The following is a 56,481-nucleotide window of genomic DNA, read 5'->3' as shown; positions in this document are numbered from 1 at the left end:
AGCTCTCGCCGCCCGTCACCCACGGGTTGGGCAGCACGCAGCGCACGCCCAGGCCCGGCACCACGAAGCGGTCCCAGCCCTCCTCTATGCGCTCCTTGGCGGCGACGCCGGTGACCGCGCCGCCGAGGACGGGGTAGTACCAGTCCATCGAGTAGCGGCCCTTGTCGAGGAACCGCTCCGGGTGGCGGCGTATCGCGTGCGCGAGCAGGCCCGTGGCCAGCTCCCAGTCCGGCTGCGGCTCCTCGCGGTGCTCGGCGATGGCCAGGGCGCAGCGCAGCGCCTGGTGGATGGACGAGGAGCCGGTCAGCAGCGCGTCCGTGACGGGGGTGCCGTCGTCCTCGCGCTTCCAGCCGATCTGCCCGCCGGCCTGCTGCAGCGCCAGGACGAACTCGACGGCCGCGTAGACGGTCGGCCACATGCTGTCGAGGAAGGCGTCGTCGCCGGTGGCGAGGTAGTGGTGCCAGACGCCCACGGCCACGTAGGCGACGAAGTTGGACTCGCGGGAGCGGTCGGTGGGCTCGTCGGCGGCGCCGTCGGCGTAGGCCGCGAACCAGGAGCCGTCGCTGTTCTGGTGACGGGCCAGCCAGCGGTAGGCGGCCTCGGCGCGCCCGTGCTCGCCGGCGGCGTCGAGGGCCATGGCGGCCTCGACGTGGTCCCACGGGTCGAGGTGGTGGCCGCGGAACCACGGGATGGCGCCGTCCTCGCGCTGGACGGCGGCGATGCCCGCGACGGTGGCGGTGACCTGCTCGGCGGTCAGGACGCCGGGCAGCACGAGGCGCTCGGTGCGGCCGGAGCCGCGGCTGAAGAGGGTCACGCGTCCGCCCCGGCGGGCAGGTGCGGCTTGGTCGCGTACGCCACGAAGCTCTTGCCGATGACCGGGTTGAGGGCCTGCTCGGCGACCCGGGTGGCCAGGGGCTTCTTCATGATGTCCCAGACCAGCAGCTTGTGGTAGGCGCGGACGGGCAGCGCCTTGTCGTTGTCGACGCCGAAGGCGCACTTGAGCCACCAGTAGGGGCTGTGCAGGCCGTGGGCGTGGTGGGTGCCGTACGGCTCCAGGCCGGCCTCGCGCATCCGGTCCAGGAGTTCGTCGCCGCGGTAGATGCGGATGTGGCCGCCCTCGACCTCGTGGTAGGCGTCCGAGAGCGCCCAGCAGATCTTCTCCGGCCCGTAGCGCGGGACGGTGACCGCGATCCGGCCGCCCGGCTTGAGGACGCGCACCATCTCGGCGAGCACGCCCTTGTCGTCCGGGATGTGCTCCATGACCTCGGAGATGATGACGACGTCGAAGCTGTCGTCGGGGAAGGGCAGGGCCAGGGCGTCGCCCTCCATGGCGGTGGCGGTGGCCCCGGCCGGGGCCTCACCGGCCTCCTTCATGGCGGCGAACCACTTGGCGACCTCGCGTATCTCCTCGCCGTTGCGGTCGAGCGCGACGACGCGCGCTCCGCGCCGGTAACACTCGAAGGCGTGCCGGCCCGCGCCGCAGCCCAGGTCGAGGACGCGGTCGCCTGCGGCGAGCGGGAAGCGGGAGAAATCGACGGTCAGCACGGGTATTTGCCTTCGGCCGGCGGGACGGGGTGGTTGACGGGTGCGTACGGGTGACGGCCGGCGGGACGCCGCCGGACCGCGCCGCGGTGGTCGCTCGCCGCGGCGGACGGGCCCCGCGGCGTGGTGCCGGGCCGCACTAGCCTCGCCGTCCGGCGGGCCGGGCGCCCGCGAGGGCGATCGCCTCGCGGTAGTGGCGGGCCGTGCCGAGCGCGGCCTCGCGCCAGGTGAAGCGGGAGAGGACGCGTTCGCGGCCCGCGGCGCCGAGGCGGCGGCGGAGTCCGGGGTCGCCCAGGAGCCTGCCCAGGGCGGAGGCGAGGGCTCCGGAGTCGCCCGGCGGGACGGCCAGACAGGTCTCCCCGTCGGGGCCCGCGACCTCCGGTATGGCACCGCCGGTGGTGGCCGCCAGCGGCGTGCCCGTGGCCATGGCCTCGGCGGCCGGCAGCGAGAAGCCCTCGTACAGCGACGGCACGCAGGCGACCTGCGCCGAGCGCACGAGGCCGACGAGCTCGGCGTCGGTGATGCCCTTGACGAACTCGACGGCGCCCTCCAGCCCGAAGCGCCGGATCGCGGTGGCGACCGGCCCGTCCTCGGCGCGCTTGCCGACGACCACCAGGTGCGCGTCCGGGTGGCGGCGGCGGACCACGGCCAGCGCCTCGATCAGGTGGATGAGCCCCTTGAGGGGGACGTCCGCGCTGGAGGTGGTGACGATGCGGCCCGGGACCTCGGGCACGGACGGGTCGGGAGAGAACAGGTCGGTGTCCGCGCCGATGGGCACGACGTGCACCCGCTCGGCCCGGACGCCGAGGTGGTCGACGATCTCCTGGCGCGAGGAGCCGGAGACGGTGAGCACGGACGGCAGCCGGCGGGCGACCCGCTTCTGCATCCGGGTGAAGCCGTACCAGCGGCGCACGGAGGCCCGCCGCTTCCAGTCCTCGGCGGCGGCGAGGTCGAGCTGCCGGTCGACGGTGATGGGGTGGTGGACGGTGGTCACCAGCGGAGCGCCGATCGCGGCGGGGCCGCCGAGGAGCCCGTAGCCCAGGGTCTGGTTGTCGTGCACGACGTCGAACCGGCCGCGCCGCGCGGCGAGATGGCGCCGGGCGCGCAGGCTGAAGGTGAGCGGCTCGGGGAAGCCGCCCGTCCACATGGTGGAGACCTCCAGCGCGTCGATCCAGTCGCGGTACTCGTCGCGGCCGGGCGTGCGGAAGGGGTCCGGCTGGCGGTAGAGGTCGAGGCTCGGGAGTTCGGTGAGGGTCACGCCCTCGTCGAGGACGGGGTACGGCTGGGAGCCGATGACCTCGACGCTGTGCCCGAGGCGGGCGAGTTCGCGGGAGAGGTGGCGGACGTAGACGCCCTGGCCGCCGCAGAACGGGTTGCCCTTGTAGGTGAGCATCGCGATGCGCAGGGGGCGGTCGCCGTCCCCGTCCCGGAGGGCGTCGCTCCGCGCGTCCTGCCCCGTGCGCGCCTCGCGCGCCGCATGTGCGAGAGCTGCCTCAGTGGCCTCAGCGGTCACTCCCCCGGCCTCCTTCTGGCTGCTGTTCCGGCCGGAGCGTAACCGGTCGCGCTAATCTAGAACAAGTTTCAGACTGGGTCGTCCAGAAGCCTCGAATCTACCGGCCGGAAAGGCGGTCGCCAGGACCGGATCGGGTGATTCGCGCCACGGCCCGGCCCCTGCCATGCTGTGCCGTCCGGGCCGGACAGACACCCTGGATGGATTGCCACGGAATGGGACATATGACGACGGAACCCAAGTCGCCGACCGCGCGGGCCGTGCCCGCCGGACCCAGCCTCCCCCTGACCGAGCGTCAGGAGGCCCGCCGCCGCCGGATCCTGCAGGCCACCGCGGAGCTCGCGAGCCGCGGCGGCTTCGACGCCGTGCAGATGCGCGAGGTCGCCGAGGCGGCGGGCGTCGCGCTCGGCACGCTCTACCGCTACTTCCCCTCCAAGGTGCACCTGCTGGTCGCCACCATGCAGGACCAGCTGCAGCGGCTGCACGGGACGCTGCGCAAGCGCCCGCCCACGGACGCCGACCCGGCCGCGCGCGTGGCCCAGACCCTGATGCGGGCCTTCCGCGCCATGCAGCGCGAACCGCACCTGGCCGACGCCATGGTGCGCGCCCTCACCTTCGCCGACCGCTCGGTGAGCGCCGAGGTCGACACCGTCTCCCGGCTCACCACGGCGATCATCCTGGACGCCATGGGCCCGGCCGGGCCGCCCTCCCCCGAGCAGCTCTCCGCCGTCCGCGTCATCGAGCACACCTGGCACTCGGCGCTCATCACCTGGCTCTCGGGGCGCGCTTCGATCGCACAGGTGCGGATCGACATCGAGACCGTCTGCCGGCTCATCCGGCTCACTACCCCACAACAGGCCTGACGCGCTACCCCCGGCACCCGATTCATGAGGGGCGCTTTCGAGTGAACTTGGGGCGCACGTGGCGGAATTCATGCGCCCTTGCGCCCCCTCCATGTCCGGTATACGCGCCCGGAGCGGTGGCACACGCCGGTATGAATGAGCGTCGGTGTCCGGTGCAGCAGACGCTGCGCGGGGGAGCGGAAAGGCGGGGGCCGTGATCCGGGTTCTTCTGGTGCATGACACCTATCTGCTGCGAGCGGCGCTGGCGGCTCTCATCGGCAGAGAGCCGGACCTGGAGGTCTCGTCGGCGTCATGGCAACGCGCGGTGGCCATGTCGGACTCGCTGCGGCCGCACGTGTGCGTGGTGGACATGGACAGCCCGGAGGCCGGCGGCCCGGGCGGCCTGCGGGAGCTGTCCGGGCACGGTGACGCGCGCGACGACAGGGTGGCCCTGCTCGCCCTGGCCAGTGCGGGGCGGCCGGGGCCGCTGCGCCGGGCGTACGAGGAGAAGGCCCTGGGATACCTGAGCAAAAACGCTTCTCCCGACCGGCTCGTCGAAGGGATACGGCATGTGGCGAACGGCGAGCGGTACATCGACGAGACGCTCGGCTTCGGCTTCCTGGAGGCCTCGGAGATCCCCCTGACCAGACGCGAGCTGAGCGTGCTGTCACTCGCGGCGGAGGGGGCGTCCGTCGGGGAGATCGCCCGCAGCCTGCACCTGTCCAACGGGACGGTGCGCAACTACATGGCCGCCATCACCCGCAAGACCGGGGCGCGGAACCGGGTCGACGCGATCCGTATCTCGCGGGTGGCGGGGTGGGTGTGAGGGGCTGTGGTGCGCGGGATTCGCGGGGCGCGCGGGTTCTGCGGATTCCACAGCCTCCGCGGCGCCCATGAGGTCGCGGTAGAGCGGGGACCGCGCCAGCAGCTCGTGGTGCTCCCCGCAGGCCGTGTCCGCGCCGTCCATCACCAGGACGCGGCCGGCCCGGCGGGCGGAGGCGGCCCGGTGCGCGATGACGACGAGGGTGCCGCCCGGGCGGCGCGCGAAGGCCCGCTCCGCGCGGGCCTCCGCGACGGGGTCGAGGTGACAGGTCGCCTCGTCCAGCACGGCCAGGGGGGCCGGCGACAGGTACGCCCGGGCCAGGGCGATCTGCTGCCGCTCCCCCGCCGAGAGCTCCGCCGGGGCGAGGGGGGCCGCGAAACCGCCCGCGCGGCGGACGAGTTCCTCCATGCCGAGCGCCTCCGCGACCGCCCGCAGCTCCTCCTCCGGGACGGGGGCGGCGCGCAGATAGCCCAGGTTGTCGGCGAGCGTCCCCGAGAACACGTACGCCTCCTGCGGGATCAGCACCCGCTGCGCGGCGGCTGCCGCCGTGCCCGCCCGGGCGCCGCCCACGGTGACCTCGCCGCCGCCCGGGCGCAGGAGGCCCGCGACCAGCCCGGCCAGCGTCGACTTCCCGGCGCCGCTGGGGCCGACGACCGCGAGGTGCGCGCCCCGGGGCAGCGTCAGGTCCAGGTCCCGTACGACGGGGTCGGCGCGGTCGCCGTACGCGAAGGTGAGGCGGCGCAGTTCGAGGGCCGGGGCCGAGGCGAAGGCGGACGGCGGGGCGGCCGGGGGAACGTCCGCGAACCCGGTGACCGCCGGGCCCCGCTCCGTCAGCCTGCGCACCACCACGGCCAGGCGCGAGCCGCTCGTACCGAGGCCGTGGACGAGGTTCTGCAGCGCGGGCATCAGGGACTGCGTCAGATAGGCCAGCGCGCCCACCAGGCCGCCCGCGGTGACGCCCCGGTCCAGCAGCCACGGCGCCCCGGCCAGCAGGAGCACCAGCGGCAGCTGACCGGCCAGGGCCAGGGCCACGACCCGCACCACGGACCAGCGGGCGAGCGCACGGGAGGCGTGCAGCGCGGCGTCGGTGAGCGCGCCCGTCTCCGCGCGGACGCGGGGCTCGGCGCCCGCCGCGGTGACGTCGCGCAGGCCGGAGAAGACGTCGCCGAGCGCGGCGGCGAGGGCCTCGTCCGCGGCGAGGTACGCCTCCTGGCGGCGGGCCAGCGGGCGCAGCGTCGCCAGGAACAGGCCGAGGCCGAGCACGAGGGGCGGCGCGACGACCGCCAGCAGCGGGGGCGCGAGCAGGAACAGGCCCGTCAGGGCGCCGGCCGCGGTGAAGACGAAGGAGCGCGAGACCATGACCAGGCCGGCGAAGGCGTCACGGGCGATCTCCACCTGGTGCGTCAGCCGGGAGACGGCCGCGGTGTCGCCCCGGTGCAGGGCGCGGGAGACGACCGTCCTCACGAGGCCGTCCCGGAAGGGCTCCACGAGACCGGCGACGCCGCCGTACGTGCGCCCGGTCCCGTAGGCCCCGGCGACCACGGCCACCGCGGCTACCCCGAGCCACGCGAGCCCGGTGCGGGGCCGCCCGGCGAGAAACCCCCCGTCGAGCGCCTCGGCCAGCGCGTACCCCAGCGCGAAGGTGTGCCCGGCCTCCACGACGGACCACGCGAGCAGCGCCGCGACGACGCGCCGCCGCCCGGTGAGGTACCGGACCCCTCGCCGGACGAGCCCGGGCTCAACGGGTGTCACGGGGACCTCCTGCATCGGCGGAACACTTGCGGCCGGCCCGGCACCGCCGGGACGCGCCGCGGGACGACTCGCCGTCGCGGCGCAAGGGAAGCGGCTGACGTTCCGTCGGCTCCAGCAACCGGCCCGGCACCACCGCCGGACCCCGGGGACAGCCGAGGCCGGCCCGGCACCGCCGGGACCCGCCGCGGGACGACTCGCCGTCGCGGCGCAAGGGAAGCGGCCGCCGCGGCGGCCCGCCCCCGCCGGCCCGGTCGGCGGTCATGACGTCGCCTCAGGCATCGAAGACCGCCCTGTACTCCGGGTCGTCCCACAGCACGGCGTGGGGGGCCACCGCCCGTGCTCTCCCCTCGTGGAGCCACAGGACGCGGTCCGTGCTCGCGGCCGTGGTCACGCGGTGGGCTATCAGGACGCGCGTGGGGGCGGCCGCCGCGTGCAGGGCTGCCGTGACGCGGCGTTCCGTCGCCGTGTCCAGGCTGGACGTGGCGTCGTCCAGGATCAGGAGGCGGCCCGCGTGGGCGAAGGCGCGGGCGAGGCCCAGGCGCTGGGCTTCGCCGCCCGAGAGGGGGGCGTCCGCGCAGGGCGTGTCGTAGCCGCGCGGGAGGCGCCGTACGAAGTCGTGCGCGCACGCCGCCCGTGCCGCGGCCTCCCGCGCCCCGCGCCCCGGCGTGACCGCCCCGAAGCCGATCGTGCCGCCGACCGTGCCGCCCAGCAGCGCGGGCCGGGCGAAGGCGTGGCCGACGGCGCGGCGCAGGTCGTCGCGGCGGAGGGCGGGCAGGGGGACGCCGTCGAGGAGGACAGTGCCGGCGTCGGGGTCCGTGAGCCGGCCGGCGGCCTGCGCGAGGACGGACTTGCCGCTGCCGGAGCGTCCGACGACGGCCAGCGACGTCCCGCCGGGCACCGTCACGCTCACGTCCTGCAGGACGCTGCGCCCGCCCCGCACGACGCTCACCCCCCGCAGCTCCAGCGTGCCCGGCCCGGGCGGCAGGCTCCGCTCGCCGTAGGGGACTTCGGGCACGGCGAGGACCTCCGCGGCGCGGGCGGCCGCGGCACGGGCGCGGGCCGCGGCGTTGAGGTGGCCGACGAGCATGCCGACGCCGGTGGCGAGGACGGCGTAGCGGGAGGCGGCGAGGAGGTCTCCGACGGTGAGGAGGCCCTGGGAGAGCCGGAAGCCGGCGACGGCGAGGACGGCGATCTGGAGCAGCGGCACGAGCGTGCCGGCCTGGGCCGTGGAGCGGCCCTGGACGCGCCACATGCGGTGCCCCTCGCGGGAGAGCCCGGGCAGCGGCCGCAGGATGCGGGCCTCTTCGCGGGCGGCGGTGCCGGCGGCGGCGATGGTGCGGGCGCCGCCGAGCGCTTCGACGAGGCGCCCGGCGATGTCTCCCTGGAGCTGCTGGTAGCGGGCGACGCAGTCCGTGGAGGCGCGGGTGAAGGCGCGCAGGAGGGCGGCGAGCAGGGGGGCGCCGGCGAGGAAGGCGAGCGCGAGCCAGGGGTCGATGAGGCCGAGGGCGACGATCCCGCCGACGGGGCCGGCCACGGAGGCGGCGGCGTGGGCGAGCGTGGCGGGCGCGGTGCCGGTGTCGGCGGCGTTGCCGACGAGGCGGGTGACGAGGTCGCCGGGCGGGAAGCGGCCGCCGGCCGCCGGGCCCGCGGCGAGGACGTGGCCGAGGAGCCGGTGGCGCAGCCGGGCGGTGGCGCGGGCGGCGGTGGTGCCGGTGAGGAGTTCGGTGAGGGCGTCGAGGGCGGCGGGGCCGGCGACGAGGAGCGCGCACAGGGCGACCCAGCGGCCGGCGTCGGCGCCGCGGCGGGCGAGGAGCAGGTCGAGGGTGTGGCCGAGGGTGACGGGCAGCAGCAGCGCGGCTCCGGTGGAGGCGACCGCGAGGAGGGCGAGCGCGGCGGCGCGGCCGGCGCTGTGCCGGGTGGTGCCGAGCAGCAGCCGGTCTCCGGCGGAGGCCGTGGCGGTGCGGGTGTGTGCCATGGATCGGTGGCCCTCGCGTCCGTACCATCCGTAGGGGAAAAGCGGACCCGGGCGGGCCCCTCGTCGCAGGAGGGGCCCGCCCGGTGCCGGATCAGCGTCGGATCCGGTGCCGGATCACAGACAGATCAGCACGCTGGCGGTGCTGACGCAGGAGAGCAGGCTGACCGTGCTCTGGCCGCCGCCGCCGTGACCGCCGGTGTTCTCGTCGGACTCCATGTTCTGCAGGTCGAGGAGCGCCATGGTCGTGTTCCTTTCGTGGGGTTCCCGTGGGGACGGGGTTCGGTTTCTCTTGTTCTGTTGCTACGTGCCACTTGCGTTTTCTTGCTACGGCTCCACAACGGCATGGAGCCGGCTTCGGGGCCCTGGTGGGGGCGGGAGGAACGGCAGCTGCGCGGGGCCCGCGGGCCGGGCGCCGTCGTCGTCGAGGGCGGCGGCGAGGGCGAGCAGGCAGCCGGCCGTTCCGGTGGCGAGGTCCATGGACAGCCGCATCATCTGGCTGCCGGGGTAGGCGAGTTCGCCCTGGTAGGACATGGCGTACCAGGAGAGCCCGCGGACCTGCGCGGCGAGGTGCTCCGCGGTCGCGCCGGGCGCGGTGGTGCGGGCGAGGTGCAGGATCATCCCGGCCCGGCCCTGGAACAGCCCGGGCTGGGCGTAGAAGCGCGAGCGGGCGGCGGTGAGGATGTCGTCGCGGGCTTCCGTCAAGTACGGGTCGGGGTCCGGGGCGTGGGCGAGGAAGTCGTCCAGGACCATGCCGATGCCGGCGCTGCCGTCACCGAGGTAGGGCATGGTGCGCCAGCCCTCGTCGACTTCGAGGGTGCCGTTGTCCGTGCGGGTGCAGCGGGCGAGGTCGGTGCGCAGGGCCTGCTCGGCGAGGTCGAGGAGGGCGGGGGCGCCGGTGCGTTCGTACAGCCGCAGGAAGAGCAGGGCGGGCCCGCTCGCGCCGCGCAGGAGGCCGGCGCGCCGGCGGGGTGCGCCGGCGTCGTCCTCCCGGCCGGAGGATGCGGCGGCGAGCCGGTCGGCGAGGAGCTGGGCGGCTTCGACGGCCTGGTCGTGGAGCTGGCGTTCGCCGGTGGTGCGGGCGAGGTGGTCGAGGGCGAGGCCGACGCCGGCCAGGCCGCTGCGCAGGTCGGAGGTGAGGCGCTGCCACTGCTCGCCGAGCATGAGCCCGGACAGGTCCAGGGCACGCCGGGTGTGGCCGAGCCGGTCGAGGGTGCAGGCGACGCCGGCGAGGCCGTCGTAGAGGCCGAGCGGGGTACCGGACGGGACGGGGGCCGTGTGCCGCAGCAGCCACCGCTCGCCCTCTTCGTAGCGCTCGGCGCCGGCTTCGGCGAGGGCGTGCAGGACGCCTGCGGCGCCGTGGGCGAGGCCGAGGCCGCCGCCCTCGGCGAACTGGGCGATGTCCCCGGGGAAGAGGCGGTCGTCGCGCTCCGGCGTGGCGGAGGCGAGGAGGGCGCGGACCATGGACGCGCGGGCGCGGGGCCAGTCCTCGGCGGGGTCGGGCAGGTCGTGCGGGGCGAGGGCGCGGCCGGCGCCGGGGGCCAGGGTGCGGGTGCGGCGTCCGGGCGGGCCGGAGGCCTCGGCGGGGGCGGGCGCGGCCGCTTCCTCCGGGGCGGCCCCGCGCGTGATCTCCGCGACCGCCTCGTCGAGGAACTCCCGCGGCACCGGGAACTGTCCGGCGATCACGTCGGCCAGGTGGGCCGCCTTGGCCCGGTCGATCACGAAGAGCGTGGTGATGGGCAGGAAGAGGGCGAGCCGCAGGCAGGCCAGGGCGTAGCGGTCGACGTCGGCGCCGCGGCGGTCCGGCGGGGCGAAGAAGCCGGGGTGGGCGACGACCTGCCGGCCGTGCTCGGAGGCGGGCGCGGCGGCCTCGAAGTCGATGAGGACGACGGAGTCTTCGCCGGGCGCGACCATGATGTTGAACATGTGGAGGTCGTTGAAGACGACGCCCCGCGCGTGGACCTTCTCGACGGCCTCCTCGACGGCGCGGTGGATGCGCAGCGCCCACGCGGTGTAGTCGGCGGTGGCGGTGGGCTCCGGGTCCGCGGCGAGCAGCGGGTGGCGGTGGGCGAAGAAGGAGTTGAGGGGCTTGCCCTCGACGAAGTCCATGACGAGGAAGCGGTGGTCGCCGATGGTGAGCCAGTCCCGCGGCTCGGGGGCGACGCCGAGGCCGGCGAGCCGCTCCAGGGCGTCCTTCTCGCGCTCCAGGCGGGCGACGGCGTCGGCCCCGTCGGCGGCGAGCCCGGCGTGGGGGCGGCCTTCCTTGAGGACGACCTTGCGGCCGTCGCGGGTGTCGGTGCCGGCGTAGACGCCGCCGCCGTTGGAGAAGTGCAGGGCCTTCTCGATGCGGTAGGGCAGGTCGGCGACGGTGGTGGCGTTGCGCGCGGCGAGGTGCGGGGCGAGGAAGGCGGGCAGCGTCACCCACGCGGGGACGTGGAAGGCGGGGTTGCGGGAGTCGGGGACGAGCTTGCCGTCCCCGTCCTCGATCGCGGGCACGAGGGAGCCGCGCCCGTCGATGCAGAAGCGGCGGGTGAAGGCGCCGTAGCGGACGTAGAGCGGGCCTTCGTGCCAGCGCAGGTCGGTGAGGACGTACGGGCCGGGGCGGCCTCCGATGATCTCGTGCAGCCCGGCGAGGACGGTGTGCAGCTGTTCCTCGCCGGAGGGGTAGACGGTGACGAACTTCCCGCTGTGGCCGCGCTCCGCGTACTTGTTGTTGCGCAGGTGGAGCAGGTGGGGGCCGGGGACGAACTTGAAGGGGATGTCCCGGGCGACGCAGTAGTCCCAGACGTCGGCGGCGGTCTTGTCCGCGGTGTCGGCGGTGGCGGAGACGTGGATCTTCCAGCCCTGGAGGGGCTGCCCGGGCCGCGGGCCGCCGTCCTCCCCGGCGGGGAAGACGTGGAGCCAGTCGCCGTGGCGGGCGGTGCTCCAGCCGGCGGGGGCGGGGCGGCGGGCGGTCTCGTACCAGCCCGCCTCCTGGGATCCCTCGCCGCCCGCCCCCGGGACGGACAGCCGGTCCGGGGTCTCGTAGAAGTGCCTGTCGGCCAGGCAGTAGACCTCGTACCGCGCGTCCATCGTCGCCCCCCTCGGCTGCGTTGCCTAGAGATTTCCACGCCGTGAGGGGACCGGCCAGTCACATGTGTCATCAAGGAAGTGTGCGGAACGCATGAGTAACAACGCGCGTGCGTGCGAACGGCGTTGCTGCACACGCTCCGGGTTCACTCCTCCGGAGGGAAGTCCGGAGGAAAGACGGGCTCACCCGTGTCCAGGACGCTGATCGTGATCGCCTCCACCGGGCAGCTCTCGGCGGCCGTGAACAGCGGGCCGGAGGCGTCCGTCTCCTCCGCGACCGGGCGCGAGCGCCGTCCCGCGTCGAGCGCGAACGCCTCCGGCGCGTTCCCCGCGCACATCCCCGAGCCCACGCACAGCCCCCGGTCGACCCGCACGCGCCAGCGCCCGCCCTCCCCGCTCACGCCTCTCCCCCGGCCGGCCCGCCGTGCCCCGCCGGCAGGTGGATCGTCTTGTGCTCCAGGTACTCGGCGAAGCCCTCGGGCCCGAACTCCCGCCCCAGGCCGGAGTTCTTGTAGCCGCCGAAGGGGCCGAACATGTCGAGGCCGAAGGTGTTGACCGAGTACGTGCCGGTGCGCACCCGGCGGGCGACCTCTATGCCGCGCTCGGTGTCGCGGGTCCAGACGCTGCCGGAGAGCCCGTAGTCGGAGTCGTCGGCGATGTGCACGGCCTCCTCCTCGGTGTCGTAGGGCAGCAGGCAGATCACCGGCCCGAAGATCTCCTCGCGGGCGATCCGCATGGCGTTGGAGACGTCGCCGAAGAGGGTGGGCTCGACGTACCAGCCCGTACCGTGGTCCGCCGGCCGGCCGCCGCCGGCGAGCACCTTGGCGCCCTCGCGCTGCCCGAGCGCGATGTACTCCAGCGAGCGCCGCCGCTGCCGCTCGGCGACGAGCGGGCCGACCTGGGTGGCGGGGTCGAGGGGGTCGCCGACGACGAGGGCGGAGGCGGCCGCGGCGAAGCGCTCGGCCAGCTCCGCGTAGTGGGCGCGGGGGGCGAGGATGCGGGTCTGGGCGATGCACGCCTGGCCGTTGTTCATCCAGGCGGTGGGGACGATGCCGGCGACGGCCGCGTCCAGGTCGGCGTCCGGCAGGATGATCGCCGCGGACTTCCCGCCGAGCTCCAGGGTGACGCGGGTGAGGTTGCGCGCGGCGACCTCCATGACGCGCTTGCCCGCCGCGACCGAGCCGGTGAAGGCCACCTTGTCGACGCCCGGGTGGCCGACGAGGTACTCGCTGACCTCGCGCTCCGCGGGGAGGACGGACAGCACGCCCTCCGGCAGGCCCGCCTCGGTGACGATCTCCGCCAGCAGGTAGGAGTCCAGGGGCGTCTCGGGCGAGGGCTTGAGCACCACCGAGCAGCCGGTCAGCAGCGCGGGCGCGAGCTTGGCCGCGGCCACCAGCTGGGGCATGTTCCACGGCACGACGGCCGCGACGACGCCGACGGGCTCGCGCCGCACCAGCAGCGGCCCGAGGGCGCCCGCCCGCCGCTCCTCGCAGGGCAGGTCGCGGGCGACGGCGATGGCGCAGTCCCACACCATCATCGCGCCGAGGGCCTGGGCGAGGACGCTCCAGGAGTAGGGGGAGCCGTTCTGCGCGGAGACGGCGCGGGCCAGCTCCTCGTGCCGGGCGGCGATGCCGTCCTTGATCCGGGTGACGACCTCGATGCGCTCGGCCGCCGGCCGGTCCGCCCAGATCCCGGAGTCGAAGGAGGTGCGGGCCGCGGCCACGGCGCGGTCGACGTCCTCGCGCGAGGCGTGCGGGACGCGGCCGATGACCTCCTCGGTGTGCGGCGACACGACGTCGATGACGGCGCGGCCGGCCGGGTCGGTCATGGTGCCGCCGATGAAGAGCTGCCCGTGCTCGATCAGTCCGTTCCCGTCCCGGTTCAGGTCCCGGTTCATGTCCGATGCCTCCCGCGCGTCTGCGGAGCCCCGAGCGTCGAATCTGACGCTGCATCAGACAGTTAGCAGCTCCTCCGGCGCCGGGGCAACGGGTCGGCGGGCTCGCCGGGACGACCGGGCCCCGACCCGGCCGGTTAAAGTGTCCGTGACAACTTCATCCCGCCTCGGAACGGGGGAAGCCGGTGCAAATCCGGCGCTGACCCGCAACCGTGACTACGGCCCGCCGCCCGGCACGGCCGTACGAGCCGGACCACCCGGGCCAGGCGGCAGGCTTCCGGAGCCGGTCGTACCGCCTGGCGGTGCCGCCCGGTCCACCGGCACCGTCGAGGTATGCGGAGCCGAGCCCGGTGCCACCGCGCGGAGCTCGCGGGGCGGCAGCCGCGCCCGGCTGCGCCACCGCGCACCCCGGCACGCCGGCCACCGCAGTGACACCCACCCGAGAGGCACGACCCCATGGCCCCCTCCCTCGTCGTCCACGCGCGCCGCGGCGCCGCGGTCCTGGCCACCGCCGCCGCCCTGAGCACGGCCGTGGTCCCCGCCGCCGTCGCCGACGCCTCCCCGTCCCCGGCCGCCCCCGGGCTCTACGGCACGGCGGACCCCAAGTTCGACGGCGTCTTCCGGCAGTCCCTGGCCTTCATGGCGCAGAGCGCGGTGAACGTCACGCCGGCCAAGGAGGCCGTCGACTGGCTCACCGGCCAGCAGTGCGCGGACGGCGGCTTCCCCGGCTACCGCGCCGACACGGGCAAGGCGTGCGACCCCAAGAAGGACGAGTTCACGGACGCCACCGCCGCGGCCGTGCAGGGCCTGGCCGCCGCCGGAGGCCGCTCGGAGGCCGTCAGGAAGGGCCTCGACTGGCTCAAGGCCCACCAGAACGAGGACGGCGGCTGGGGCTACCAGGCCGGCAGCCCCAGCGACGCCAACTCCACCTCCATCGCGCTCGGCGCGTTCGCCGCGGCCGGCCAGGACCCGGGCAAGGAGGCCGCCAAGGGCGGCAGAAACGATAAAAACGCGACCGAGACGCTGCTGACCTTCCAGCTCGGCTGCGACGCGAAGGAGGAGGGCGAGCGCGGCGCGTTCGCGTACCTCAAGGACGACAAGGGGCTGCGCGCCGACAACCTCGCCAGCGCCGCCGCCGCGCTCGCCACGCGCGGCAAGGGCTACCTCGTCCAGCCCCCGAAGAAGGACGCCGACCAGCCGGTCAAGCCGCTGGAGTGCTCCGGCGACGCCCAGGCGAAGCCCAAGGACGCCGCCGCTGCCGCCGAGGCCGTCGACGGCTACCTCGTGGCCACCATGGACAAGAACGGCGGCTACCTGCTGCCGTCCATGCCCGGCGCCCCCGCCAAGCCCGACCACGGCAACACCGCCGACGCCGCCCTCGCCCTCGCCGCCGGCGGCCACCGCTCGGCCGCCGAGAAGCCCCTGAAGTGGCTGCAGTCCAAGGAGAGCGGCACCGCCGAGTGGGCCAAGGGCCAGCCCGGCCGTCTCGCCAAGCTGATCCTGGCCACCCGTGCCGCGGGCGGCAACCCGCACGACTTCGCGGGCACCGACCTGGTGGAGCAGCTGAACGCCACCGGCCCGGCCCCGGAGAAGAAGGCCACCGGCGGCATGGGGACGGAGGAGGAGAAGAAGGACGACGACTCCGTCACCATCAACGTGTGGTGGATCGTGGGTGTCGGCCTGGCCTTCGGCGCCGGCATCGGCTTCCTGATCAGCGGCCGCAAGAAGAAGCAGCAGCTGTGACCCGAGCCGCTGCGGCACGCGGCACGGTGACGCGCGGCACGGTGGCACGCGGCGGCGTGGCCGCCGCGGTCGCCGCCGTGCTCCTCACCCTCCTCGGCGCCGCCCCCGCGCAGGCCGCCGGGTACCGGTACTGGTCGTTCTGGCAGGGCTCCGGCGGGCAGTGGGCATACGCCACGCAGGGACCGGCCACGGCCCGGCCCGGTGACGGCGAGGCCGTCGGGTTCCGGTTCGCTGTCAGCGCGGACTCCTCCGACGCCGCGAAGCCGCGCGCCGCCGCGGACTTCGCGGCGGTCTGCGCCGGCACGCCCGCCCAGGACGGTACGAAGCGCGTCGCCGTCGTCCTCGACTTCGGCACGGCCGCGGACGCCCCCGAAGGCGAGACGCCGCCCGCCGCCCGTACCGCCTGCGCCCGGGTGGGCGAGGACGCGAGCGCGGGCGAAGCGCTGGCCGCCGTCGCCAAGCCGCTGCGCTACGACTCCTCCGCCCTGCTGTGCGCCATCGCCGGCTACCCGCGAACGGGCTGCGGCGAGCAGGTCGGCGGCGCGAAGAAGGAGTCCCGGGGCGGGAGCGCACAGCCCAGCCCGACCGGGAGCGAAGACTCCGGCGGCACGGGCTCCGGCTCCGGCGACGAGGACGGCGGGCCCTCGGCCGGCCTGATCGGCGGCATCGCCGCCGTGGTCGTCCTAGGCGCCGCGGCCTTCTGGCAGGCCCGCCGACGCCGCGGATGAGCGACAGGAAAAAGCCGCCGCGGGGCGGGGCGAGTGCCGGGGCCGGGGCCGGGGCCGGCGGTGGCACCGGGGGCGCGCCGCTCACCTCGCGCGCCTCCGCGCTGCACGCGGGCGCCTGGTGGGTGTGGGCACTCGGCCTGGCCGCGGCGGCCTCCCGCACCACGAACGTCCTGCTGCTCGGCCTGCTCATCGCCGTCGCCGGCTACGTCGTGGCCGCGCGGCGCACGGACGCGCCCTGGGCGCGCTCGTACGGGGCGTTCCTCAAGCTCGGCCTCGTCGTCATCGGCATCCGGCTCGTCTTCGCGACCGTGCTGGGCTCCCCGATCCCGGGCACGCACACCCTCTTCGTCCTGCCGGAGGTGCCGCTCCCGGACTGGGCGCGGGGCGTGCGGCTCGGCGGCCGGGTGACGGCCGAGGGGCTGCTCTTCGCGTTCTACGACGGTATGAAGCTGGCCACGCTGCTGGTGTGCGTGGGCGCGGCCAACGCGCTCGCCAGCCCGGCGCGGCTGCTGAAGTCCCTGCCGGGGGCGCTGTACGAGGCGGGTGTCGCGGTCGTCGTCGCGATGACGTTCGCGCCGAACCTCGTCGCCGACGTCCAGCGGCTGCGCGCCGCCCGCCGCCTGCGCGGGCGCCCCGACCACGGCCTCGCCGCCCTGCTGCAGGTGGGCCTGCCGGTGCTGGAGGGCGCTCTTGAGCGTTCCGTGGCGCTGGCGGCGTCGATGGACGCGCGGGGCTACGGCCGCACGGCCCGGGTGCCGCGCGCGGTCCGCCGCACCACGAGCGCGCTCACGCTGGGCGGCCTGATGGGCGTCTGCGCCGGCACGTACGGGCTGCTCGCCGACCAGGGCGCGGGCTACGGCATGCCCGTCCTGCTGGCCGGCCTCGCCGCCGCGCTGGCCGGCCTGTGGCTGGGCGGCCGCCGCTCCGTGCGCACGCGCTACCGGCCGGACCGGTGGGACGTACGGGCCTGGCTGGTGTCGGGCTCGGGCGTGGCGGTCGCGGCCCTGATGATCCAGGCGAACACCTACGCGGCGGCCGCGCTGCACCCGCCGGCGGTGCCGCTGACGGCGCCGCAGCTGCCGGTGTGGCCGGCGGCGGCGATCCTGATCGGCCTGCTCCCGGCGTTCGTGGCCCCGGCGCCGCCCGGCGGGGGCGCACGGGATGCGGCCGCCGGGGCGGGGCGCTCGGGGCGCGTGCAGCGAGCCGCCGGGGCGGGCCCTGCCGAGCGGCGGGCAGCCGGACCGGGGACTACCGGACCGGGGGCTACCGAGCCGCGGGCAGCCGGACCGGGTACCACCGAACCGGAGGCGGCCGGGCCGGATGCCACCGAACCGGAGGCGGCCGGGCACCGCCGGGCAGGCCGGTGGGGGCGGAGCACCGCTGCGGCGGGAGAAGATGCCCCGGCCCCGCCCCTCCACCGTTCCCCGCGGCTGCGCCCCGGCCCCCGCGGGTCCGGCGGCGAGCCCCCGGAGGGTCTCCCGCCGCGACGGCGCTCAGCCCCCGCCGGGGAGCCCGGCGGTGCCAAGACCACCGAGACCCCCACCCCCGAGGAGCCCAAGTGATCCGCTTCGAGCAGGTGTCGGTGACCTACGACGACGCCGAGGCACCCTCGCTCCAGGAGGTCGACCTCAGCGTCCCCGAGGGCGAACTCTGCCTGCTCGTCGGCCCGTCCGGCGTCGGCAAGTCCACCCTCCTCGGCACCGTCAGCGGCCTCGTCCCGCACTTCACCGGCGGCACCCTGCACGGCCGCGTCACCGTCGCCGGCCGCGACACCCGTACCCACAAGCCGCGCGAACTCGCCAACGTCGTCGGCACCGTGGGCCAGGACCCGCTCGCGCACTTCGTCACCGACACCGTCGAGGACGAACTCGCGTACGGCATGGAGTCCCTCGGCATCCCCCCGCACACCATGCGGCGCCGCCTCGAGGAGACCCTCGACCTGCTGGGCCTCGCCACCCTCCGCGACCGCCCCATCGCCACGCTCTCCGGCGGCCAGCAGCAGCGCGTCGCGATCGGCTCGGTGCTGACCACGCACCCGAAGGTGCTGGTCCTCGACGAGCCGACGTCCGCCCTGGACCCGGGCGCGGCCGAGGAGGTGCTCGCCGTCCTGCAGCGCCTGGTCCACGACCTGGGCACCACGGTCCTGATGGCCGAGCACCGGCTGGAGCGGGTCGTGCAGTACGCGGACCGCGTCATCCTGCTGCCCGGCCCCGGGCACGCCCCCGTCATGGGGGAGCCGGCCGAGGTCATGGCGGTGTCGCCGGTCCACCCGCCCGTCGTCGACCTGGGCCGGCTCGCCGGCTGGTCGCCGCTCCCCCTGTCCGTACGGGACGCGCGCCGCATGGCGCCGCCGCTGCGGGAGCGGCTGGCCCCGCTGGCGCCTCCGGCCACGGCCGCCCCGCAGGGCGCGGAGGGCGTCGCGGCCCGCCCCCGCCGCGCCGGTTTCCTGCGCAAGGCCCGCCGCACGGCGGACACCGGCCCCTCCCCCGCCGCGGCCGCCGCCGGGCTCGCCGTCCGGCACGGCCGGCTGGTGGCGCTGCGCGACGTGAACCTGTCCGTACGGGCCGGGGAGACGGTCGCGCTGATGGGCCGCAACGGCGCGGGCAAGTCCACGCTGCTGCGCACGCTCGTCGGCATGCACAAGCCCGCCGCGGGCTCCGTGCGCGTGGGCGGCGTCGCCCCGCAGAGCACGCCCCCGGCGGAACTGCTGCGCCACGTGGGCCTCGTACCGCAGGAGCCGCGCGACCTGCTGTACGCGGACACGGTCGCGGCCGAGTGCACGGCGGCCGACGGCGACGCGGGCGCGGAGGCGGGCACCTGCCGCGCGCTCGTCTCCCGGCTCCTGCCGGACGTCCCCGGCACGACGCACCCGCGCGACCTGTCGGAGGGCCAGCGCCTCGCGCTCGCCCTCGCGGTCGTGCTGACGGCGCGCCCGCCGCTGATCCTCCTCGACGAGCCGACCCGCGGCCTCGACTACGCGGCCAAGCACCGCCTGGTGGGGATCCTGCGCGCCCTCGCCGCCGAGGGGCACGCGATCGTCCTGGCCACGCACGACGTGGAACTGGCCGCGGAGCTGGCCCACCGGGTCGTCGTCATCGCCGACGGCGAGATCGTCGCGGACGGCCCGACCGCCGAGGTGGTGGTCTCCTCGCCGGCCTTCGCGCCCCAGGTGGCCAAGGTCCTGGCGCCGCAGCCGTGGCTGACGGTGGGGCAGGTGCGGGACGCGCTGGAGGAGGGGCCGTGACGGACGCAGCACCGGACCGGGGGAACCCCGCACCGCACCGGAGGAACCCCGCACCGGCCCACGAGAACCCCGCACCCGGCCGCAAGGGCCCCGCCCCCGACCGCCAAGCGCGGGCGATCCGCCTCGGCAGGCGCTCGATCGCGGCCCTGCTCCTGGTCTCCGCGACCGGGGTGGCGGCCTTCGGCTGGCCCCTGCTCGCCGGCTCCGCGTCGGGCCTCGCGCACTCCCAGGACGCGCCCTGGCTGTTCGCGGCGCTGCTGCCGCTGCTGCTGGCCGTCGTGGTGGCGGCCATCGCCGACTCGGGCCTGGACGCGAAGGCGATCGCGATGCTCGGCGTCCTGGCGGCGGCGGGCGCGGCCCTGCGGCCGCTGGGCGCGGGCACGGCGGGCATCGAGCCGATGTTCTTCCTGATGGTGCTCTCGGGCCGGGTCCTCGGCCCCGGCTTCGGCTTCGTGCTCGGTGCGGTGTCGATGTTCGCGTCGGCGCTGCTGACGGGCGGCGTCGGGCCCTGGATGCCGTTCCAGATGCTGTCGATGGGCTGGGTGGCCATGGGCGCGGGCCTGCTGCCCGGCCCCGACCGCCTGCGCGGCCCCCGCGAGGTGCTGATGCTCGCGGGCTACGGCGCGGTGGCCTCCCTCCTCTACGGCACGGTGATGAACCTCCAGGGCTGGCCGTACATCGGCTCGCTCGCCACGGGCGTGTCCTTCGTCCCGGGCGACCCGGTCGAGGAGAACCTCGCCCGCTTCGTCGCGTACTGCCTGGCGACGTCCCTGGGCTGGGACGTGCCGCGCGCGGTCGTGACGGTCACGGCGACGCTCACGCTCGGCCCGACGGTCCTGAAGGCGCTGCGGCGGGCGACGCGGAGGGCGGCGTTCGACGCACCGGTGACGTTCGGGGAGCCGCCGGGGCGGACCGCGGCCGCGGAGGACCCCGCCGGTCACGGTCACGGTCACGGGAAGTAGGACTCCAGCGTGCCGCGGCGCCGGACGTCCAGCGTCGCGCAGTGGAACGAGCCGCCGAACGGCGCGTAGTGCAGCAGGTCGCACGGGACCGGCTCGAACCCCCACCGCTCCAGCGCGCGCAGCATGCGGGTGTGGTGCCGCTCCGCGACCACCCTGGTGCCGTCGATCACCAGGACGTTCAGGCTGAGCCACTTGCCGCACATCGAGGTGAGGCGGAGCAGCCGGTCCTCGATCGGGTCGGGTTCGGGGGCGACCAGGACGTCCCAGGAACGCAGGACGTCGGGCAGCCGGTCGACGTCGATGTACTCGGGGTTCACCAGCACCTTGCCGGGCGCGAGCGGCAGGAACGTCGTGTCGATGTGCATGGGCGTGCGGGAGCGGCTCTCGATCTCGTGGATGCGGTAGCCGGACCCGAGGTGGCGGCGCAGCCAGTCGATGCCCATGCGGTTGGTGACGTTGCTCGGCGTCACGAACAGGTCGCGTCCGGCGCGTACGAAATCCGCGGCATCGAACACCGGCTCGAACTCGGTGAGGATGCGGCGCACGGGCTCGCCCGGCGCGGGGACCCGGAAATCCGCCTCGAACAGCGCGTCGGTGAGCTGCGGTTTCGGCGCCGCCGTCCAGCGCGCGCCGCGCCGGAAGTAGTCCTTGAGGAGCGTGCGGTAGGGGTGGGTGTCGAAGTAGCGGCACGGCCATGCCATCGGGGTCTCGATGATCTCGTCGCCGATCACGAGCATGCTGTCGCGCGGGCAGGCGTTGGTGAATCCGCGTGACGACCAGTCGGGGGTGCCGAAGCGCCGCCTGTGGTCGGCCGCGTCCGGGCGCCGGACCGTGACGCCGAAGGACTCCAGGACCGCGATGAAGCGGTCGAGCTCCTCCTGCGCCCGCTCGACCAGCACCCGCGGATATCTGAAGCCTGCGGCGCGCCCCTGCAACCGCGCCGCCCACGGCGGGAGGTTGCAGGCCACGACGGGGTGGTCGGAAGGGATCGCCGAGCCGTCGAGGCGCCCGACGATGACCTCTTCCAGCGGGTCCCACTCGTTGTGCGAACGGACGGGCGAGACGAGAGGCTCCACAGCGTCGTAACTTACTGCACCCGACACGTCACCTGAAGCGACCGCGCGGGGGCTCGAAGCAACGCCGCGGGGGCTCGCGTCAGGCCCGGAGCCCCTTCGCCATCCACACCTCGGCGTAAGGGTTCTCCTCGGGGGTGTTGTACCGCGGGACGTGGGCGAACCCGTGCCGGGTGTAGAGCGCCACCGCCTCCACCAGATCCTTCCGCGTGTCCAGCAGGATCCGCTGCGCGCCCCACTCCCGGGCGACGGCCTCGGCCTCGGCCAGCAGCGCGGGCGCCAGCCCCTGCCCACGCGCGGCCGGCCGCACGTACATCCGCTTCAACTCGGCCGCCCCCCGCGCCCGGTCGAACCACCGCAGCCCCACACACCCCACCGGCTCCCCCTCCCGCCGCGCGACCATCAGCAGCCCGCCCGGCGGGTCGAGATCGTCACTGGGATCCTCGGCGAGATGCCCCTCGATCTCCTCGGGGGTGCACCGCCGCCCGAGATTGAGGACGTACCAGCGATCGGCGACGTCCGTCAGGTACTCACGCAGCAAGGCGACGGCCTCGGCGGAGCCGACGGACTGCGGAGCGATGCTCCACGAGGGGGCGGGGCGGGAGGCCGTACCGGTCATGCGGGCATGGTCGCACGGGTGTTCCGGCAGCGCGCCCGAATTATGGGCGGTGACCCGGAGGTGCCCTGGTCTGTTCTCCAGGACTCAGTAAGGTCTCAAAGAGCGCTACGAGAGTGACCGAGCTGGGCGACTGGAGGAGCGTCGGGGCGTGGCGAATGCACAGAGGGGCGGGCTGGGCGGTCCGCCGGGAGCGGGAGCGGGGGCGGGGACCGGTCTCGCCCTGGGCGTGCTGTGGCTCCTCGCCGGGCTGCTGGCCGTGCGTCAGACGGCGGCGGTGCTCAGACTGCCTCCCGAGCGGCGCTTCACCGACCTCGGCCGGTGGATCGGCCACAACGGCGTCCTGCATGTGCGCGGCTCGCTCTACGACACGGACCGGTTCACCGGTACCCCCTTCGCGGGACTCGTCCTCAAACCCTTGACGAGGGCCGCCGAGGAGGGCCTCGGCATCTTCTGGACGTTCGGCACGCTCCTGCTGGTCGTGGCCCTCGCGCTCGTCGCCGCCCGCTCCCTGCCGGGGCCGGTCCCGCGCCGCACGGCGCTGCTGGCCGCCCCCGTGGCCGTGATCCTGACCGTGGCCTCGCTGCCCGTGCGGAACACCTTCACGCTCGGGCAGACGAGCATCCTCCCCGTCCTGCTGGTGCTCCTCGGCTGCTGCTCGCCCCGCCTCGCGCAGGGCTCCGGCCGTACGAGCGGCCTGCTCACCGGGGTCGCCGCGGCGCTGCAGCCCACCGTGCTGCTCTTCGCCGCCCTGCTGTGGCTGACGGGCCGCCGCCGCGCGGCCGCCACGGCCGGCGTCACCTTCGCGGCCTGCTCGGCACTCACATGGGTGGTCATGCCGGACGACTCGTGGACGTACTGGATCCACCACATCGCCGGCGCGGGCCTCGGCCACGCTCCCGACGGGCTCGCCAACCAGTCCCTGCACGGCCTGCTGCTCCGCCTGGGCCTGCACGGCCCGGCCGAGGCGGTGCTGTACGGGCTGCTGGCCGCGGCCGTCGCCGCGCTCGGCCTGCGCCGCGCCGCGCGCTACGCCCTCGACGGACAGGTCCTGCTGGCGACGGCCGTCGCCGGCTGCACCGCGGTCGCGGTCTCGCCGACGGCCTGGCAGCACCAGCAGTTGTGGATCCTGCTCGCGGTCGTCGGCCGGGTCGGCAAGCGCCGCGCCGACCGGACGGCGTGGCCCGTGCTCGTCGTCCTGGTGATGACGCTCACGAGCGCCGCGCTGATGCCGGACAACCCGTTCCTGCGCCCCCTGGGGAACAACGCCCCGCTGCTCGCCGCGCTCCTGGCGGCCTGCGCGGTGCCCTTCCTCCTGCGCACGGCGGAGGGCTGGGAGCGCCCGCTGCCGACGCCGGTGTCCGAGCCGCAGCGCGGCCGCTTCGCCTGGGTGCCGCTCTTCCGCTTCTGGAAGCGCCCGCTGTCCCGGTCGAACGTCCTGCTGGAGCTGATGCTTTTACGGCTCGGCTACTGGGTCTACTCGTACATCCGCGGGCAGGCCCCCGGCGAGCGCTCCCTCGCGGAGGCCCACGGCCGGCAGATCCTCGGCATCGAGGAGTTCCTGCACATCGACGTCGAGCACGGCTTCAACCACTTCGTGGCGGGCGTCGGCTGGCTCACCGACGCCATGAACTACTACTACGGCACCTTCCACTTCCTGGTGCCGGTGTCCCTGCTGGTCTACCTCTACGTGCGCCGCCCCGGCACCTACCGCTGGGCCAGGACCGCGCTGTCCCTGGCCACGCTGATCGCCCTGGCCGGTTTCTGGGCCTACCCGCTGGCGCCGCCGCGGCTGATGCCCGGCCTCGGCTTCGTCGACACGGCCAACGGCCCGCAGGACCTCGACCACCCCGACTTCGGGGCGCTGACGGAGCTGTCCAACCAGTACGCGGCCATGCCGTCGCTGCACATCGGCTGGTCGCTGTGGTGCGGCGTCGTGATCGCCGCCGTCGCGCCGAAGCCGTGGATGAAGTGCCTCGGCATGCTCTACCCGCTGCTCACGCTCTCGGTGATCGTCGGCACCGCCAACCACTACGTGCTCGACGCGGTCGGCGGTGCCCTCGTCGTGCTGTTCGGTTTCGCCCTCCAGTACGCGCTCAGCGGCCCGGGGCGGCAGGCGTTCGGCAAGGTGCCGGCGGCGCGCAGCGAGAGCGATCCGCTGCCCGCGGGGGTCCGGCTCAGCCGCTGACGGTGATCTGGGAGGCCGGGTCGGTGGTGTCCGTGATGTCGTAGACGGCGTTGAACACCGACGACGTCGCGCTGGTCGGGCACCCGAACCCGCCCGTGACCTTGACCGGGACGGTGGCGTTGGTGACCGTCAGCGTGGACGGGGTGCCGTTGGTGAAGGTCGTGAGGATGTCCGCGGGCGCGGTCGGGGCGGCCGTGATCTTGCAGTTGGCCAGGCCCTTGGACTCCAGGACGAAGCCGCCGACCGGGATGCCGAGGGTGGCGGTGATCGGCGACCCGTGCTGCATGGACACGCTCCACGTGCCGGACGTGGTGACGGTCGTGGTCACCCCGGCGATGCTGGCGGTGCAGCCGGAGTACGTGGGCGGGTTGATGCTGCTGGAGACCGGCCCCGAGGGGTTCTGGTTGCCGGGCGCGTCGGGTATCCGGTTGTTGTCGGAGCCGGACGACGGCTGCGAGCTGGAGACCGTACACGTGGCGGTCACCGAACCGGCCTTGAACGTGGCCTTCCCGTTGAGCGTGGCCGCGAAGGAGTGGCCGGCCGGGGTGACGGTGGTCGATTCCGCGGCGACCGGGCCGGCCGCCGGGCCCGTCTGGGCGCCCGCGGCGCCGGTGAGGGTGAGGGCGGCGATGGCGGCCAGCCCCGCGCCGCAGGCGAGGAGGGCACGGGGACGGAGTCTGCGAGAGGTCACGGAGGTCATCGGGTCTCCTTGTGTGGGAGGTGCGCGGGAGGATCGTGGTGCGGTCCGGGGTGCGCCCCGTCGTGCGGTCCGGCTGCGCCGGGCTCGCCGGAGGTACGGGCCTCGTCGGCCACGTCGGGCGGGCAGGCAGTGCCGGAGGTGCCGGCCGTTCCGGGGCCGTCGGCGGCGCCGGGCGTGTCTGCGCCGCCGGATGTGCCCGTGGCGCTGGGCGTGCCGACGGCCGCACCCGGCCCGCCCCCTGCTTCCGGCGCCGGCGACGGCGTCACCGGCTGCCAGGCGAAGACCATGCCGCCGCCGACGACGCCGAGGATGGTGCCGATGAGGAACCCGCCGAGGTTCGACATCACCAGCGCCGCGGCCGCGATCATGACGGTCACCACCCCGGCGAGGGTCCGGTACTGCGGCGCGAACCACGCGCTCAGGCCCATCAGCACCATGACCAGGCCCATCAGGACCGAGGGGATGCCCGCGATCCCCTGATGGAGCATGATCTTCAGCGGTGCCAGCGGGATGGCGGAGATCTCCGCTCCGGCGAGCACGGTGGCGAGGCCGCCCCAGAAGGGCCGCGCCTTGCGCCACCGGCGCCACGCGGCCCACGGGTGCCGACGGGGGCGGGGACGGGCGGCGGCGGTCCCGGTGCCGGTGCCGGCCGCCACGTCAGAAGCACTCCTGCTTGCCCTTGAAGACGTTCATCCGCAGGCCGGCCAGCTTGAACGTTCCTGCATTGGTCGCCCAGGCGACCTGCCGGACCTTCTTCATGCTGACGCGGTCGGCCTGCTGGGCGAAGAGGTCCTGCATGCCCTGGGCGTCGGCCGGGCCCTTGTCGAGCGTGGAGGCGTCGCGGCCGATCTCGATGTTCGTGAACTCGGCGTCGCCGCCCAGCTGGGTGGCGTCGATGAAGAGGTTGGTGGCCTTGACCGGGGTGCCGCTCCCGCCCGCCGTCAGGTTGAGGGAGATGTCCCCGATGACGGGCAGGTGGGTGACCACGGACTGGCAGAGCTTCTGCAGCTCGGCCTCCTTGATCGCGGTGACCGCCACGGGCAGCAGGTCGCCGCGGGCGTTGGTGTCCACGCCGCCGTACTGCGCGAAGCCCTTGCCCTCCAGGCTGTCGGCCGAGACCTTGAACTCCTGGCCCGACACGGCGAACGAGGCCGCCAGGGCCCCCTCGGCGAGCGCGACGGCCAGCGCCGCCGTGGCCGCGAACCCCGGCACGGCCAGGACGGCGAACTTGCGCCACCTGACCCGTCCCGTGACCGGTCTGCCTTGCGCGTCGTTCATGCTGATCGTCCCCTCGGAGAGCCTCGGATGAGAGCTGCCGGACGGGTGGCCGCCGTATCGCGCCGTATCGCGCGGGTCGGTGCTGTGACGGGCGTGGGGCGTGACGAACGGGCCTGCCCGGAAGGTGTACCCGAGAGTAAGTCCGCGGCCGTCGCCGTACAAGGTCCCGGTACGGACTATTCCCCTGGGGAGAAAGGAAATTGACGCTTCATCAGTTATCGGTGACCGGTCACCGGTATCGGACCTTCAGCTCCTTGATCCCGTTCAGCCAGGACGACCGCAGCCGCCGCGGCTCGCCCTCCAGCCGGATGTCCGGGAGCGTGTCGGCGACCGCGTCGAAGATGAGGTCGATCTCCAGCGCGGCCAGCGACCGGCCGAGGCAGAAGTGCGGCCCGCCGCCGCCGAAGCCCAGGTGGGGATTGGGATCGCGGGTGATGTCGAAGACCTCGGGGTCCGTGAAGACCTCGGGGTCGTGGTTGGCGGAGGCGTAGAAGATGCCCACGCGCTGACCCGCGCGGATGCGGGCGCCGCCGAGCTCGGTGTCCCGGGTGGCCGTGCGCTGGAAGGAGACGACGGGCGTCGCCCAGCGGACGATCTCCTCCGCCGCGGTCGCGGGGCGTTCGCGCTTGTAGAGCTCCCACTGACGGGGGTGGGTGAGGAAGGCGTGCATGCCGTGGCTGATGGCGTTGCGCGTGGTCTCGTTGCCGGCGACGGCCAGCAGCAGCACGAAGAAGCCGAACTCGTCGGAGGTGAGGTTACCCTCGTCCTCGGCGGCGACCAGCCGGCTGACGATGTCCTTCGCCGGGCACTCCTTGCGCGCGGCGGCCAGGTTCATCGCGTACGAGATGAGCTCCATCGCGGAGTTCGCGCCGACCTCCTCGGTGATCGCCAGCTCGGGGTCGTCGTAGCCGATCATCTTGTTGGACCAGTCGAAGATCCGGGACCGGTCCTCCTGCGGGACGCCGATGAGCTCGGCGATCGCCTGCAGCGGCAGCTCGCAGGCGACGTCGGTGACGAAGTCGCCGCTGCCGCGCTCCCGCGCCGCGGCCACGATCGCGCCCGCGCGCCCGCGCAGGGCCGCCTCCAGGGAGCGGACCGCGCGGGGCGTGAAGCCGCGCTGCACGATCTGGCGGACGCGGGTGTGCTCGGGCGGGTCCATGTTGAGCATGATGAGCCGCTGGACGTCGATCTGGTCGCGGGATATGTGCTCGTTGAAGCGGATGATCGAGGTGTTGAGGGCGGCGGAGTAGAGGTCCGGCCGGGTGGACACCTCCTTCACGTCCGCGTGCCGGGTGACCACCCAGTAGCCGTCGTCGTCGAAGCCGGCGACGCCGTGGGGCTGGGCGTTCCACCACACCGGAGCCGTGCGGCGCAGCGCGGCGAACTCCGGGAGCGGGACGCGGTGGTGGTAGACGTCGGGGTCGGTGAAGTCGAAGCCGCCGGGAAGCGCGGGACAGGGCATCGGCCCCTCCATCTCTGACGGTCCATCAGTTATTGGGCTGTGCCCCGAAGGTAGTGACGCGGCCCCGCGGGCGGCAAGGGAGGGCGCGAGGCCATCTGTCGCGGGCGCAGCCCGTGCGCGACCCTTGCGTACCGGGGGTAGCGCTCATAAGACTGCGAGCGAACGAGCGGAATAAGAACGTGTTCTTGTTTGCCGGGGGCGCCGGGACGCCCAGCGGATGCCACGAGAGGACGCACCATGGCCGCGGAACCCGTCATCGTCGAAGCCGTACGCACCCCCATCGGCCGGCGCGGAGGCACGCTCGCCAATCTCCACCCCGCCTACCTGCTGGGCGAGACCTACCGGGAGGTGCTCGCCCGCACCGGGATCCAGCCCGACTGCGTCGAGCAGATCGTCAGCGGCACGGTCACCCACGCCGGCGAGCAGTCCATGAACCCCGCGCGCACCGCCTGGCTGGCCATGGGCCTGCCCTACGAGACCGCGGCCACCACCGTCGACTGCCAGTGCGGCTCCTCGCAGCAGGCCAACCACCTGATCGCCAACATGATCGCGGGCGGCGTCGTCGACATCGGCATCGCGTGCGGCGTCGAGGCCATGTCCCGGGTCCCGCTCGGCAGCGGCTCCAAGCACGGGCCGGGCAAGCCGTTCCCCGACGAGTGGAGCGTCGACCTGCCCAACCAGTTCGAGGCCGCCGAGCGCATCGCCCGCAAGCGCGGCCTGACCCGGGAGCACGTCGACGGACTCGGCCTCCTCTCCCAGCAGCGGGCCGCCCGCGCCTGGGCCGAGGAGCGCTTCAAGCGGGAGACGTTCGCCGTCCAGGTGCCGACGACGGAGGAGGAGCAGTACGCGGGGCAGGGCATGTGGCGGCTCGTCGACCGCGACGAGGGGCTGCGCGACACCAGCACCGAGGCGCTCGGCGGGCTCAAGCCCGTCATGCCCACCGCCGTCCACACCGCCGGCAACTCCTCGCAGATATCCGACGGCGCGTGCGCGCTGATGTGGTCGTCCAAGCGGATGGCCCGCGCGCTCAAGCTGCGTCCCCGGGCCCGCATCGTCGCCCAGGCGCTCGTCGGGGCCGACCCGCACTTCCACCTCGACGGCACGATCGACGCCACGCGCGCCGTCCTCGGCAAGGCGGGCATGTCGCTCCGGGACATCGACCTCGTGGAGATCAACGAGGCCTTCGCCTCGGTCGTGCTCTCCTGGGCCCAGGTCTTCGAACAGGACCTGCAGAAGATCAACGTCAACGGCGGCGCGATAGCCCTCGGCCACCCGGTCGGCGCGACGGGGGCCCGGCTGATCACGACCGCCCTGCACGAGCTGGAGCGGGCGGACAAGGAGTTCGCCCTGATCACGATGTGCGCGGGCGGGGCGCTGGCGACGGGGACGATCATCCAGCGGCTGTGACGGGCGCCATGCCGCGGGCGGCTGATTGGTAATACCCTCAGGCGTATTGGATCTCTTACATTCGTTCGAGGGGAATCGACGTGCTCAGACGCGCCACGGCGGCGGACGCCGCCCATCTCACGGCCCTGGTGAGGCGCTCGGGCGCGTACCGGGGCGGCTACGCGGCGATGGTCGAGGACTACGAGGTCACCGCGGACTACATAGCGGCCCACGAGGTCTTCGTGGCCGAGGCGGACGACGGCGCCCTCCTCGGCTTCTACGCCCTGGTCCTCGGCCCGCCCGCCGAACTGGACCTCATGTTCGTCGCGGACACGGCCCAGGGGCTGGGTGTGGGCCGCCGCCTGGCGTCCCACATGAAGGACCGGGCCCGGGCCGCGGGACTGTCCGGCGTACGCGTGGTCTCCCACCCGCCGTCCGAGGGCTTCTACCGGAGCGTGGGCGCACGGCGGGTGGGCACGGTGCCGGCCGCCCTCCCGAAGATCACATGGGAGCGGCCGGAACTGGAGTTCGTGCTGGGATGACGGCCCCCGTGCGCGCTAGCGGGCGCGCGCGATCTGCGAGTTGACGAAGACGGTGGGGCCGTCGTCCGGGTGCAGGCCGGGATTGGTGACCGGCACGGTGAACTCGTCGACGACGCCCTGCTGGAAGACCAGGGCCATGCTGGAGCCGCCGTAGCTGAACCAGCCGAGCTCCTGGCCCCGGGTGACGGTCGCGCCCACCTCGACTCCCGGCGCCCAGCTGATCGAGGAGACCTCCTCCATGCCGATCACCACGGCGCACACCATGCGGTGACCCAGCTCGGATCCGGTCCTGATGAACGCCAGGCCGCGGGTGCTGATGTTCGCCTGGTAGCCCTGGGAGTGGCTGAAGGTGGTCGGGTCCGGGCTCGCGGACTCGACGTGGCTGAACGGGTAGCCCTTCACGATCTCCAGGTGCTCGATCGTCCCGTCCACCGGGACGTGCCACCGGTGGTAGCTGTTGACGGAAAGGAACGCCTGGTACACGTCGCCGCCGACGAACGCACTGACGTACTCGGACCGGCACTCCGGCCCGTAGAGCATGTTCTCGAGCGAGTACGGCTGGCCCTTGAGCCAGAAGTCGGCGCTCCGGGGCACGTCGCGCTGGACGTTGTAGACCGTGCCGTCGTTCGAGGCGACGATCACCGACGGGTCGTCCTTGCCGGCGACCGGCCTGAAGTCCTTCTTGACGGCCCGGTGGAAGAAGGCGTTGAAGGACGGGAAGCCCCAGTGCTCCTGGCCGCGGTGGTCCCAGCACTCGTACTCGTAGAGCCGGTTGAGCTCGACAGCCGGCTGGGAGAACCAGTCCCGCGTGTTGAGCACGTGCGCGCTCTCCGCACTGTTCAGATACGTACACCACTTCCCGAGGATCGCGTCGATCCGCTCCCCGAACGCCTGGTTGCGGAACACCACCGCACCCGACGGCGTCAGCCGCATGTAGCCGAACAGCGCGGACATCGGCAGGAAGATCTGCTTCAGCGGATCCCGGTTGTACGACGGCGCCCAGCCGACGACGACGTTGAGGTGCTGGATCAGCTCGTCCACGCTCCGCACGTGCCGGTGCTCCTCCGGAACCTCCTGGAGCATCTGCGACACGTACATCCGCACGACGCCGTCGGAGTGCACCATCTCCGCGAACTCCCGCACGGCCGGGTCGAGGTCGTCCTTGAGATCCGCCGCCCGCTGCGCGAGCCCCCGCTGGAACTCGTCGATCGCGAGGGGATTGCGCGGCAGATAGCCGCCCACCCGCCCGAACGTGCCCTGGTAGCGCGCGTGCAGTTCCTGCGCCGTGACGACAGCAGCCATGACCTCGCTCCTCATTGAGCCCGGCCCCACGAACGGAAGCCCCGACAGGACGCTGGCGAACGTACAGCGGCCGTCCGGAGCGCCGCATCGGCGGGAACCGGTCAGGGGAGGGCCGGCGGTTCCGATCGGGCCAGAGGGCAGGACAGCTCCGGCTCGGTCCGGTTCGGGGAACACCCCACAAGCGCCACCGACAGGAACAACGCCCCTCGCAGGTAGAACCCGAGCGAGACGTCCCCACCCCGGGCCAGACGCTCGGCGGCGGAGCCAACGAGGGCAACCGGCCTGGTGGTGTCCCGGTCGTGCTCCGACACGAACCGGGGCGCGTGCTCGGCGAACTGCCGCCCCAACCAGTCCGCGGCGTCCTCGGGCTCCTCCCACGTGCCCCGGATCAGCCGGGCCGGCTTCAGCAGCCAGTACGCTGTTTCGATCGGCGGAACACCTGCCGTCCTCCACTCCGCCACTGCTTCCCGGTACCGCTGCTGTACTTCGTCGGGGCTGGTGGCCGTCGGTGCCGACGAGGGCGTCGGACGGCGAACGCTCTCCTTGTCGAATGTCGTCTTCTCGCCGGTCCAGAGGTATCCGTGAACGTGCAACTGGTCTTTCCCGTTCCGGAGCAAAGGAAAGGCGGCCTCCGTCCTCTCCGGGGAGCGGAGGCCGACCGGTCAACGAGCGGCCGTGAAGGCCTGGGTCAGGCCGTGAGGTTGAAGCGGGCCGGGTCGATGCCCGCCGCGTCCAGCTCCGCCGTGGTGAACCTCAGCGGCTCCGCACCGGGCCGCTTGCTGTCACCCATGGCCCAGGCCTCGTCACCGATGCGGGCGAGCGTCACGCACGCTTCGCCGTCGGGGTGCGTGTTTCCCCCGCATGCCCGGTAGAACTGGGCGCCGTCGAGGGCGAGGCGGTACAGGTCGGTCATGATGTGCCTTCCTGATCGAGGTGGGGTACGAACACCGAGCCGGCCGTCGCGGCCATGGCCGGCGGCTGCGTCGATGTCCGTGGTCATGGGCACATCGTGGCCTTGCGGTGAGGGTGGTCCTAGTGTGTTTCCTGTTGAGGCAAGAACTCGTTCCGGATGCTCTCCGTGAGGGCTCTCATGCCGTCGCCGTACAGGGCGACAGCGGAGAACCGTTCGAAGGTGTCGGCGTAGAGCTGAACGTCCCTCGGGTCCCGTGTGGTGACCTCGGAGTGGAACGTCTCCACGATCACCAGCCGGTCATCGTGGAGGCTGAAGCACGTCATGGGGAAGTCCGGCATCCGAGGGCCAGCCGGGACGATTCCCAGGGAAACATTGGGCAGTCGGGACACGGACACCAGGCGGTCGAGCTGTAGCGCCATGATCACGGGTTCACTGATCAGCCACCGGAGCACGTGCTCGCAGACCAGGAAGTGAAAGGACCGGTCACGGTCGTACAGGGTCGCCTGACGTTCAATCCGGGCGGCTACGGTCCTGGCCCGGGACTCCGCGGGGAGTTCTGGAGGCAGGCTGAGCACCGCCGATGCGTACTCCGGTGTCTGAAGCAGCCCGGGAATGAGCTGCCCTTGAAACAGCTTGAGCGTTCGCGTTCCGGCTTCGACGGCCTGGATGGTCCGCTGGTGCTTCCACGGGCCCAGGCGCCGCAGGAAGCGCCATGCGGTCTCTTCTGTGGCCGCTGCCCGAGCAGCGGAAAGGAACTGTTCCTTGGCTTCCCCGGCGACACCAAGGGCGGTCAGGATCAGGTCGACGTCCTGGACGGTCGGCCGGACCTTCCCGTTCTCGATCTTCGAGAGCTTGCCCGCGGACATGGAAGCCCTACGGGCCACCGCGTCACCCGTCTGTCCGGAGGCGTCGCGCAGCGCCCGCAGGGCTGTCCCAAGGGAGTCAGTGGTCAGTGGTGCCGTTCCCAGTAGGAAGCAAACGGCACAGCGACGGCTACGGCCCTGTCCCGGTAGGCCCTGTACTCCGGGAGCCTGTCTGTCGGCAGCAGCTCGGCGCCGAGGAACGCACCGGCGTCGGTGTAGTGCATCCGGTACACGTCCCGGTCGTCGAAGAGCCAGAAGTCGTGATCCGGGAGGCCGGTGACGGTCTGCTCCGACAGATCGATGATGCCGATCTCTTCTCCGGCCTTGATGTTGCCCGGGTACGCGGACAGCTCGTAACGCAGATAGTCGGTCAGCGGTGACCGGAGCACGTGAACGCGGGACACACGCTTGCCCTTGCCGGTCATCGACCGCACCCAGGGGTTGTCCGCCCACTCCGGTCCCATGTCCCCGCCCGCGAGGAACCGCGCGAACTCCTCGCGCTCCTCCTCGATGTCGTACTCGTCCAGCGTCTCCAGCCGGAACGCCGTCCGCTCGAAGCTCTCGAAGAGACGGCCGAACTCCTCACCGGCTAGCACGAAAGTACTCCTCAAGCACAGCAGCAGGGACGATGACGGCCATTTCCCCCTCGGGCAGGTCGAGCTGCGCCAGTCGCTCCGGGTCGGTCTCGATGTACCCCTGGACGACGTAGCTCTCTTCGGTCTCCGTGCCCCACAAGGTCGGGCACGTTCCGTTCTTACAGTCAGGGTCTCCGGACAGCTTCCGCAACGGTGCGCCCACGGCTTCCCCTCGGTCTCGGTGACGTCTTGCCGATGCTCCCGACCGTGCCGGATCAAGGTCAAGGGGATGGGCTTTCCAGAACGGGAAAGCCACCGGGAAGCGTTGCAGGCCGCCGCCAGGTGCCCGACCTGGAGCTGCCGCTCGGCGAGGTACGACTACTGGAGGACCCAGGCCCGCTGGGCAGTGATGCGCGCCCGGTGGGGCGGCTAGCAGGCAGACGCCTCACGGGCCTCGGTGAGCACGGCCTGGAGTTCGTTCATGGCGGCGCGCCACGCCGGGTCCTCGCGGTCAAGGGTCTGGACGGCGTGCTCGGCGGCGCGGCGACGGGCCAAGAGGTCGGGGCGGCGTTCGACTTCGACCTCGGCCGCCCAGATGGTCACCCAGCCGCGGATCGGGCCGAGGCTGTCGTTCCGGACCGCAAGCTGGAACGCCTCGTTCTTCTGCCGCTCCATCTCGGCCAGCCGGTGGGGAGCGAGCCGGGTGAGCGCCAGGCGCAGGGCATCCGGAGTGCGCTCCGGCCTGAGCAGGGCAGCTCTCTGCTCGGCTGCGCTCATGGGGCGCCCCCTCCTGGTGCGACGGCTGTGCGCGGGTGAAGCCGCGGGTCACCCTTTCACGGTTGCCGCCTGCCCGGGTCCCTCCGCGCATCATGATCCCGCCGCGGCCCCGCGTCCCCGTCGTGGGGCTGTTCCGCGTCCGAGCCGCACAGTTCGGTGGTGAGTTCCCGGACGAGGGCGTCGAGGTCGGTGGGGCGGTCCGCGGTCCACCAGTTGCCGAGGAGGTCGGCGAGGGATTCCTCGCGGGCCCGGAAGAGGAGGCCGGCGACGCGCCGGCCCTCGTCCGTCATGACGAGGGGCAGGCCTTCGCGGCGGGCGAGGCCGCGGACCTCCAGCTGGATGGCGGCCTCGGTGACGGCGCGCAGGGGGACGTCGACGCGCTCGGCGAGCAGGGAGGGTTCCACGGAGCCGTAGCGGTTCATGCGCAGGAGCATCCAGCTCGCGGCGGGGCGCAGGTCGAGCCCGGCCCGTTCGGTGATCGCCTCGTAGACCTTCTTGCGGCCCTCGCGGCTGCCGAGCAGGGACAGGGCGCGGGCGACCTCGTCGCGCGAGGAGCGTTCGACGGGGTTGCTGGAGATGACCTCGCTGTTGTCGGGCGCGGTGACGCTGCCCCGCAGCGGTTCCTCCCTCAGCAGCCAGGCGAGGGCGAAGGCGACGAGCCCGGCGGGCACCGCGTAGAGGAAGACGTCGGTGATGGACTGGGAGTAGGCGGCGAGGACGCCGGCCCGCTCTCCCGGCGGGAGGGCGGAGACCGCGCGCGGGTCGGCCTGGAGCTTGTCGGGGCTGATGCCGGCGGGGAGGCTCGCGCCGGAGAGGGCGTCGGCGATCCGCGGCCCGAGCTTGTTGGCGAAGATCGTGCCGAAGATGGAGACGCCGAAGGACGCTCCGATGGAGCGGAAGAAGGTGGCGCCGGAGGTGGCGACGCCGAGGTCGCGGTAGGCGACGGCGTTCTGCACGACCAGGACGAGGACCTGCATGACGAGGCCGAGCCCGAAGCCGAAGACGAAGAAGTACGCGCTCATCTCGCCGGTGCCGCTGCCGGGGTCGAGCTGGTGCAGCAGGAGCAGGCCGACGGTCATCACGGCCGTGCCGGCGATCGGGAAGACCTTGTAGTGGCCGGTGCGGCTGACGATCTGGCCGGAGGCGGTCGAGGCGATGAGCAGCCCGGCCACCATCGGCAGCATGTGCACCCCGGACATGGTCGGGGAGACGCCCTGCACGACCTGCAGGAACGTCGGCAGGTAGGTCATCGAGCCGAACATCGCGAAGCCGACGACGAAACCGATCACCGAGCAGAGGGTGAAGGTGCGGATCCGGAAGAGCTTCAGCGGCAGGACGGGCTCGGCGGCGCGCCGTTCCACCAGGACGAAGGGGACGAGCAGCGCCACGCCGAGCACGCCGAGGCCGATGATCTGCCAGGACGACCAGGGGTACGTCGTGCCGCCGAGGGAGGTCATCAGGACCAGGCAGGTGGCGACGGCGGCGATGAGGAACGTGCCGAGGTAGTCGATGCGGTGCGGGGTGCGGCGGGCCGGGATGTTCAGGACGGCGGCGATGGTGAAGAGGGCGACGATGCCGATGGGGACGTTGATGTAGAAGACCCAGCGCCAGCTGAGGTGGTCGACGAACAGGCCGCCGAGGAGCGGGCCGAGCACGCTCGTACCGCCGAAGACCGCGCCGAACAGGCCCTGGTAGCGGCCGCGGTCCCGGGGCGGCACGAGGTCGCCGACGATCGCCATCGACAGCACCATCAGCCCGCCGCCGCCGAGGCCTTGCAGGGCGCGGAAGGCGATGAGCTCGCCCATGTTCTGGGCGATGCCGCACAGCACGGAGCCGAGCAGGAAGATGACGATGGCCGTCTGGAAGAGCTTCTTGCGCCCGTACTGGTCGCCGAGCTTGCCCCACAGGGGGGTCGCGGCGGTGGAGGCGAGCATGTAGGCGGTGACGACCCACGAGAGGTGTTCGAGGCCGCCGAGGTCGCTGACGATCGTGGGCAGGGCGGTGGAGACGATCGTCTGGTCCAGGGCGGCCAGGAGCATGCCGAGCAGCAGGGCCCCGATCGCGACGAGGACGGTGCGCCGGGGCTGCCCCTCGCCGGGCGCGGGCAGGGGCTCGGGCTCCGCGGCCACGGAGGGGCCCGGGGTGTCGTCCGCCATGGGCGCTCCTGGGGTCTCCTGGAACTACGGGACTGCGGGGACTGCGGGGACTGCGGGACTCCATCGTGGTCCGGATCGCCCCGTCCGGCCCGCCGGGGTAGGCCATTGGCTTTCCGGGCGGGACTTTTTGTATCGTTAGGAAACAAAGTGGTCCCGCCCGTATTCCCTGACCGGCGGGCGGGACCGCCTTGCCTTACTCCCGCGCCCTGGAGCCGTCGATGCAGGCCTTCGCCCCCACCACGACCACGCTGACCGCCCGCGCCCTGCTCCTGGACATGGACGGGACGATCGTCAACTCCGACGCCGTCGTGGAGCGCTGCTGGCGCGAGTGGGCCGCCGAGCACGGGCTCGACGGCGACGCCGTGATGAAGGTCGTCCACGGCCGCCAGGGCTACGCCACGATGGCCGTGCTGCTCCCGGAGCGCCCGATGGAGCAGAACCACGCCGACAACCGCCGGATGCTCGCCGCGGAGACCGCCGACGTCGACGGCGTCGTCCCGGTCGCCGGCGCCCCGGCCTTCATGGCCGCCCTCGCCGCGCTCCCGCACGCCCTGGTCACCTCCGCCGACCGCGCCCTGGCCGAGGCCCGCATGGGCGCGGCGGGCCTGCCCATGCCGGAGGTCCGCGTGACCGCGGAGTCCGTCGGCGCGAGCAAGCCGGACCCGGAGGGCTTCCTCAAGGGCGCCGCGGCCCTGGGCTTCGCCCCCGCGGACTGCATCGTCTTCGAGGACTCCGAGGCGGGCATCGCGGCCGGCAAGGCGGCGGGCATGCGCGTGGTGGGCGTCGGCCCGCGCGCGGCGGCCCACCATCCGGACGTCCACGTCGCGGACCTGACCCGGATACGCGTGGAGGCGGACGCGAACGGCGCCCTCACGCTCCACGTCTCGGCCTGACCGGCCTGACGCGCCTGACCGGCCCGGCCGGACCGCCGGCCCCGGCTCCACCTGGCCCGGCCGGCCCCGCGGGCCCGGCCTGACCCGGCCTGACCCGGCCCGGCGCACTGACAGCCCGGGCCGGGCCGGCGGACACCCTTCGCGCGGATCAGCCCGCGACCGCCTCGTACAGGCTGAAGCCCGCGAGTCCCAGCATCACCACGGCCGCCACCTTGGTGATCAGCGCCAGCGGCACGTACTTCATCAGGGTGCGGCCGCCGACGATGCCCAGGCCCGCGACGGCCCACAGGGCCAGCACGGCGCCCAGGCCCACCGACAGCGGATCGTCGTAGCGGGCGGCGAGGTTGGCGGTCATGATCTGGGTGAGGTCGCCGAACTCGGCGACCAGGATCAGCATGAAGCCGGCCCCCGAGACCTTCCAGAAGGACTGGTCGGCGGGCTTGCGCAGCTCCTCGTCGTCCTCGTCCTTCTTGAACAGCAGCATGGCCGCGCCCGCGAGGAAGAGCAGGCCGACGACGCACTGGACGAGGCGGTGCGGCAGCAGCGTCAGGACGCTTCCGGCGGCGATGGCGAGCGCGACGTGCACGGCGAAGGCCGCGGCGACCCCGGCGAAGACGTAGCTCGCGCGGTAGCGGGTGCCGAGCATGAGACCGGCCAGGGCGGTCTTGTCGGGCAGTTCGGCGAGGAAGACGACGCCGAAGGCCAGGGCGGCGACGGTGAAGCTGATCACGAAGGCATTCCCTCAGTCGGTGGGGTGCTGCCGCACCGAGGGGACCTGAACCTGTCGAGGGGTCGCTTCGGCACGGCAGCGTCGTGGACACTGCGGCCGAAGGTCTCGCTGGCGGGCGCGGACGCCTGCCTCCGGGCGCCGGCCGAGGCGAGCTCGGCAGTATGTCGACGGTCCGGCGAAGAGCTACTCCCCTTCTGCTCCGTTCAGGGTACGCGACCGGCGGGCGAACCGCCCCGGCCCCGGGGGCTCGCCCTCGCCCCTGTGGAGCACCCCCCGCGCCACCAGCTCCAGGACGAGCGCCACGGCCACCGCCTGCACGGCCAGCAGGGCGACCAGGACGAACAGCTGCACCGCGCCCGCGAGCAGCGGGGACTCGCCGCCGAGCAGCATGCCCACGAACGCGCCGGGCAGTGTGACGAGACCCACGGTGCGGGTCTGGTCGAGGCCCGGCAGCAGGGCGTCGGACGCGGCCGGGCGGGCGATCTCCAGGCGGGCGTCGCGGTCGGCCATGCCGAGCGCCAGGCCGGCCTCCACCTCGCCGTACCGCGTGTGCAGCTCGTCGAGGGCGCGCCGGCCGCCGAGGACCGTCGCCGTGAGCCCGCCGCCGATGAGGATCCCGGTGACCGGGATCAGGGCGATGCCCTTGAGCGGCACGAGCCCGGTGAGCAGCAGCAGGGCCACGACCGGCAGCACCCCCGCGCCGATCGGCACCGCGGCCCACCACCAGGTGCGGTTGTCCGTGATGCGCCGCCCGGCGGTCCGCACCGCGACGGCGAACATCAGCCCGACGAAGCAGAGGAGGAGCGGAACCGCGCGGACCACCCAGCCGATGACGGCGGAGACCGCGGCCAGCTGGGCGGCCGCCCGCACCCCGGCGACGGCGATCGAGCGGGCGTGCCCGCGCCCCCGCCCGTCGGCGAGCCGGGCGACGGCCGCGACGCCCACGGCGGCCACGAGCAGGACGGCGAGCACCACGGCGAGCGTGGCGTTGACGGGCAGCAACGCTGCGGCGGCGAGCACGCGGCCCACCCTAGGCGGCCCGAACGGCCGGTTACCGGCGGTCGAATGGCGGCGTGTCAGAAGTGCGCCGCAACGATGGCGCCGATCGCGGTCAAGGTCACGTGAACCGGGTCTTGCCTTGTCATGATCGCGTCGTCACCCTGTTACGTGGCGACCACCCCCCGGACACCGGGCGCCGCGATCCTGGCCGCTCCCGACGGCCGAAGACCCCCCACTTCACAGGGAGTTCCCATGTCCGCAATACGCACCCCCTCCGCCGCGCGCGGTCTCTACGCGCGTCGCGCCGCCGTGGCGTGCGGCCTGGCCGCGCTGACCGGCTCGCTCGTCCTCGGCGGGGGCACGGCGCACGCCGCGCCGCCCACCCCGCCGGACGCCGCCACCGTGCGGGGCTACCTCGGCGAGCTGCAGGTGAGCCCCGAGGGGTCCATGGACGGCTACAGCCGGACGAAGTTCCCGCACTGGAGCACCCAGTCCGGGCAGTGCAACACCCGCGAGGTCGTCCTCAAGCGCGACGGCGAGAACGTGCAGCAGGACGCCAAGTGCGCCGCCGTCTCCGGCACCTGGGCCTCCCCGTACGACGGCGCCACCTGGCACGACGCCCAGGACATCGACATCGACCACATCGTGCCGCTCGCCCAGGCCTGGCGCTCGGGCGCCAACACCTGGACCACGGCCCAGCGCCAGGCGTTCGCCAACGACCTGACCCGGCCGCAGCTGATCGCCGTGACCGACCGCGTCAACCAGGCGAAGGGCGACAAGGACCCGGCGCAGTGGATGCCGCCGCTGAACTCCTACGCCTGCACGTACGCGCGGATGTGGGTCACGGTGAAGCACCACTACAAGCTGACCGTCGACTCCGCCGAGAAGGAGAAGCTGGCGGCGGTCCTCAACGGCTGCTGAGACGGCCTTCTCGCGGCCGCGGAGGCGGCTTCGCACAGTGGGGCGGTCCGGATGGATATCCATCCGGACCGCCCCACTGTCATGCAGGCGGCAATCGGTCCCCACGCGTTCCGGAGCGGAGTCCGGCACAATGAATCAAGAACTTGAACTTGCAAGTATCGATTAGGGGTACCTAACCTGGTTCCCTCATCGTTCCTGTCCCCGATACGAGGAGCCCCTGTCATGCCCCCCACGCCCACCGCCGCCTCCCCCTCCGCCGCGGCGCCCGCCGCCTCCGCCAGAACCTCCGCGGACGCGGCCCCGGCCCTGGCGCAGCGGCTCGACGCGGCCCGCCCGTACGCCCTGTCGGCCTTCCGGATCGTGGTCGGCCTGCTCTTCGCCTGCCACGGCGCCGCCTCCCTCTTCGGCGTCCTCGGCGGGGCGGCCGGCACCAACGGCGGCACCATCGAGGCCGGCACCTGGCCGGGCTGGTACGCGGCCGTCATCCAGCTCGTCGCCGGCGCGCTCGTCCTGCTCGGCGTGGGCACCCGCACCGGCGCCCTGATCGCCTCCGGCTCCATGGCCTACGCGTACTTCGACGTGCACCAGAGCATGGCCCTGTGGCCGATCCAGAACGGCGGCGAGGCCTCCGCGATGTTCTGCTGGGCCTTCCTGCTCCTCGTCTTCACCGGCCCGGGCGCGCTCTCCCTGGACCGGCTCTTCTCCCGCCGCGGCTGAGCCGCGGGGCGGGTCCGGTACCGCTCCCGGACCCGCCGGGCCCCCACCCCGGCCCCGCCCCGCCCTGCCCGGCCCTGCCCGGTGTGTGAACCGGCGTCATGGATGTCGTGATCCGTACCGTGATGCGCACAACATCACCACCCCCACTCACACGTCACACACGCCCCAGGCGTACGCTGTTCGGTTGTGAAGGCCGCCCCTGCCGCTCCCCTGCGACGTCGCGGCGGGGGACCGTACCGGGAGATCAGGACGTGCTGGAAAAGCTGGGGGCGTTGGCCGACACCCCATGGATCTACGTGATCGTCGGCGTCTCCGTACTGCTCGACGTCTTCCTCCCGGTCCTCCCCAGCGGCGTCCTGGTGATCACGGCGGCGACCGCCGCCGCGGGCACCGCGGCCAACGCCGTCGGCGGCCACGGCCACGCCGGGTTCGCCGAGATGCTGCCGCTGGTCATGTGCGCCGCGACCGCGTCCGTCATGGGCGACATGGTCGCCTACCGGCTCGCCTGGCGCGGCGGCGACCGCTTCGACCGGGCCATCGCCCGCTCGCGCCGGCTGACCGCCGCGCAGGCCAAGCTCGGCACGGCGCTGCTGCGCGGCGGCGGCCCCCTGGTGGTCGTCGCCCGCTTCGCCCCGGCCGGCCGGTCGGTCGTCAGCCTCGGCGCCGGTGTGATGCACCGCCGGGCCGCCGAGTTCCTCCCGTGGTCCGCCCTGGCCGGTCTGACCTGGGCCGCGTACAGCGTGAGCCTCGGTTACTTCGGCGGCCAGTGGCTCGGCGCCGGCTGGATCGGCACGGCCGTCTCCTTCTTCGCCCTCTTCGCCGCCGGCGCGGGCGCCGCGTACGTCGTGAAGCGCCCCAGGACGCGCGAGGCGTAACAGGCGGCGCGAGGCGTCACGGGGCCCCGGGCCCGGCCTCGCCCGCACCTTCGGTAGCACCCGTTACGGCAGCGACCGTACGTCCGGTCGGTGACGGATGGACGACGGGATTCCGCGGTCGCACGAGCGTGCGTACGCCCGGCCGTCCGCCCTTCTACGTCGCCCGGCGGGTGGTCTCCGTCACTTCGCCGCACGGACGGTCTCCGCGCGCAGCACCCGCGCGCAGTGGCGCGCGTACCTGCGCTGGAAGGCCGGCACCAGCGGCCCTGCGGCCCGGGTGAACCAGCGCGCCGGACGGCTGAACGCGGTCACGGCCAGGCGCACGTCCTCCGCGCCGTCGAGGGTGACGACGAAGGACTCCTCTCCGCACTCGGGGTGGCCCGGCAGCGTGCCGTAGGCGAAGCCCGCGCGGCGCTCCTCCCGTACGGCCCAGACGACCGCGCAGGTCCCCGAGGCGCGCAGCGGGCCGAGGCCGAGGGAGAGGTCCACGGTGACGCCGGGGGCGGCCGGGAGGGTGCCGGCGGGGATGCGGACGCCGGCGGCGCGGTGCATGCGCCAGGAGAGCAGCGCGTCGGCCGCGGCCTCGAAGACGGGGCGGCCGCGGCCGAGGTGACCGACCTCACGGAGGTGGTGGTAGCCGGCGGGGAGCGGACGGCGGGCTGTGGCGCCGGCCTCCGCGTAGGTGAGGCCTGGGGGCACGTGTGTCATCGGCTCCAGTATGGGCCGCACGGGCCCGCGGACGGGCGGCGGCCCGGCTCCGCGAGGGAACCGGGCCGCCGGACGGGCAGGGCCCTGCCGGTGAGCGTGGAGCTCACCGGGCTGTGGAACTCACCGGGCCGTGGGACTCATCGAGCCCTGGGGCTCATCGGGCCGTGGGACTCATCGGGCCGTGGTGAACACGCCCTTGTCGTCCTTCTTGAAGGCCGACAGGCCGTTGGCCCACAGCTGGTTGACCCGGTTGCTCTCGGCGCTGTTCGGGCGGGTGTTCTGACAGGACGGGCCGGGGCCGCCGCCCGACATCAGCTCGCTGCACGGACCGGAGTAGTGGTCCGGCAGGCCGAGGACGTGGCCCGTCTCGTGCGCGGTGACGCGCGTGGAGTTGTACTGCTGGTTCTGCCGGTAGTCGAGGAAGATGTAGCCGCGCCCGTGGCCGTCGGTGCTCGCGTACGAGCCGCGGGAGTCGTTGCCCTCGTAGTAGCTGAAGTCGGCGTTGCTGCCCGCGCGCAGCTGGACGTTGCGCACGGAGCTGTTCCAGATCTGGGCGCTGGCGGCTATCTGGGAGGCGAAGCTGGGCGCTCTGCTGGCGTCGTAGGTGACCGTGACGGCCCGCAGGCCCGGCGACTTCGCGGCCTTGGCCTGCGCCGACTTCATCACCGCGTCGAAGAACGCCTTGTTGTTGGCCTCTTCGGCCGACGAGCCGGCGTAGGAGGACACGGTCTGCGCCGTCTGCGATCCCGTCACCGACGGGGCGGAGGCGGACGCGGGCACCGCCGTCATGGCCGCCGAGAGGCCGAGGCCGATCGCAGCCGACAGCACCATCGTGGAGCGTTTCATGTGGGGGACTCCATTCGTGCCGAGAACGTCCGGGGGCGTGGTGGGAACGCCGGCCGGATGTCCGTCGGGTGAACTGCTGGTCCCGGAGAGTCTGTGACGAGTTATCAGCGGTGCGGATGATGCCAACTGGCCATAGGACCATGCAATCACCTACCCTGCCCCGGCATGTGCCTGGTGTGACGTGCGAGGCGCAGTTATGCTCCCCCCGTGGAGCTCGAGGTCAGGCACCTCCGCGCGCTTTGCGCCATTGCGGATGCGGGAAGTGTGCGGAAGGCCGCGCTGCAACTGGGCATGACGCAGCCCTCGCTCACCACCCAGCTCCGCCGCATCGAAGGGGCCGTCGGGGGCCTGCTGTTCACCCGCGGCCAGACGGGCAGCCGCCCCACGCCCCTCGGCCACTCGGTGCTCTCCCGGGCGCGGCCCATCATCGCCGAGATGACCGCCCTGATGACGGCGGCGCGCGACGCGGCGGCGGGTACGGGCGGGGCCCGGCTGCGGGTCGGCAGCATCGGTGGGCGCGTGGTCGCGGGCTGGCTGCGGCGGCTGCACGCCCGGCTGCCCGATACGGACGTCACCGTTCACATAGAGGTCTCCGCGAGCACGTTGCTGCAACTGCTCGCGACCAACCAGCTCGACGTCGCCTTCGTCCACGAGGCCGAGGGTTTTCCTCTGCACATACCCCCGGGCGTCGGGCAACGGGTCCTGATGGCACGGGAACCGAGGTTCGTCGCCCTGTCCGCCGCGCATCCGGCGGCCGGCCGCCCGGTGGTGGGGCTCGCCGAACTCGCCGACGACGCCTGGATCGTGGACCCCGCCGCCGATCACGAGTGGTCGGCCCTGCAGCGGGCGTTCACCGCGGCCGGCACCGACCCGCGCCTGATGCACGTGCGCGACGCCGCCACCGCCACGGACCTCGTCGCCTCGGGCGAGGCGGTGCGCGCCTGCCAGCCCACCGCGGAGGCCACGCCCGGCACGGTCCTGCGCCCCCTCTACGGCGACCCCCTCACGGCCGAACTCTCCCTGGCCACGCGCCCCGGCGCCCTCTCCCTCCCGGAAGCCGACGCCGTCTTCGGCGACTTGGAGGACGCCTACCGCTCCCTGGCCTACGCCCACCCGGCCTACCGGTCCTGGCTGCACCGCAACGGCGGCATGCTGCCGGCGGCGTAAGCGGGCGCAGGGGCGGCCTCGCGGCAGGCGCGGCACGCGGCCGGGCGACCGCACGAAGCGTGAAGCTGTGGCCTGCATGGACCGTATGCTCGGCCGTCGCCGACGTTGATGTCACGCGTGGATGTCACCCGTGGACGGCGAAGGCCCCCGGCGGTGATCCGCCGGGGGCCTTCGCACTGGTGGGCACAGACGGATTTGAACCGCCGACATCTGCTTTGTAAGAGCAGCGCTCTACCGCTGAGCTATGCGCCCGGGCACGAGGTGACAGCCTACATGGCACCGCCCGGGTCCCCGCAAATGTGAGGGCGGCGGGGCGCGTGCGGGGGTTATCCCCACCCCCGGTCCGGTAGCAGGCTTCACCCCGGGTCCGGTAGGAGGCTTCATCGCGCCCGGGAGTGATCCACTTCTACGCTTGCCGGGCACACAGCACCCGCCGACCCGACTCCGGAGTTCCGATGAAGCCGCGCTCCCGCGCCCGTACCGCCGCCCGCCTCTCTCTCGTCACGGCCGGGGTGCTGGCCGCCGGGGCGGCCCTGGCCGGCTGCGGGAGCGCCGACGCGAGCGAGGCGAAGCCCGAGAGCAAGATGTTCGCCCTGGCCGGCAAGGAGCTGACCGTCGAGTCCGACAACTCGGCCCTGGAGATCGTGCCCGCCGAGAGGGCCGGGGGCGTGGAGGTCACGCGCTGGTTCTCGGGGTGGACCCTGGGCGGGACCGCCAAGGTCAGCTGGGAGCTGGACGGCTCCGTGCTGAAGCTGAAGGAGCAGTGCAGCGGGCTGAGCGCGGACTGCGAGTCCCGGCACAAGATCGAGGTGCCGCGCGGGGTGAAGGTGACCGTCAAGAGCGGCAACGGCTCGGTCAAGGCCCGCGGCATCGAAACGGACCTCAAGATCACCTCCGGCAACGGCGCGGTGCGGGTCGTGGACAGCAGCGGAGCCCTCGACCTCTTCAGCTCCAACGGCACCGTGCTCACCACCGGCACCACCTCGACCCGGGTGAAGGCCGGCTCGGACAACGGCGAGGTGCGCCTCACGCTCGGCCGCGTCCCGGACCGGGTGGAGGCCGAGAGCGACAACGGCGCCGTCACCATCGACCTGCCCCGCGCCTCCTACCAGGTCGACGCCCGCAGCCGCAACGGCGCCGAGCACGTGGACGTGCCCCGCGACGACAACAGCAAGCACGTCGTCTCGGCCCGCACCGGCAACGGCGAGGTGAAGATCCGCACGGCGGGGTAGCGCGAACCATCCGTCCTGTGTGTTCGTCCTTACCGGGTGGGAGAATGGCATCCGGGCCAGGGGCGATCCATCGGGAGAGGGCAAGTGACGGCGACCTTCGCGCAGTCCGTACGACCGGCACACCGCCGCTTCCGGGCTGTCAGGGCCCTCACCGCCGGCGCCCGGGACGTCCTCGCCCTCGCGCTGCTGCCCGTCCCCCTGCTCGCCGCGGCCGCCGTCGCCGCCGCGCCCGCGGCCTTCGCCGGCGGCGGCACGCGCCGCTGGGGCCGGGGCCGCGGCGAGGGCCAGCGGGCCGACGCCCAGGCCGCGAAGGACGCCGCCGCGGCCGCCTTCTACGAGCTCGACACCGCCCAGCGCGAGCTGCGGATCTCCATCGAGACGATCACGGCGGTGGACTCCTCCCCCGCCGCCCGCAAGGCCGGAACCGACTTCGCCGCGCTCGGGCAGCGCATCGACGAGGTCTCCCACGCCTACATCTCGGCCGTCGACTCCCACGACATCGACCGCGAGGACCTCGACTCCGGCGCCGCCGCCCGGGCCCGCGCCGACCTCACCGCCGCCAAGGACGAGCTGCTGCGCGTCAAGGCCGAGCTGGAGCGCTTCGGACAGGGCCTCGGCCCGCTGCTGGCCGGCGCCGAGACACAGCTCGCCCGGCTCGCGCCCGCCGTGGAGCGGGCCCGCCAGGGCCTCCTCGCCGCCACGCAGGCCCTCGACGCCGTCCGGGAGACCGGCCTCAAGGCCGACGGCCTCGCCGCGCGCCTGGCCGCCCTCTCCCCCGAGCTCACCCGGCTCAACCAGGGCGCCGGGCAGCACGGCGTCCAGGAGACCCTCCGGCGCGCGGAAAGGGTCCTGCAGGAGGCCGGGGCCGTGCGCGCCGAGGCCGAGGCGCTGCCGGCGAAGGTCGCCGAGATCGACAAGCGCCTGGTGTCCCTGCGGACGCGCGCCCAGGCCCTGACGACCCGCGCCGCGGGCGTCGAGCCCGTCCTCAGCGAACTGCGCCGCCGCTACAGCGCCGCCTGCTGGCAGGACCTCCAGCAGGTCCCCGAGGAGGCGCAGCGGGCCGTCGCCCAGGCCGAGGAGAAGCTCGCCGAGGCCCGCCGCGCGCGGGACGAGCAGCGGTGGCCGGACGCGCTGGCCCTGCTGTCGACCGTGCGGGCCGTGCTGAGCACGACCGACGAGTCCGTCTCCGCCGCAGGGGACCGGCTGCGGCGGCTGGACGAGGTCTCCTTCGACCACCGGGGCGAGGTCGAGCGCACCCGCTTCGCGATCCGCGACGCCCAGCGGCTCGCGATGGAGGGGCGCAGCACGCCGGACCCGCGGCACGCGCGGCCGCTGGACGAGGCCGTGGAGCGCCTGGAGCGGGCGGTGGCGGGGCTGGAGGGGCGCCACCCGGACTGGTGGCACTTCCTGACCGAGACGGAGGCCGTGCGGGGGGTCGTGGCGGGGGTCGTGCAGGGGATCCGGGGGGAGCGGGGGCGGTAGGGCGGTCGCCGGGCCTGGCTATGCTGCCCGCATGCCTCGTTACGAATATCGCTGCCGTGCTTGCGGTGACACCTTCGAGCTCAGCCGGCCCATGGCCGAGTCGGGCGCGCCCGCGACGTGTCCCGTGGGGCACGAGGACACGGTGAAGCTGCTGTCCGCCGTGGCCGTCACGGGCGGCGGCTCGTCCTCCGCCCCGGCCCCGCAGGGCGGCGGCGGAGGATGCTGCGGAGGCGGCTGCTGCTCCTAGCCGCGCGGCGGCTAGGAGCCCACGCGCCGGGCGAGCGTCAGCCCGTCGGCCACCGTGATCATCACGGACTCCATGCGCTTGTCGGCCGCCGCGTGCGTGTTGAACTGCCGCACGGCGGCGCCCATGGGGTGGTTGCCGGGGTCGAGGACGGTCCCAGCCATCAGCACGTTGTCGACGACGATGAGCCCGCCCGGCCGCAGCCGCGGGACGAGCTCCTCCCAGTAGTTGATGTAGTTGTCCTTGTCGGCGTCGATGAACGCGAGGTCGATGTGGGGCTCTTCGGGCATGGCCCGCAGGGAGTCCAGCGCGGGCGCGATGCGCAGGTCGATCCGCCCGTCGACGCCCGCCTGCTCCCAGGCCTGCCGCGCGTAGGCCGTCCACTCGTCGGAGATGTCCAGGGCGACGAGTCTGCCGCCCTCGGGCAGCGCCTGGGCCATGAAGAGCGCGGACAGGCCGGTGAAGGTGCCGACCTCCACGACGTGCCGGGCACCGGTCAGCCGGACGAGGAAGGCCATCAGCGACCCCTGCTCCTCGGCGATCTGCTTGATCGCGTGGTCCGGCAGGGCCCGCTGGGTGGTCTCCACCAGCCCGCGCTGCACGGGGTCGAGCGGGGGGTTGTGAGCGAGCACGTACGCGTGCAGCTCGGGCGTGATGGGAGTGCCTTTGAACTCTGCCACGGGGTTCTCCTCGACTCGCCGGCGACTTGTCGCAAACGCGAACGAGCCTACGCCGCCGCGCCCGTGAAAGCCCGCAGGATCTCCTCACCGGCGGCCACGCCGCGCGTCTCCAGGGCGGTGACGTGCGGGGCGGACCAGCCGGAGTCGGCGAGTTCGCCGTGGCCGGGCCGCCAGCCGCGGCCGGCGGCCAGCAGCAGGTCGGCGTCGAGCAGGGAGTCCCCCGCGGCCAGCACCTCGGAGGCGCCCGCGCGCCGCGCGACCTCGGCGACCGCGGCGCTCTTGGTGAGCGGCCGGGGCACGGCGTAGAGCTTGCGGCCCTGCAGGGACACGCTCCAGCCGCGGGCGCCGGCCCACTCGGTGAGCTCCGCGACCCACTCGCCGGGCAGCAGGGAGCGGTCCACGACGAGGTAGGCGAACAGGTCCTCCGCGGTGCGCTCCTTGAGCAGCCACGCCGGGTCGGCGGTCCGCACCAGGTGCGCGCGCACCTCGGCGAGCGTGGCGCACTCGGCGCCGATCCGCCGCTCCACCCCGGCCCGCCAGCCGCGGTCGGACTCGCCGTCGACGAGCAACTCCCCGCCGTTGGCGCAGATCGCGTACGCGGGGGGACGGCCGGGCAGGCTGATCCGCCCGTACTGCTCGCGCGTCCGGGTGGTCGTGGGCACGAACACGGCCGCGGCGGTCAGCTCCGCGAGCACGGCGGCCGCGGTCTCGGTCATGTACGACAGCGGCTTGCGGTCGTAGACCTCGACGCACAGGAGCCGGGGCGCCGAGGCGTCGGGCCCGGCGAGGTCGAGCGCCGCGGCCGAATAGATGAGGGTGCGGTCGAGATCGCTGGCGACGACGACGGTCACTTGGCCACCGCCTTGCCGTCGGCGCCGGTCGCGCCACGGGTGTAGCGGGGGTGGATGAGGCCGACGCAGCTGTACGGCAGCCCGTCCACCTCCTCCACGGGCACGCCCCGCTGCTCGGCGAGCAGCCGCACGTGCGCCAGGTCCTCTCCGGTCCCGCGCTGCGCGAGGATCTTCCACGGGACGCGGCGCAGCAGCACGCGGGTGGTCTCCCCCACCCCCGGCTTGACGAGGTTGACGTCGTGGATGCCGTACTCCTCGCTGATCCGCTCCACGGCGGCCCAGCCGTCCCAGGTGGGCGTCCGGTCGGCGGCGGCGAGCTCCTTGGCGTCCCGCGCCACGTCCTCCTCCACCTCGCCGAAGCGGGCGGTGACGGCGTCGAGGAAGGCCCGGGACACGTCGGCCCCGGCGAGCTCGGCGTAGAACTTGGCGCCGTGGAAGTCTTCGGGCCCCACCAGATCGGAACGCAGCACGGTACGCGAAACGAGCCCGGAAACCGTGGAGTTGAGACAGGCCGACGGAATCAGGAAATCGTCTCGCGTCCCGTAGGTGTCCACGCACCGCCCCGGGTCGGCCAGCACGGCGATCCGCGGGTCGAACCCCTCGAACTCCTCCAGCGCCTCGGCCAGTTCGCGGGTGATGGCGCCCTTGCCCGTCCAGCCGTCCACGAAGACGACGTCACGGGGGTCGTGGTGCTCGGCCAGCCAGCGCAGGGCGACACGGTCGATGCCGCGCCCCCGCACGATGGAGACGGCGTAGTGCGGCAGGTCCAGACCGTGCGCGTGCCGCGCCCAGCGGCGCATCAGCACCCCCACGGGCGTCCCGGCCCGGGCCAGCGAGACGAGCACCGGCCGCGGCGAACGCTCGGCGAGCACCAGCTCGGTGACGGCCCCCACGGCACGGGCCATGCGCCCCGCCGACGCGTCCAGGGCGGCGTGGAAGAGCGCCTGGTACTGCTCGCTCGGCTGGTACTCGACGGGCAGCGACTCGGCGTAGTGCGCACCGCCGCTCTGTATCGCCTCCTCGCGCTCCTCGGTGGGCGCCTCCAGCTCGACACCGGAAAGGTCCTGCAGCAGCCAGCCGACGTCCTCCGGCTCGTAGGAGGAGAAGGCGGGGCCTCTGAGCGGTTCGGGCATGGAGGAAACGACCTCGGGAACGTAGGAGGGAACGACGGCCAGCAGCACCTGGCCGGTATGCGGGGCGACCGCGTCGAGCAGGCCGCCCGGAGCGTGCAGTCCGGCGGTGTCGCCGCGGGAGTCGACGACGACCACCACGACGTCGAAGCCGGCGCCCGCCACGTTGTACGCGTAGCGGTCGCCCGGGCCGTCGTCCGGGGCGTCGTGCGCCGGGAAGGTGATCCGCGAACGGATCGCGTAGCCCGGGTCGTCCACCGGCAGCACCGGCGACCTGGTGGTCGTGGAGAAGAGGACTTCGGCGCCGTCGAGGACCTCGTCCAGGGCGGCGGCGAGGCGCAGGGGGGTGTACATCAACTCCTCGTTGCCGAGGACGAGGATGCGCCGCGAGGTGCGATCACCGTGGTCGTCTGCGGGCCGTGTTGTGCCCACCCGTGCCGCCCCAGCGGCACGATTGCCCACAACACTTGTGTCTGCGGGACGATTGCCCACAGCCGCGCAGAGGAGGCTTGCAATCCTGCCCGCCATCTCGGGAAGCGCAGCCTCCAGCTTTGCCCTGTGCTCCGGGGTGAAGCCGTGGCGGCCGCCGTCAGGGACTCCGGCAGGCCAGGGGAGGTCGATGCGGGAGGTGGTGGGGGCGCAGGGGCGGGGGTCCGGGGCGCTGACGTGTATTTGCGGGTCCGGTGCGGAAGAGGGCGAGGCCGCGTCGCCGGGAACGGGCCCGTAAATATACGGCCCCGGACCCCCGCCCCGGAGCCCCCGCCGCCGGACCCCGGACGCACCCGCACCCGCACCCACACCCACAGACGCAGACGCAGCCGCCTCCTGCTCCGCCACCAGCACCTGCCCCCGCTCCAGCACCCCCTCCGGCAACCCCACCGTCCCCGAGGCGAGCGCGATCAGATCGACCCGCGCCCCCAGCTCCTCGGCAAAGGCCTCCAACCGCGCCCGGTCCCCCTCCGACCGCATGTCGACCAGCGCGACCACGACATACCGCCCCCGCGGGAACCGCGCGTGCAACGCCGCGATCGTGTTCAGAACCGTCCGCCCCGTGGAGAACTCGTCGTCGACGAGCACGAGAGGCCCGTCCCCCTCCAGCAGCCCCGGATCCTCCGGCAGCAGCAGGTGCGACGTGGCGTGGCTGTGCTCCTCCTCGAAGCCGCCGACCGGCGCGACCCCCGCCACGGCCCGCCGCGTCGAGTGCAGATACGGGGCGAGCCCCAGACCGTCTGCAACGGCGTGCCCCAGCCCCGTGGCGGTCTCGGCGTATCCCAGGACGACGGCCCGCGCCGCCTCCTCCTCGCCCAGCAGGGCCCGCACCCGCCGCCCGAGCCCGGCACCGGACTCGTACACCGCCGCCGGTGCCGCCGGCACGTGCTTGCCGAGCACGTTCGACACGAGCAGGTGCGCCCGCTTCGGGTTCCGCCTCAGCGCCAGCCCCAGGAGCTCCGGCAGCCGGGCGTCACCGTCGAGGGAAACACCGAGCCGCTCGGCGACCCACTGCCCGGACCACACCTCACCACCCGCGCCGCCGCTCACGCGCCCGCTCCCACACTCGCCGCCAGCAGCTCCACAAAGCTCACGTCCTCCCGTGCGACGCCGAACACCTCGGCGCGCAGCATGATCCGCTCGGCCCAGGCCCGGTGCGGCTTCACTTCGTTCATCTTGTTCGTGTAGGCGGACCGCAGCACGCCGCCGCCGTCCTGCTCCGGCCGCAGGATGTCCTGCGCGTCGCTGAACTCTTCGTGACTGACGACGGACAGGGCGTGCACGGGCGCGACGTGCGAGGGATGGATGCAGGTCTTGCCCTGGAGCCCGTTCGCCCGGTCGAGCTGGATCTCGCGCAGGAGCCCGTCCATGTCGTGCTGGATGAGGGCGGTGCGCAGCTCCTCCGCGGGCCCGGCGAAGGGCGTGCGCCGCAGCTGGGGCTTGAACATCCGCTCGTGCTGTCTGAAGTACTCCCATACGGGACCGGTGATGGTGAACCCGGTGCCGTCGGCCCGCCCGAGCACGTTGACGACGTCGGCGATCACCGAGGCGACGAGCTGGACGTCGTAGGCGGTCATGTCGGGCGCCCGGCGCAGCCCGTACGCGGAGCAGAAGTCGGTGACGCCGAGCCGCAGGGCGAGCACCCGGTCGCGGTACTTCTCGACGGTGCGGGCGATGCCGGCGAGGGCCTCGCGGCGCGTCTCCAGGTGCAGCAGCTCGGGCGATTCCAGGACGGGCATGGCGAAGAGCCGCCGCCCGCACTCCGCTTCGGCCTCGGTGAGCGCTTCCAGGAAGGGCACGCCCCGCTCCTCGGTGAACTTCGGCAGGACGAAGCCGGAGAGCAGCCGGACGGCGGGCCCGAGCCGCCGTGCGAGGTCGGTGATCTGGGCGGGCTCGCGCACGCGGATGAAGAGCAGGGGCACGGGGCCGCCGGCGGCGTCCATCGCGGTGAACTGCCGGACGAGGTTCTCCTCGGCGGCGACGACGTCGTGGTCGCCTATGGAGTCCTCCAGGCAGAGGACCATGGACACGACGCCGCGCCCGGTCTGCTTGGCGATGTCGGCGGCGAGGGTCAGCCGTGTGGCGGGGCTGTAGAGCGTGGCGCCGAGGGCGATGGAGAGCGTGCGGGCCGGGGAGCCGGCGTCGAAGGCGACCGGCTCCCGGTGGAACAGTCCATTCCGCACTGAGGGCGCAAGGTGTTCGAAATGCCTCATTACTCTCCCCGTGTGCCACGACCTCCCACCGGCTCGTCCGGGCAGAAGTGTGGCCGATTATCGTACGTCCAGCGACGGGTCAAGAGTTCCCCAAGTGCATGAAAATCTGGGGCCCCGTATGGGTCCCCGAAGTGTCGGCGCGGGGAGCCGGCGAGGGCGCCGTGTGCCGGTTTCGTGATCGTCGCCACCGCTGCCGCCCCCTGCGTTGTCCCCCGCAGCCGCGGGAGGGCAGGATTGCGGACATGACGCACGCCATGCTGAAGGGGTCGAACATCCCGCTGGACGCCCGCGCCGTGCGGGCCGTACTGCGCTGGACCCCCGGCCCGGGCGTCCCGGACGTGGATGCCTCCGCCCTGCTCGTGGGCGAGGAGGGCCGCGTCCGCTCGGACGAGGACTTCGTCTTCTACAACCAGCCCCGCCACCCCTCCGGCGCCGTCCGCCACCTGCCGAAGAAACGGCTGGTCGAAGGCTTGACGGACGCGATCGAGACCGACCTGACCGCGCTGGAGCCGTCGGTGCAGCGGGTCGTGCTGGCCGCCTCGGCGGACGGCGGCGACTTCGGCGGGGTCCGGGACCTGTGCGTCCTGGTCTACGACGCGGCGGCGGTCCCCCCGGGGCAGACCGGGGAGCCGCTCGCGCTGTTCGAGGTCCGTCCGGAGACGGGCTCCGAGACCGCGATGATCTGCGGGGAGCTCTACCGGCGCGGGGACGGCTGGAAGTTCCGGGCGCTGGGGCAGGGCTACGCGTCGGGGCTGGTCGGACTGGCCACGGAGTTCGGGATCTCGGTCGACGAGTCCGAGGAAGCGGGAAGCGGCGACGGGGGCGCGCCCACGGGGGCGCCCGAGGTCGCGCCGCCCCCCGCGCCGACGGGCGGAATGACGCCCGCACCGGCGCCCGTGCCCACGCCCGCCCCCGCGCCCGAGCCGGAGCGCGCGCCCGAGCCGGAGCGCGCGCCCGAGCCGGCGCCGGCGCCGCAGGCACACCCTCAGCCGCAGCCGCAGGCACACCCGCAGCCGGGGTACGGGTATCCGCCGCCGCCCGCGATGCCGCCGGTGGCCCCGGCGGCATCCGTGGCACCGCCGCAGCCGGCGTACGGCTACCCGCAGCAGCCCGCGCCCTCGGCGGGCGCGCCGTCCTACGGGTATCCGCCGCCGTACCGACCGGTGCCGGACCCGGCCTTCCGGCTGCCGCCGCAGGGTCCGCAGTTCCTGCCGAACCGCTGACCCGCACGGGAACCGCCGACCGCGGGGAGCCGCCGACCGCAGCACCGTCCCGGGGCTCCGCCCCGGACCCCGGTCCTCAAGCGCCGGACGGCTGAGGATGGAGAGTGACCGCCTTCGTCAGAGCACGAGGCACCCGCATCGGCCCGGGGCCCTGCGAAGGCCCTTCACACCTTCGTCTTGTACCCCCGCCCCCACTGCAGCCCCCACCCGTACAGCCGGTCCAGCTCCGCCTGGAAGCCGTACACGTACTTCATCTCGCGCCGCAGGATGATCTCGCCCTTGACGTTCTCCAGCATCACCACGGCACACGACCGCGCCTCCGGCGCGCGCTCCTCCAGGGCGATCTCGATCCGGGGGCCGTTGCCCGGGTAGAGCGTGACCGTGGCGTGCGTACGGTCGAACGCCGGGGTGCCGTCGTAGATGTAGACGAAGATCAGCAGTCGCTTGATCTCGGCGCGGTGGTCCATGTTGATGTAGATCGTCTCGCCGGACCCGGAGCCGAACCTGTCGTCGCCGCTCAGCTGGACGTACGGCGGGCTGTTGATGCTGCCCAGTATGTTCCCCAGGGGCTGCACCACGCCTTTGGCGCCGTCCTGGAGCTCGTACATGCAGGCGAGGTCGAGGTCGACGTTCACCATGGCGGGGCCCTGCGCCTGCACCATCTCGGGCCGGAACTTCCGCATGGGGTGCCGCAGACCCTGGATGCGGCCGGTCCGGTCGCCGAAGTCCGAGGTGCGCATCCGCCACGAGAGGTTGACCCGGAGATTGCCGGTGACCGCTCCCTGCTTGCTGAGCGAGAACGAGGGATGACGCTTGGTCAGCTCGACGGCGCCGTGCGCACCGCCGAAGTCGAGCTGCTGGGCAGCCGTACGCCCCCAGTTGCCGAAGAACCTGTCCCGGAACGTCATAGGAACCCCACCCCTTTTTTGCACATTCCCGCTCAACTGCCGCGGGGCGGCCGTGAGGTGAGCCTCACGACCGCCCCGCTGAGAGCGTTCCTCAAATGTGCCAGGGTCACACCCCGGAAGGGGTCACACCCTGGAAAGGGTGGGTCACACCCCGGAAGCGACTTCCGACTTGGCGCCGGAGTCGCTGCCCTCCGCCGCCGCCTTGCGGTTGCGCATCACGGAGGACAGGAACGACAGCCCGATGAGGGCCACGCCGATGAGGCCGGTAATGACCTCGGGGATCTCGTGCTTGATGCTGATCATCAGGATGACGGCGAGGGCACCGATGGCGTAGTGCGCGCCGTGCTCGAGATAGACGTAGTCGTCCAGGGTCCCCTTGCGGACGAGGAAGACCGTCAGCGACCGGATGTACATGGCGCCGATACCGAGGCCGATGGCCATCACGAAGATGTCGTTGGTGATGGCGAAGGCGCCGATGACACCGTCGAAGGAGAAGGACGCGTCGATGACCTCGAGGTAGAGGAACATGAAGAAGGCGGCCTTGCCGGCGAGGCCGACGACCGAGCCGTTGCCCTGCTTCGCGGCGGGCGCCGTGTCCTTCGCGGCCTCGCCCTCGCTCTCCTCGTCGTCCTCCTCGTCCTCTTCCAGGCGGCTCTCGAAGAAGTCGGAGATTCCGCCGACGACGAGATAGGTCACCAGACCGCCGATTCCGGCGAGCAGGACCGTGGTGGCCTTGTCGATCGTGCCCTCGCCGTCGTGCACCGGGACGGCGGTGGCGAAGGTGGTGGCGGCGATCAGGAGCACGACCAGGGAGACCACGATGGAGAGGGTCTCCAGCTTGCCGATCTTGGCGAGCGGCCTCTCCAGCCAGCCGAGCCACTTGATGTCCCGGTCCTCGAAGATAAAGTCCAGGAAGATCATCAGCAGGAACATGCCACCGAACGCGGCAATGGCCGGGTGGGCGCTGGTGACCAGCGCCTCGTACCGGTCGTGATCCTGAATGGCGACCTTGACCGCTTCGATCGGCCCCAGCTGGGCGGTGACGGCGACGATGACGACCGGGAACACCAGCCTCATGCCGAAGACGGCGATGAGGATGCCCAGGGTCAGGAACATCTTCTGCCAGAACGGGTTCATCTTCCGGAGGATTCCGGCATTGATGACCGCATTGTCGAACGATACGGAGACCTCGAGGACGGACAGTATCGCGACGATCGCGAGCCCCTGCCACCCCCAGAGGACACCGGCCAAGGCCAGTCCGGCCGCCGTGATGGCGAACGACCAACCAAAGGTTTTCAGGAGCACTGGCTACCCAATCCTTCGTTATGGGGTTTCCCCCGCGCCGTGCGCGGCTTTACGAAACGTTGACCCCGAAGTCTAGGGCGATGCCGCGCAGGCCCGACGCGTACCCCTGACCCACCGCCCGGAACTTCCATTCCCCGCCGTACCGGTAGACCTCGCCGAAGATCATCGCGGTTTCGCTGGAGGCGTCCTCGCTGAGGTCGTAGCGGGCGAGCTCGGTTCCGTCGGCCTGGTTGACGACGCGGATGTAGGCGTTGCTGACCTGGCCGAAGCTCTGGCCACGGGCATCGGCGTCGTGAATGCTGACCGGAAAGACGATCTTGTCGCAGGCGGCCGGGACCTTGGAGAGGTCGACCAGGATCGTCTCGTCGTCGCCGTCACCCTCACCGGTGAGATTGTCGCCGGTGTGTTCGACGGAGCCCTCGGGGCTCTTGAGGTTGTTGTAGAAGACGAAGTACTCGTCGCCGAGCACGCGGCCCGTGGCGCACAGCAGGGCGCTGGCGTCGAGGTCGAAGGGGGCTCCGGTGGTGGAGCGCGCGTCCCAGCCGAGACCGACGGTCACATTGGTGAGGTTGGGTGCGGCCTTGGAGAGGGAGACATTGCCTCCCTTGGCGAGCGTGACGCCCATGATCTTGTTTCCTCCCCGGTCGAGATGCGGCGCCCTCGGGCAGCGGGGGCACCGTGCACGTCCGGCGCCGCACTCCCGGGAACGGGGGTGCGGCGCCGGACGCGGATGGCCTGTCGCTCAGACGTTGACGCCGAAGTCCTGGGCGATGCCGCGCAGGCCCGAGGCGTAGCCCTGGCCGATGGCGCGGAACTTCCACTCCGCGCCGTGGCGGTAGAGCTCGCCGAAGACCATGGCGGTCTCGGTCGAGGCGTCCTCGCTGAGGTCGTAGCGGGCGAGCTCGGCGTTGTCGGCCTGGTTCACCACGCGGATGTAGGCGTTGCGGACCTGGCCG

General features: G+C 73.4%; 51 protein-coding genes, 1 tRNA gene and 2 pseudogenes (2 of these 54 running past the window's edge). 19 read left to right on the top strand and 35 right to left on the bottom strand.

All coding sequences use genetic code 11. The features are described from left to right. The 3 genes from NQU55_RS09965 to NQU55_RS09955 all read right to left on the bottom strand — a co-directional run. Positions 1–814, bottom strand: partial view of a prenyltransferase/squalene oxidase repeat-containing protein gene (locus tag NQU55_RS09965; RefSeq protein WP_168094674.1) — the 5' portion only. It extends 269 nt beyond the left edge of the window; 814 of the gene's 1,083 nt are visible here — the first part of the coding sequence; the start codon lies at positions 812–814; the stop codon falls past the left edge of the window. Continuing rightward, positions 811–1,545 carry a class I SAM-dependent methyltransferase gene (locus NQU55_RS09960; protein ID WP_168094675.1) on the bottom strand — a complete coding sequence of 245 codons (735 nt, stop codon included), beginning with the start codon at positions 1,543–1,545 and terminating at the stop codon, positions 811–813. The genes NQU55_RS09965 and NQU55_RS09960 overlap by 4 nt, the downstream gene beginning before the upstream one ends. 136 nt (positions 1,546–1,681) lie before the next feature. Further along, a complete protein-coding gene (locus NQU55_RS09955) occupies positions 1,682–3,055 on the bottom strand; it encodes a glycosyltransferase family 4 protein (RefSeq protein ID WP_372504670.1) in 1,374 nt (457 codons plus the stop codon). A gap of 221 nt (positions 3,056–3,276) precedes the next feature. Between NQU55_RS09955 and NQU55_RS09950 the strand changes: the two genes are divergently transcribed. Both NQU55_RS09950 and NQU55_RS09945 read left to right on the top strand, forming a co-directional pair. Then, entirely contained in the window at positions 3,277–3,915 is a 639-nt protein-coding gene (locus NQU55_RS09950; protein WP_168094676.1) for a TetR family transcriptional regulator, read from the top strand. A gap of 193 nt (positions 3,916–4,108) precedes the next feature. Further along, positions 4,109–4,720, top strand: a complete 612-nt coding sequence (locus NQU55_RS09945; protein ID WP_372504669.1) for a LuxR C-terminal-related transcriptional regulator — start codon at positions 4,109–4,111, stop codon at positions 4,718–4,720. Positions 4,721–5,044: 324 nt separating this feature from the next. Here NQU55_RS09945 and NQU55_RS37075 read toward each other — a convergent pair. The 6 genes and pseudogenes from NQU55_RS37075 to NQU55_RS09915 all read right to left on the bottom strand — a co-directional run. Further along, positions 5,045–5,623 (bottom strand): annotated as a pseudogene (locus NQU55_RS37075) (ATP-binding cassette domain-containing protein); the annotation flags it as partial. Positions 5,624–6,740: 1,117 nt separating this feature from the next. Then, entirely contained in the window at positions 6,741–8,444 is a 1,704-nt protein-coding gene (locus NQU55_RS09935) for an ABC transporter transmembrane domain-containing protein (protein WP_168094928.1), read from the bottom strand. A 114-nt stretch (positions 8,445–8,558) separates the two neighbouring features. Next, positions 8,559–8,684, bottom strand: a complete 126-nt coding sequence (locus NQU55_RS09930; protein WP_058044643.1) for a SapB/AmfS family lanthipeptide — start codon at positions 8,682–8,684, stop codon at positions 8,559–8,561. Positions 8,685–8,768: 84 nt separating this feature from the next. Continuing rightward, positions 8,769–11,513 (bottom strand): class III lanthionine synthetase LanKC, encoded by a 2,745-nt coding sequence (gene lanKC, locus NQU55_RS09925; protein ID WP_168094929.1) that lies wholly within the window; start codon positions 11,511–11,513, stop codon positions 8,769–8,771. 143 nt (positions 11,514–11,656) lie between these two features. Continuing rightward, the gene (locus tag NQU55_RS09920) at positions 11,657–11,911 is read right to left on the bottom strand and encodes a ferredoxin (RefSeq protein ID WP_168094930.1); all 255 of its coding nucleotides are present in this window, start codon (positions 11,909–11,911) and stop codon (positions 11,657–11,659) included. Further along, a complete protein-coding gene (locus NQU55_RS09915; protein ID WP_256790272.1) occupies positions 11,908–13,407 on the bottom strand; it encodes an aldehyde dehydrogenase in 1,500 nt (499 codons plus the stop codon). Before NQU55_RS09915 ends, NQU55_RS09920 begins: the two co-directional genes overlap by 4 nt. A 453-nt stretch (positions 13,408–13,860) precedes the next feature. On the opposite strand from NQU55_RS09915, the gene NQU55_RS09910 reads away from it, so the two are divergent. The 5 genes and pseudogenes from NQU55_RS09910 (at position 13,861) to NQU55_RS09890 (ending at position 20,081) form a co-directional block, all read left to right on the top strand. Further along, positions 13,861–15,147: an SCO2321 family membrane protein gene (locus NQU55_RS09910; protein WP_168096857.1), complete on the top strand. Its 1,287-nt coding sequence runs from the start codon at positions 13,861–13,863 to the stop codon at positions 15,145–15,147. Between the two features lie 41 nt (positions 15,148–15,188). Continuing rightward, positions 15,189–15,875, top strand: coding sequence for an SCO2322 family protein (locus NQU55_RS09905; RefSeq protein WP_256790299.1), 687 nt, complete (start codon positions 15,189–15,191; stop codon positions 15,873–15,875). Further along, positions 15,872–17,020: pseudogene (locus NQU55_RS09900) on the top strand (energy-coupling factor transporter transmembrane component T family protein); the annotation flags it as partial. The gene NQU55_RS09905 and the pseudogene NQU55_RS09900, both read left to right, overlap by 4 nt. A gap of 413 nt (positions 17,021–17,433) precedes the next feature. After that, the gene (locus NQU55_RS09895; protein WP_256790270.1) at positions 17,434–19,119 is read left to right on the top strand and encodes an ABC transporter ATP-binding protein; all 1,686 of its coding nucleotides are present in this window, start codon (positions 17,434–17,436) and stop codon (positions 19,117–19,119) included. Positions 19,120–19,235: 116 nt separating this feature from the next. Then, on the top strand, positions 19,236–20,081 hold the full coding sequence (locus NQU55_RS09890; protein WP_256790297.1) for an ECF transporter S component: 846 nt from the start codon (positions 19,236–19,238) through the stop codon (positions 20,079–20,081). Here NQU55_RS09890 and NQU55_RS09885 read toward each other — a convergent pair. Both NQU55_RS09885 and NQU55_RS09880 read right to left on the bottom strand, forming a co-directional pair. Then, positions 20,069–21,157: an amidinotransferase gene (locus NQU55_RS09885; RefSeq protein ID WP_256790268.1), complete on the bottom strand. Its 1,089-nt coding sequence runs from the start codon at positions 21,155–21,157 to the stop codon at positions 20,069–20,071. The genes NQU55_RS09890 and NQU55_RS09885 overlap by 13 nt on opposite strands. A 79-nt stretch (positions 21,158–21,236) precedes the next feature. Then, positions 21,237–21,773, bottom strand: coding sequence for a GNAT family N-acetyltransferase (locus NQU55_RS09880; RefSeq protein ID WP_256790266.1), 537 nt, complete (start codon positions 21,771–21,773; stop codon positions 21,237–21,239). A 148-nt stretch (positions 21,774–21,921) separates the two neighbouring features. Here NQU55_RS09880 and NQU55_RS09875 point away from each other — a divergent pair, with 148 nt between their 5' ends. After that, on the top strand, positions 21,922–23,958 hold the full coding sequence (locus tag NQU55_RS09875; protein ID WP_372504667.1) for a bifunctional glycosyltransferase 87/phosphatase PAP2 family protein: 2,037 nt from the start codon (positions 21,922–21,924) through the stop codon (positions 23,956–23,958). Here the strand turns inward: NQU55_RS09875 and NQU55_RS09870 are convergent. The 4 genes from NQU55_RS09870 to NQU55_RS09855 all read right to left on the bottom strand — a co-directional run bounded on the left by NQU55_RS09870 (position 23,948) and on the right by NQU55_RS09855 (position 27,398). After that, the gene (locus NQU55_RS09870) at positions 23,948–24,658 is read right to left on the bottom strand and encodes a hypothetical protein (protein WP_256790265.1); all 711 of its coding nucleotides are present in this window, start codon (positions 24,656–24,658) and stop codon (positions 23,948–23,950) included. The two genes, NQU55_RS09875 and NQU55_RS09870, sit on opposite strands and share 11 nt — an antisense overlap. After that, positions 24,655–25,314, bottom strand: a complete 660-nt coding sequence (locus NQU55_RS09865) for a DUF6114 domain-containing protein (RefSeq protein ID WP_256790263.1) — start codon at positions 25,312–25,314, stop codon at positions 24,655–24,657. The genes NQU55_RS09870 and NQU55_RS09865 overlap by 4 nt, the downstream gene beginning before the upstream one ends. Before the next feature lies 1 nt (position 25,315). Beyond that, positions 25,316–25,936 carry a DUF6230 family protein gene (locus tag NQU55_RS09860; RefSeq protein ID WP_256790261.1) on the bottom strand — a complete coding sequence of 207 codons (621 nt, stop codon included), beginning with the start codon at positions 25,934–25,936 and terminating at the stop codon, positions 25,316–25,318. A gap of 229 nt (positions 25,937–26,165) precedes the next feature. Continuing rightward, positions 26,166–27,398, bottom strand: coding sequence for a cytochrome P450 (locus NQU55_RS09855; protein ID WP_168091376.1), 1,233 nt, complete (start codon positions 27,396–27,398; stop codon positions 26,166–26,168). 237 nt (positions 27,399–27,635) lie between these two features. Between NQU55_RS09855 and NQU55_RS09850 the strand changes: the two genes are divergently transcribed. Beyond that, positions 27,636–28,805, top strand: a complete 1,170-nt coding sequence (locus tag NQU55_RS09850; RefSeq protein ID WP_168091375.1) for a steroid 3-ketoacyl-CoA thiolase — start codon at positions 27,636–27,638, stop codon at positions 28,803–28,805. 74 nt (positions 28,806–28,879) lie between these two features. Beyond that, positions 28,880–29,326 carry a GNAT family N-acetyltransferase gene (locus NQU55_RS09845; RefSeq protein WP_168091383.1) on the top strand — a complete coding sequence of 149 codons (447 nt, stop codon included), beginning with the start codon at positions 28,880–28,882 and terminating at the stop codon, positions 29,324–29,326. Between the two features lie 15 nt (positions 29,327–29,341). On the opposite strand, the gene NQU55_RS09840 is transcribed toward NQU55_RS09845, so the two are convergent. The 7 genes from NQU55_RS09840 to NQU55_RS09810 all read right to left on the bottom strand — a co-directional run bounded on the left by NQU55_RS09840 (position 29,342) and on the right by NQU55_RS09810 (position 35,912). After that, a complete protein-coding gene (locus NQU55_RS09840) occupies positions 29,342–30,628 on the bottom strand; it encodes a phosphatidylserine decarboxylase family protein (RefSeq protein WP_168091374.1) in 1,287 nt (428 codons plus the stop codon). A gap of 101 nt (positions 30,629–30,729) precedes the next feature. Further along, positions 30,730–31,221 (bottom strand): hypothetical protein, encoded by a 492-nt coding sequence (locus tag NQU55_RS09835; RefSeq protein WP_168091382.1) that lies wholly within the window; start codon positions 31,219–31,221, stop codon positions 30,730–30,732. A 95-nt stretch (positions 31,222–31,316) separates the two neighbouring features. After that, on the bottom strand, positions 31,317–31,541 hold the full coding sequence (locus NQU55_RS09830; RefSeq protein WP_168091373.1) for a DUF397 domain-containing protein: 225 nt from the start codon (positions 31,539–31,541) through the stop codon (positions 31,317–31,319). Between the two features lie 119 nt (positions 31,542–31,660). Continuing rightward, complete coding sequence (locus NQU55_RS09825) at positions 31,661–32,467, bottom strand: helix-turn-helix domain-containing protein (RefSeq protein ID WP_256790293.1); 807 nt, start codon at positions 32,465–32,467, stop codon at positions 31,661–31,663. 23 nt (positions 32,468–32,490) lie between these two features. Further along, a complete protein-coding gene (locus NQU55_RS09820; protein WP_168091372.1) occupies positions 32,491–33,000 on the bottom strand; it encodes a DUF6879 family protein in 510 nt (169 codons plus the stop codon). 408 nt (positions 33,001–33,408) lie between these two features. Next, positions 33,409–33,756: a hypothetical protein gene (locus tag NQU55_RS09815; protein ID WP_168091371.1), complete on the bottom strand. Its 348-nt coding sequence runs from the start codon at positions 33,754–33,756 to the stop codon at positions 33,409–33,411. A gap of 56 nt (positions 33,757–33,812) precedes the next feature. After that, entirely contained in the window at positions 33,813–35,912 is a 2,100-nt protein-coding gene (locus NQU55_RS09810; protein WP_168091370.1) for an MDR family MFS transporter, read from the bottom strand. Between the two features lie 218 nt (positions 35,913–36,130). Here NQU55_RS09810 and NQU55_RS09805 point away from each other — a divergent pair, with 218 nt between their 5' ends. After that, positions 36,131–36,805: an HAD-IA family hydrolase gene (locus NQU55_RS09805; RefSeq protein WP_168091380.1), complete on the top strand. Its 675-nt coding sequence runs from the start codon at positions 36,131–36,133 to the stop codon at positions 36,803–36,805. 148 nt (positions 36,806–36,953) lie between these two features. Here the strand turns inward: NQU55_RS09805 and NQU55_RS09800 are convergent, their stop codons facing one another. Together NQU55_RS09800 and NQU55_RS09795 are read right to left on the bottom strand one after the other, a co-directional pair. Continuing rightward, on the bottom strand, positions 36,954–37,535 hold the full coding sequence (locus NQU55_RS09800) for a TMEM165/GDT1 family protein (RefSeq protein ID WP_168091369.1): 582 nt from the start codon (positions 37,533–37,535) through the stop codon (positions 36,954–36,956). A 183-nt stretch (positions 37,536–37,718) separates the two neighbouring features. Continuing rightward, positions 37,719–38,555: an ABC transporter permease gene (locus NQU55_RS09795; protein ID WP_256790257.1), complete on the bottom strand. Its 837-nt coding sequence runs from the start codon at positions 38,553–38,555 to the stop codon at positions 37,719–37,721. A gap of 231 nt (positions 38,556–38,786) precedes the next feature. Here NQU55_RS09795 and NQU55_RS09790 point away from each other — a divergent pair, with 231 nt between their 5' ends. From NQU55_RS09790 to NQU55_RS09780, 3 genes are all read left to right on the top strand, one after another. Continuing rightward, positions 38,787–39,455, top strand: coding sequence for an HNH endonuclease family protein (locus NQU55_RS09790; protein ID WP_168091368.1), 669 nt, complete (start codon positions 38,787–38,789; stop codon positions 39,453–39,455). A 222-nt stretch (positions 39,456–39,677) separates the two neighbouring features. Further along, a complete protein-coding gene (locus NQU55_RS09785) occupies positions 39,678–40,172 on the top strand; it encodes a DoxX family protein (RefSeq protein WP_372504666.1) in 495 nt (164 codons plus the stop codon). Positions 40,173–40,423: 251 nt separating this feature from the next. Beyond that, entirely contained in the window at positions 40,424–41,047 is a 624-nt protein-coding gene (locus NQU55_RS09780; RefSeq protein WP_168091367.1) for a VTT domain-containing protein, read from the top strand. A 180-nt stretch (positions 41,048–41,227) separates the two neighbouring features. On the opposite strand, the gene NQU55_RS09775 is transcribed toward NQU55_RS09780, so the two are convergent. Next, on the bottom strand, positions 41,228–41,755 hold the full coding sequence (locus tag NQU55_RS09775) for a DUF1990 domain-containing protein (RefSeq protein WP_168091366.1): 528 nt from the start codon (positions 41,753–41,755) through the stop codon (positions 41,228–41,230). A gap of 171 nt (positions 41,756–41,926) precedes the next feature. Continuing rightward, on the bottom strand, positions 41,927–42,601 hold the full coding sequence (gene snpA / locus NQU55_RS09770; protein ID WP_168091365.1) for a snapalysin: 675 nt from the start codon (positions 42,599–42,601) through the stop codon (positions 41,927–41,929). Positions 42,602–42,808: 207 nt separating this feature from the next. Here snpA and NQU55_RS09765 point away from each other — a divergent pair, with 207 nt between their 5' ends. Further along, complete coding sequence (locus tag NQU55_RS09765) at positions 42,809–43,768, top strand: LysR family transcriptional regulator (RefSeq protein WP_168091364.1); 960 nt, start codon at positions 42,809–42,811, stop codon at positions 43,766–43,768. Positions 43,769–43,945: 177 nt separating this feature from the next. Here the strand turns inward: NQU55_RS09765 and NQU55_RS09760 are convergent. Continuing rightward, a tRNA-Val gene (locus NQU55_RS09760) sits at positions 43,946–44,020 on the bottom strand. 203 nt (positions 44,021–44,223) lie between these two features. On the opposite strand from NQU55_RS09760, the gene NQU55_RS09755 reads away from it, so the two are divergent. The 3 genes from NQU55_RS09755 to NQU55_RS09745 all read left to right on the top strand — a co-directional run bounded on the left by NQU55_RS09755 (position 44,224) and on the right by NQU55_RS09745 (position 46,729). After that, a complete protein-coding gene (locus NQU55_RS09755) occupies positions 44,224–45,000 on the top strand; it encodes a DUF4097 family beta strand repeat-containing protein (RefSeq protein ID WP_168091363.1) in 777 nt (258 codons plus the stop codon). 84 nt (positions 45,001–45,084) lie between these two features. Further along, the gene (locus NQU55_RS09750; protein ID WP_372504665.1) at positions 45,085–46,482 is read left to right on the top strand and encodes a coiled-coil domain-containing protein; all 1,398 of its coding nucleotides are present in this window, start codon (positions 45,085–45,087) and stop codon (positions 46,480–46,482) included. A gap of 31 nt (positions 46,483–46,513) precedes the next feature. Further along, a complete protein-coding gene (locus tag NQU55_RS09745; RefSeq protein ID WP_168091362.1) occupies positions 46,514–46,729 on the top strand; it encodes an FmdB family zinc ribbon protein in 216 nt (71 codons plus the stop codon). Between the two features lie 11 nt (positions 46,730–46,740). On the opposite strand, the gene NQU55_RS09740 is transcribed toward NQU55_RS09745, so the two are convergent. Genes NQU55_RS09740 through NQU55_RS09725 form a run of 4 tightly spaced genes read right to left on the bottom strand, consistent with a single transcriptional unit; the run spans position 46,741 to position 52,089 of the window. Next, positions 46,741–47,406 carry an O-methyltransferase gene (locus tag NQU55_RS09740; RefSeq protein WP_168091361.1) on the bottom strand — a complete coding sequence of 222 codons (666 nt, stop codon included), beginning with the start codon at positions 47,404–47,406 and terminating at the stop codon, positions 46,741–46,743. Positions 47,407–47,453: 47 nt separating this feature from the next. After that, positions 47,454–48,257, bottom strand: coding sequence for an HAD family hydrolase (locus tag NQU55_RS09735; protein ID WP_168091360.1), 804 nt, complete (start codon positions 48,255–48,257; stop codon positions 47,454–47,456). Continuing rightward, positions 48,254–50,926 (bottom strand): phosphoribosyltransferase, encoded by a 2,673-nt coding sequence (locus NQU55_RS09730; protein WP_168091359.1) that lies wholly within the window; start codon positions 50,924–50,926, stop codon positions 48,254–48,256. The genes NQU55_RS09735 and NQU55_RS09730 overlap by 4 nt, the downstream gene beginning before the upstream one ends. Then, entirely contained in the window at positions 50,923–52,089 is a 1,167-nt protein-coding gene (locus NQU55_RS09725) for an HpcH/HpaI aldolase/citrate lyase family protein (RefSeq protein WP_168091358.1), read from the bottom strand. The genes NQU55_RS09730 and NQU55_RS09725 overlap by 4 nt, the downstream gene beginning before the upstream one ends. A gap of 242 nt (positions 52,090–52,331) precedes the next feature. Between NQU55_RS09725 and NQU55_RS09720 the strand changes: the two genes are divergently transcribed. Beyond that, positions 52,332–53,312 (top strand): TerD family protein, encoded by a 981-nt coding sequence (locus tag NQU55_RS09720; RefSeq protein ID WP_168091357.1) that lies wholly within the window; start codon positions 52,332–52,334, stop codon positions 53,310–53,312. Positions 53,313–53,476: 164 nt separating this feature from the next. Here NQU55_RS09720 and NQU55_RS09715 read toward each other — a convergent pair whose 3' ends face one another. The 4 genes from NQU55_RS09715 to NQU55_RS09700 all read right to left on the bottom strand — a co-directional run. After that, entirely contained in the window at positions 53,477–54,220 is a 744-nt protein-coding gene (locus NQU55_RS09715) for a TerD family protein (protein WP_168091356.1), read from the bottom strand. 144 nt (positions 54,221–54,364) lie between these two features. After that, complete coding sequence (locus NQU55_RS09710; protein WP_168091355.1) at positions 54,365–55,525, bottom strand: DUF475 domain-containing protein; 1,161 nt, start codon at positions 55,523–55,525, stop codon at positions 54,365–54,367. A 49-nt stretch (positions 55,526–55,574) separates the two neighbouring features. Further along, a complete protein-coding gene (locus NQU55_RS09705; protein WP_168091354.1) occupies positions 55,575–56,150 on the bottom strand; it encodes a TerD family protein in 576 nt (191 codons plus the stop codon). 117 nt (positions 56,151–56,267) lie between these two features. After that, positions 56,268–56,481, bottom strand: the 3' end of a protein-coding gene (locus tag NQU55_RS09700) for a TerD family protein (protein WP_168091353.1). It continues 362 nt past the right edge of the window; 214 of the gene's 576 nt are visible here — the last part of the coding sequence; the start codon falls outside the window, past its right edge; its stop codon occupies positions 56,268–56,270.

Source organism: Streptomyces telluris, from assembly GCF_024519335.1.
GTDB classification, from domain to species: domain Bacteria; phylum Actinomycetota; class Actinomycetes; order Streptomycetales; family Streptomycetaceae; genus Streptomyces; species Streptomyces telluris.
The sequence above is the reverse complement of the archived record's forward strand: the minus strand, read 5'-3'. Positions and strand labels throughout refer to the sequence as shown.

Bases quoted from the DNA above. Each gene is read 5' to 3' on its own strand.
- NQU55_RS09805 (WP_168091380.1), top strand. From the start codon at position 36,131: ATGCAGGCCTTCGCCCCCACCACGACCACGCTGACCGCCCGCGCCCTG.
- NQU55_RS09725 (WP_168091358.1), bottom strand. From the start codon at position 52,089: ATGAGGCATTTCGAACACCTTGCGCCCTCAGTGCGGAATGGACTGTTC.
- NQU55_RS09785 (WP_372504666.1), top strand. From the start codon at position 39,678: ATGCCCCCCACGCCCACCGCCGCCTCCCCCTCCGCCGCGGCGCCCGCC.
- NQU55_RS09930 (WP_058044643.1), bottom strand. From the start codon at position 8,684: ATGGCGCTCCTCGACCTGCAGAACATGGAGTCCGACGAGAACACCGGC.
- NQU55_RS09720 (WP_168091357.1), top strand. From the start codon at position 52,332: ATGACGCACGCCATGCTGAAGGGGTCGAACATCCCGCTGGACGCCCGC.
- NQU55_RS09715 (WP_168091356.1), bottom strand. From the start codon at position 54,220: ATGACGTTCCGGGACAGGTTCTTCGGCAACTGGGGGCGTACGGCTGCC.
- NQU55_RS09705 (WP_168091354.1), bottom strand. From the start codon at position 56,150: ATGGGCGTCACGCTCGCCAAGGGAGGCAATGTCTCCCTCTCCAAGGCC.
- snpA (WP_168091365.1), bottom strand. From the start codon at position 42,601: ATGAAACGCTCCACGATGGTGCTGTCGGCTGCGATCGGCCTCGGCCTC.
- NQU55_RS09880 (WP_256790266.1), bottom strand. From the start codon at position 21,773: ATGACCGGTACGGCCTCCCGCCCCGCCCCCTCGTGGAGCATCGCTCCG.
- NQU55_RS09855 (WP_168091376.1), bottom strand. From the start codon at position 27,398: ATGCCCTGTCCCGCGCTTCCCGGCGGCTTCGACTTCACCGACCCCGAC.
- NQU55_RS09745 (WP_168091362.1), top strand. From the start codon at position 46,514: ATGCCTCGTTACGAATATCGCTGCCGTGCTTGCGGTGACACCTTCGAG.
- NQU55_RS09790 (WP_168091368.1), top strand. From the start codon at position 38,787: ATGTCCGCAATACGCACCCCCTCCGCCGCGCGCGGTCTCTACGCGCGT.
- NQU55_RS09915 (WP_256790272.1), bottom strand. From the start codon at position 13,407: ATGAACCGGGACCTGAACCGGGACGGGAACGGACTGATCGAGCACGGG.
- NQU55_RS09850 (WP_168091375.1), top strand. From the start codon at position 27,636: ATGGCCGCGGAACCCGTCATCGTCGAAGCCGTACGCACCCCCATCGGC.
- NQU55_RS09950 (WP_168094676.1), top strand. From the start codon at position 3,277: ATGACGACGGAACCCAAGTCGCCGACCGCGCGGGCCGTGCCCGCCGGA.
- lanKC (WP_168094929.1), bottom strand. From the start codon at position 11,513: ATGGACGCGCGGTACGAGGTCTACTGCCTGGCCGACAGGCACTTCTAC.
- NQU55_RS09755 (WP_168091363.1), top strand. From the start codon at position 44,224: ATGAAGCCGCGCTCCCGCGCCCGTACCGCCGCCCGCCTCTCTCTCGTC.
- NQU55_RS09870 (WP_256790265.1), bottom strand. From the start codon at position 24,658: ATGACCTCCGTGACCTCTCGCAGACTCCGTCCCCGTGCCCTCCTCGCC.
- NQU55_RS09815 (WP_168091371.1), bottom strand. From the start codon at position 33,756: ATGAGCGCAGCCGAGCAGAGAGCTGCCCTGCTCAGGCCGGAGCGCACT.
- NQU55_RS09910 (WP_168096857.1), top strand. From the start codon at position 13,861: ATGGCCCCCTCCCTCGTCGTCCACGCGCGCCGCGGCGCCGCGGTCCTG.
- NQU55_RS09860 (WP_256790261.1), bottom strand. From the start codon at position 25,936: ATGAACGACGCGCAAGGCAGACCGGTCACGGGACGGGTCAGGTGGCGC.
- NQU55_RS09840 (WP_168091374.1), bottom strand. From the start codon at position 30,628: ATGGCTGCTGTCGTCACGGCGCAGGAACTGCACGCGCGCTACCAGGGC.
- NQU55_RS09810 (WP_168091370.1), bottom strand. From the start codon at position 35,912: ATGGCGGACGACACCCCGGGCCCCTCCGTGGCCGCGGAGCCCGAGCCC.
- NQU55_RS09775 (WP_168091366.1), bottom strand. From the start codon at position 41,755: ATGACACACGTGCCCCCAGGCCTCACCTACGCGGAGGCCGGCGCCACA.
- NQU55_RS09830 (WP_168091373.1), bottom strand. From the start codon at position 31,541: ATGACCGACCTGTACCGCCTCGCCCTCGACGGCGCCCAGTTCTACCGG.
- NQU55_RS09935 (WP_168094928.1), bottom strand. From the start codon at position 8,444: ATGGCACACACCCGCACCGCCACGGCCTCCGCCGGAGACCGGCTGCTG.